Origin of the sequence: Serinicoccus hydrothermalis, assembly GCF_001685415.1 — a bacterium.
GTDB classification, from domain to species: domain Bacteria; phylum Actinomycetota; class Actinomycetes; order Actinomycetales; family Dermatophilaceae; genus Ornithinicoccus; species Ornithinicoccus hydrothermalis.
Window position 1 is genome coordinate 1,923,246 of record NZ_CP014989.1, and the last position, 57,671, is coordinate 1,980,916.

At 72.9% G+C, this 57,671-nt stretch carries 50 protein-coding genes (2 of these 50 cut by a window edge); 26 read left to right on the forward strand and 24 right to left on the reverse strand.

Annotation, left to right across the window (positions count from 1 at the left end; all coding sequences use genetic code 11):
* Positions 1–1,250, forward strand: partial view of a class I SAM-dependent methyltransferase gene (locus SGUI_RS08895; RefSeq protein WP_066638956.1) — the 3' portion only. The gene continues 22 nt to the left of window position 1, outside the view; the window shows 1,250 of its 1,272 coding nt (coding positions 23–1,272); its start codon lies off the left edge, out of view; its stop codon occupies positions 1,248–1,250.
* A gap of 35 nt (positions 1,251–1,285) precedes the next feature.
* Here SGUI_RS08895 and SGUI_RS08900 read toward each other — a convergent pair whose 3' ends face one another.
* Together SGUI_RS08900 and SGUI_RS08905 are read right to left on the reverse strand one after the other, a co-directional pair.
* Positions 1,286–2,017 (reverse strand): class F sortase, encoded by a 732-nt coding sequence (locus SGUI_RS08900; protein WP_066638957.1) that lies wholly within the window; start codon positions 2,015–2,017, stop codon positions 1,286–1,288.
* Between the two features lie 3 nt (positions 2,018–2,020).
* Positions 2,021–2,833: a DUF4397 domain-containing protein gene (locus SGUI_RS08905; RefSeq protein ID WP_066638960.1), complete on the reverse strand. Its 813-nt coding sequence runs from the start codon at positions 2,831–2,833 to the stop codon at positions 2,021–2,023.
* Positions 2,834–3,057: 224 nt separating this feature from the next.
* On the opposite strand from SGUI_RS08905, the gene SGUI_RS08910 reads away from it, so the two are divergent.
* Together SGUI_RS08910 and SGUI_RS08915 are read left to right on the forward strand one after the other, a co-directional pair.
* Positions 3,058–3,294 carry a hypothetical protein gene (locus tag SGUI_RS08910; RefSeq protein ID WP_066638963.1) on the forward strand — a complete coding sequence of 79 codons (237 nt, stop codon included), beginning with the start codon at positions 3,058–3,060 and terminating at the stop codon, positions 3,292–3,294.
* A 7-nt stretch (positions 3,295–3,301) separates the two neighbouring features.
* A complete protein-coding gene (locus tag SGUI_RS08915) occupies positions 3,302–4,183 on the forward strand; it encodes an FHA domain-containing protein (RefSeq protein ID WP_083190589.1) in 882 nt (293 codons plus the stop codon).
* A 100-nt stretch (positions 4,184–4,283) separates the two neighbouring features.
* Here SGUI_RS08915 and SGUI_RS08920 read toward each other — a convergent pair whose 3' ends face one another.
* Positions 4,284–4,985 (reverse strand): FadR/GntR family transcriptional regulator, encoded by a 702-nt coding sequence (locus SGUI_RS08920; protein ID WP_066638965.1) that lies wholly within the window; start codon positions 4,983–4,985, stop codon positions 4,284–4,286.
* Between the two features lie 110 nt (positions 4,986–5,095).
* Here SGUI_RS08920 and eat point away from each other — a divergent pair, with 110 nt between their 5' ends.
* From eat to SGUI_RS08945, 5 genes are read left to right on the forward strand one after another with little or no spacing between them, the layout of a single operon-like run.
* Positions 5,096–6,526, forward strand: a complete 1,431-nt coding sequence (gene eat / locus SGUI_RS08925) for an ethanolamine permease (RefSeq protein ID WP_066638968.1) — start codon at positions 5,096–5,098, stop codon at positions 6,524–6,526.
* Positions 6,523–7,887 (forward strand): glutamine synthetase family protein, encoded by a 1,365-nt coding sequence (locus tag SGUI_RS08930; RefSeq protein ID WP_066638971.1) that lies wholly within the window; start codon positions 6,523–6,525, stop codon positions 7,885–7,887. The genes eat and SGUI_RS08930 overlap by 4 nt, the downstream gene beginning before the upstream one ends.
* Positions 7,884–8,603 carry a gamma-glutamyl-gamma-aminobutyrate hydrolase family protein gene (locus SGUI_RS08935; protein ID WP_066638973.1) on the forward strand — a complete coding sequence of 240 codons (720 nt, stop codon included), beginning with the start codon at positions 7,884–7,886 and terminating at the stop codon, positions 8,601–8,603. The genes SGUI_RS08930 and SGUI_RS08935 overlap by 4 nt, the downstream gene beginning before the upstream one ends.
* A 4-nt stretch (positions 8,604–8,607) precedes the next feature.
* Positions 8,608–9,969 (forward strand): aldehyde dehydrogenase family protein, encoded by a 1,362-nt coding sequence (locus tag SGUI_RS08940; protein ID WP_066638975.1) that lies wholly within the window; start codon positions 8,608–8,610, stop codon positions 9,967–9,969.
* Between the two features lie 15 nt (positions 9,970–9,984).
* Positions 9,985–10,785, forward strand: a complete 801-nt coding sequence (locus SGUI_RS08945) for a 3-oxoacyl-ACP reductase (protein ID WP_066638978.1) — start codon at positions 9,985–9,987, stop codon at positions 10,783–10,785.
* Between the two features lie 192 nt (positions 10,786–10,977).
* Here the strand turns inward: SGUI_RS08945 and SGUI_RS17670 are convergent, their stop codons facing one another.
* Genes SGUI_RS17670 through SGUI_RS08965 form a run of 4 tightly spaced genes read right to left on the reverse strand, consistent with a single transcriptional unit; the run spans position 10,978 to position 14,046 of the window.
* Positions 10,978–11,727 (reverse strand): CopD family protein, encoded by a 750-nt coding sequence (locus SGUI_RS17670; RefSeq protein ID WP_066638981.1) that lies wholly within the window; start codon positions 11,725–11,727, stop codon positions 10,978–10,980.
* A gap of 32 nt (positions 11,728–11,759) precedes the next feature.
* On the reverse strand, positions 11,760–12,518 hold the full coding sequence (locus tag SGUI_RS17675; RefSeq protein WP_191090888.1) for a hypothetical protein: 759 nt from the start codon (positions 12,516–12,518) through the stop codon (positions 11,760–11,762).
* A gap of 3 nt (positions 12,519–12,521) precedes the next feature.
* A complete protein-coding gene (locus SGUI_RS08960) occupies positions 12,522–13,307 on the reverse strand; it encodes a class F sortase (RefSeq protein WP_066638985.1) in 786 nt (261 codons plus the stop codon).
* A 13-nt stretch (positions 13,308–13,320) separates the two neighbouring features.
* A complete protein-coding gene (locus SGUI_RS08965; protein WP_237141312.1) occupies positions 13,321–14,046 on the reverse strand; it encodes a CHRD domain-containing protein in 726 nt (241 codons plus the stop codon).
* Positions 14,047–14,390: 344 nt separating this feature from the next.
* Here SGUI_RS08965 and SGUI_RS08970 point away from each other — a divergent pair, with 344 nt between their 5' ends.
* From SGUI_RS08970 to SGUI_RS08980, 3 genes are all read left to right on the forward strand, one after another.
* Positions 14,391–15,242: an Fpg/Nei family DNA glycosylase gene (locus SGUI_RS08970; RefSeq protein ID WP_066639000.1), complete on the forward strand. Its 852-nt coding sequence runs from the start codon at positions 14,391–14,393 to the stop codon at positions 15,240–15,242.
* A gap of 108 nt (positions 15,243–15,350) precedes the next feature.
* Complete coding sequence (locus tag SGUI_RS08975) at positions 15,351–16,706, forward strand: amidase (protein WP_066639003.1); 1,356 nt, start codon at positions 15,351–15,353, stop codon at positions 16,704–16,706.
* Positions 16,707–16,769: 63 nt separating this feature from the next.
* Positions 16,770–18,014: an NAD(P)/FAD-dependent oxidoreductase gene (locus SGUI_RS08980; protein ID WP_066639005.1), complete on the forward strand. Its 1,245-nt coding sequence runs from the start codon at positions 16,770–16,772 to the stop codon at positions 18,012–18,014.
* A 33-nt stretch (positions 18,015–18,047) separates the two neighbouring features.
* Here SGUI_RS08980 and SGUI_RS08985 read toward each other — a convergent pair whose 3' ends face one another.
* From SGUI_RS08985 to SGUI_RS09020, 8 genes are all read right to left on the reverse strand, one after another.
* Positions 18,048–19,895, reverse strand: a complete 1,848-nt coding sequence (locus SGUI_RS08985) for a glycoside hydrolase family 3 protein (protein ID WP_066639007.1) — start codon at positions 19,893–19,895, stop codon at positions 18,048–18,050.
* Positions 19,892–21,442 carry a glucoamylase family protein gene (locus tag SGUI_RS08990; protein WP_066639009.1) on the reverse strand — a complete coding sequence of 517 codons (1,551 nt, stop codon included), beginning with the start codon at positions 21,440–21,442 and terminating at the stop codon, positions 19,892–19,894. Before SGUI_RS08990 ends, SGUI_RS08985 begins: the two co-directional genes overlap by 4 nt.
* A 53-nt stretch (positions 21,443–21,495) precedes the next feature.
* Complete coding sequence (locus tag SGUI_RS08995) at positions 21,496–22,323, reverse strand: carbohydrate ABC transporter permease (RefSeq protein ID WP_066639012.1); 828 nt, start codon at positions 22,321–22,323, stop codon at positions 21,496–21,498.
* A 3-nt stretch (positions 22,324–22,326) separates the two neighbouring features.
* Positions 22,327–23,280 (reverse strand): carbohydrate ABC transporter permease, encoded by a 954-nt coding sequence (locus SGUI_RS09000; protein ID WP_066639015.1) that lies wholly within the window; start codon positions 23,278–23,280, stop codon positions 22,327–22,329.
* A gap of 10 nt (positions 23,281–23,290) precedes the next feature.
* Positions 23,291–24,580, reverse strand: coding sequence for an extracellular solute-binding protein (locus SGUI_RS09005; protein ID WP_066639018.1), 1,290 nt, complete (start codon positions 24,578–24,580; stop codon positions 23,291–23,293).
* 156 nt (positions 24,581–24,736) lie between these two features.
* Complete coding sequence (locus tag SGUI_RS09010; protein ID WP_066639021.1) at positions 24,737–25,747, reverse strand: LacI family DNA-binding transcriptional regulator; 1,011 nt, start codon at positions 25,745–25,747, stop codon at positions 24,737–24,739.
* A 43-nt stretch (positions 25,748–25,790) separates the two neighbouring features.
* Positions 25,791–27,230 carry a sulfatase family protein gene (locus SGUI_RS09015; protein ID WP_066639024.1) on the reverse strand — a complete coding sequence of 480 codons (1,440 nt, stop codon included), beginning with the start codon at positions 27,228–27,230 and terminating at the stop codon, positions 25,791–25,793.
* 17 nt (positions 27,231–27,247) lie between these two features.
* Entirely contained in the window at positions 27,248–28,762 is a 1,515-nt protein-coding gene (locus SGUI_RS09020; RefSeq protein WP_066639027.1) for a long-chain-fatty-acid--CoA ligase, read from the reverse strand.
* An 88-nt stretch (positions 28,763–28,850) separates the two neighbouring features.
* Here SGUI_RS09020 and SGUI_RS09025 point away from each other — a divergent pair, with 88 nt between their 5' ends.
* The 4 genes from SGUI_RS09025 (at position 28,851) to SGUI_RS09040 (ending at position 32,489) form a co-directional block, all read left to right on the forward strand.
* A complete protein-coding gene (locus tag SGUI_RS09025) occupies positions 28,851–29,114 on the forward strand; it encodes a hypothetical protein (protein ID WP_066639037.1) in 264 nt (87 codons plus the stop codon).
* On the forward strand, positions 29,111–31,363 hold the full coding sequence (locus SGUI_RS09030) for an alpha/beta hydrolase (protein WP_066639039.1): 2,253 nt from the start codon (positions 29,111–29,113) through the stop codon (positions 31,361–31,363). The genes SGUI_RS09025 and SGUI_RS09030 overlap by 4 nt, the downstream gene beginning before the upstream one ends.
* A complete protein-coding gene (locus SGUI_RS09035) occupies positions 31,360–31,905 on the forward strand; it encodes a hypothetical protein (protein WP_066639041.1) in 546 nt (181 codons plus the stop codon). Before SGUI_RS09030 ends, SGUI_RS09035 begins: the two co-directional genes overlap by 4 nt.
* A 74-nt stretch (positions 31,906–31,979) precedes the next feature.
* Positions 31,980–32,489 (forward strand): hypothetical protein, encoded by a 510-nt coding sequence (locus SGUI_RS09040; RefSeq protein WP_066639043.1) that lies wholly within the window; start codon positions 31,980–31,982, stop codon positions 32,487–32,489.
* 47 nt (positions 32,490–32,536) lie between these two features.
* Here the strand turns inward: SGUI_RS09040 and SGUI_RS17430 are convergent, their stop codons facing one another.
* Together SGUI_RS17430 and SGUI_RS09050 are read right to left on the reverse strand one after the other, a co-directional pair.
* Entirely contained in the window at positions 32,537–32,986 is a 450-nt protein-coding gene (locus tag SGUI_RS17430) for a hypothetical protein (protein WP_157621791.1), read from the reverse strand.
* 106 nt (positions 32,987–33,092) lie between these two features.
* Positions 33,093–34,622, reverse strand: coding sequence for an ATP-dependent DNA ligase (locus SGUI_RS09050; protein WP_066639048.1), 1,530 nt, complete (start codon positions 34,620–34,622; stop codon positions 33,093–33,095).
* Between the two features lie 413 nt (positions 34,623–35,035).
* On the opposite strand from SGUI_RS09050, the gene SGUI_RS09055 reads away from it, so the two are divergent.
* The 6 genes from SGUI_RS09055 (at position 35,036) to SGUI_RS09080 (ending at position 41,176) form a co-directional block, all read left to right on the forward strand.
* Complete coding sequence (locus SGUI_RS09055) at positions 35,036–36,472, forward strand: sensor histidine kinase (protein ID WP_066639050.1); 1,437 nt, start codon at positions 35,036–35,038, stop codon at positions 36,470–36,472.
* The gene (locus SGUI_RS09060; RefSeq protein WP_066639052.1) at positions 36,469–37,164 is read left to right on the forward strand and encodes a response regulator; all 696 of its coding nucleotides are present in this window, start codon (positions 36,469–36,471) and stop codon (positions 37,162–37,164) included. The genes SGUI_RS09055 and SGUI_RS09060 overlap by 4 nt, the downstream gene beginning before the upstream one ends.
* Positions 37,161–37,955, forward strand: coding sequence for a DUF4097 family beta strand repeat-containing protein (locus SGUI_RS09065; protein WP_066639054.1), 795 nt, complete (start codon positions 37,161–37,163; stop codon positions 37,953–37,955). The genes SGUI_RS09060 and SGUI_RS09065 overlap by 4 nt, the downstream gene beginning before the upstream one ends.
* Before the next feature lie 136 nt (positions 37,956–38,091).
* On the forward strand, positions 38,092–39,837 hold the full coding sequence (locus SGUI_RS09070; protein WP_066639056.1) for a carbon starvation CstA family protein: 1,746 nt from the start codon (positions 38,092–38,094) through the stop codon (positions 39,835–39,837).
* Positions 39,838–39,879: 42 nt separating this feature from the next.
* The gene (locus tag SGUI_RS09075; RefSeq protein ID WP_066639058.1) at positions 39,880–40,155 is read left to right on the forward strand and encodes a cory-CC-star protein; all 276 of its coding nucleotides are present in this window, start codon (positions 39,880–39,882) and stop codon (positions 40,153–40,155) included.
* 13 nt (positions 40,156–40,168) lie between these two features.
* Positions 40,169–41,176 (forward strand): ArsA family ATPase, encoded by a 1,008-nt coding sequence (locus tag SGUI_RS09080; RefSeq protein ID WP_066639061.1) that lies wholly within the window; start codon positions 40,169–40,171, stop codon positions 41,174–41,176.
* Between the two features lie 176 nt (positions 41,177–41,352).
* Here the strand turns inward: SGUI_RS09080 and SGUI_RS18305 are convergent, their stop codons facing one another.
* The gene (locus SGUI_RS18305; protein ID WP_066639064.1) at positions 41,353–45,036 is read right to left on the reverse strand and encodes a cell wall-binding repeat-containing protein; all 3,684 of its coding nucleotides are present in this window, start codon (positions 45,034–45,036) and stop codon (positions 41,353–41,355) included.
* Between the two features lie 236 nt (positions 45,037–45,272).
* Between SGUI_RS18305 and SGUI_RS09090 the strand changes: the two genes are divergently transcribed.
* On the forward strand, positions 45,273–47,006 hold the full coding sequence (locus SGUI_RS09090) for an ABC transporter ATP-binding protein (RefSeq protein ID WP_066639066.1): 1,734 nt from the start codon (positions 45,273–45,275) through the stop codon (positions 47,004–47,006).
* Entirely contained in the window at positions 47,003–48,997 is a 1,995-nt protein-coding gene (locus SGUI_RS09095) for an ABC transporter ATP-binding protein (protein WP_066639073.1), read from the forward strand. The genes SGUI_RS09090 and SGUI_RS09095 overlap by 4 nt, the downstream gene beginning before the upstream one ends.
* 299 nt (positions 48,998–49,296) lie before the next feature.
* Here the strand turns inward: SGUI_RS09095 and SGUI_RS09100 are convergent, their stop codons facing one another.
* The 4 genes from SGUI_RS09100 to SGUI_RS09115 all read right to left on the reverse strand — a co-directional run bounded on the left by SGUI_RS09100 (position 49,297) and on the right by SGUI_RS09115 (position 53,544).
* Positions 49,297–50,136: a hypothetical protein gene (locus tag SGUI_RS09100; protein ID WP_066639074.1), complete on the reverse strand. Its 840-nt coding sequence runs from the start codon at positions 50,134–50,136 to the stop codon at positions 49,297–49,299.
* Between the two features lie 131 nt (positions 50,137–50,267).
* A complete protein-coding gene (locus tag SGUI_RS09105; protein WP_066639075.1) occupies positions 50,268–51,437 on the reverse strand; it encodes an ABC transporter permease in 1,170 nt (389 codons plus the stop codon).
* Positions 51,434–52,600 (reverse strand): ABC transporter permease, encoded by a 1,167-nt coding sequence (locus tag SGUI_RS09110; protein ID WP_083190591.1) that lies wholly within the window; start codon positions 52,598–52,600, stop codon positions 51,434–51,436. Before SGUI_RS09110 ends, SGUI_RS09105 begins: the two co-directional genes overlap by 4 nt.
* Positions 52,601–52,602: 2 nt before the next feature.
* Entirely contained in the window at positions 52,603–53,544 is a 942-nt protein-coding gene (locus tag SGUI_RS09115) for an ABC transporter ATP-binding protein (RefSeq protein WP_066643103.1), read from the reverse strand.
* An 86-nt stretch (positions 53,545–53,630) separates the two neighbouring features.
* Here SGUI_RS09115 and SGUI_RS09120 point away from each other — a divergent pair, with 86 nt between their 5' ends.
* The 3 genes from SGUI_RS09120 to SGUI_RS09130 are packed head-to-tail and all read left to right on the forward strand — an operon-like array spanning position 53,631 to position 57,279.
* Entirely contained in the window at positions 53,631–54,464 is an 834-nt protein-coding gene (locus tag SGUI_RS09120; protein ID WP_237141313.1) for a methyltransferase domain-containing protein, read from the forward strand.
* On the forward strand, positions 54,461–56,035 hold the full coding sequence (locus SGUI_RS09125; protein ID WP_066639078.1) for an FAD-dependent oxidoreductase: 1,575 nt from the start codon (positions 54,461–54,463) through the stop codon (positions 56,033–56,035). The genes SGUI_RS09120 and SGUI_RS09125 overlap by 4 nt, the downstream gene beginning before the upstream one ends.
* The gene (locus SGUI_RS09130; protein WP_083190593.1) at positions 56,032–57,279 is read left to right on the forward strand and encodes a cytochrome P450; all 1,248 of its coding nucleotides are present in this window, start codon (positions 56,032–56,034) and stop codon (positions 57,277–57,279) included. The genes SGUI_RS09125 and SGUI_RS09130 overlap by 4 nt, the downstream gene beginning before the upstream one ends.
* Here the strand turns inward: SGUI_RS09130 and SGUI_RS09135 are convergent.
* Together SGUI_RS09135 and SGUI_RS09140 are read right to left on the reverse strand one after the other, a co-directional pair.
* Entirely contained in the window at positions 57,216–57,647 is a 432-nt protein-coding gene (locus tag SGUI_RS09135) for a hypothetical protein (protein WP_157621792.1), read from the reverse strand. The two genes, SGUI_RS09130 and SGUI_RS09135, sit on opposite strands and share 64 nt — an antisense overlap.
* Positions 57,644–57,671: the end of a phytoene/squalene synthase family protein gene (locus SGUI_RS09140; RefSeq protein WP_066639087.1), read on the reverse strand. It continues 896 nt past the right edge of the window; 28 of the gene's 924 nt are visible here — the last part of the coding sequence; its start codon lies beyond the right edge, outside the window; the stop codon is at positions 57,644–57,646. Before SGUI_RS09140 ends, SGUI_RS09135 begins: the two co-directional genes overlap by 4 nt.

Genomic DNA, 57,671 nt, shown 5'->3' on the forward strand with positions numbered 1-57,671 from the left:
GCCTGCACGACCTGCTCCTGCCCCTCGCCGGAGGCCCGCTCCCGGTGCACCTCGTCGCCTGGGACGGCTCGTCCGCGGGCGCCGACCCCGCGACCGCCCCCACCGTGCGCCTCACCTCGCCGCAGGCGCTGCGCCGGCTGCTGTGGTCCCCGGGCGAGCTCGGGGCCGCGCAGGCCTTCGTCACCGGCGAGATCGAGGTCGAGGGTGATCTGGGCGACGCCCTCGGTCAGGTCCGGGACGAGCTGGTGCGACGCTCGCCGAGCCCCAGCGCGGCCGACCGGGCCAAGGCGGTGGCCGGGCTCGGCCTGCTCGCCAAGGACCTCGACCTGCTGGGGGCGCGGCCGGCCCCGCCGACGTCCCAGGCCGTGGTCAAGGGACGCCTGCACAGCCTGGGCCGCGACCGCGCCGCGATCAGCCACCACTACGACCTGTCCAACGCCTTCTACGAGCTCATCCTCGACGAGCAGATGGCCTACTCCTGCGCCTACGTGACCGAGCCGGGGGCGGACCTCACCACCGGTCGGGAGAGCGCGGCATACACGCTGGAGCAGGCGCAGTTCGACAAGCTCGAGCTGGTCTGCACCAAGCTGGGCCTGGACGCCCGGCCGGACCAGCGCTTCGTCGACGTCGGCTGCGGCTGGGGGTCGCTGACCCTGCACGCCGCCCGGGAGCACGGCGCCCGGGTCGTCGCCGTCACCATCAGCCAGGAGCAGCAGGCCTTCGTGCAGCAGCGCGCACAGGAGCAGGGCGTCGCGGACCGCGTCGACGTGCGCCTGCAGGACTACCGCGAGGTGCCCGAGACCGGCTTCGACGCGGTCGCCTCGATCGAGATGGGCGAGCACGTCGGCGACAAGAACTACCGCGCGTATGCCGCGACGCTGCACCGGCTGGCGGCCCCGGGCGCGCACGTGCTCGTCCAGCAGATGAGCCGGCCTGGGAAGAATCCGGGGGGCGGGCCCTTCATCGAGTCGTTCATCGCGCCCGACATGTCCATGCGGCCGGTCGGCGCCACCATCGCCCTGCTCGAGCGCGCCGGGCTGGAGCTGCGTGGCGTGCAGGCGCTGCGCGAGCACTACGCCTGGACGGTGCGGTCCTGGGAGGAGCGGCTGCGGCAGCGCCGCGCCGAGGTGGTGGACCTCGTGGGCGAGGAGGTCACCCGGGTCTGGGAGCTCTACCTCGCGGGCGGCGCCTGGACCTTCGCCGCCGGGCGCATGGGCGTCGACCAGCTGCTGCTGCGCCGCCCCGGGTGAGCGGAGCCGCGACGGCGAGGACCCGCTGGCCGACCTCACCCGACCGGGGAGGCGGTGACGACGAGGTTGTCGCGATAGCTCCCGGCCCGGTCCGACCAGGGGCCGGTGCAGGTGACGAGCCGCAGCAGGGGCGGGCCGTCGCGCTCGAAGAGGTCATCGACGGCCAGCTTCTTCTTCTCGGTCGTGCGTCGGCCGGTGACGGTGTAGGAGGTCCGTGAGCCGTCCTCGTGCTCGACGACGACGGGCATACCCTCTGCCACCTCGGTGAGCCGCAGGAAGGCACCCGGGCCGCCGAGGTCGTCGACGTGCCCGGCGACCACCGCCGAGCCCGCGTCGGCGCCGGGCCGAGGCCCGAAGCGGTACCACCCGGCCCGGTCGGCGTCCTCGGGGATCTCCATGAGGCCGCCCCCGTCCACGCCGACCGCGTCGAGCGGCACGTCGAGGTCGAGGTCGGGGACGAGCAACCGCACCGGGCGCGCGCCCTCGTCTTCCGTGACGCCGGGCACGGAGGCGTCCTGCGCCCGTGGCTGCTCGGCCACGGCGCGCGGGGACGCCGCGGTGGGGACAGGACCCACCGCGGCGCCGGCTGCCGGCGACGCACCCGAGGGTGAGCGGGCCGCAGGGCTGGACGACCCGAAGTCGGCGGCAGCGGGCAGCGGGTCGCGCTGCAGCCCCCAGAGGGCGAGCGCGACGACCGCGAGACTGCTGAGCAGGGCCGCCGCCGCGGCCGGCGAGAACCGGCCGCGGCGGGGCTGGGTCCGGGGCAAGGGTCAGGCAACCTCGCGACGGACCAGGCGGCTGCCGGCGAGCACCGCACCGGCAGCGCCGGCCATGAGCAGGACGGTGAGGACAGGCCCCGAGGTGGCCAGGCCGCCCTGGCCGGAGGGCACGCCGCCCGGGTCGCCGTGCAGGCCGTCGATCGTCTGCACCGCGAGGTCGAGGGTGTCGTCCTCGGCCGAGCCCCAGGCATACACGATGGTGTTGGTGCCCTCGGCGAGGTCGAGGTCGGCCGGGCCGATGACGACGTCCTCCGTGCCCGCGAGGACGACGTCGGCGGAGACCGTGGCGGCATCGAGGTCCAGCACCTGCTCGTCCGGGTTGGTCAGGCCCTCGACGACCGGGCTCCCGTCGGCGCGCACGTCGACGGAGGGGGCGGCCGCGGCGTGCCGCACCGTAAGCCGTGCCTGGCCGGCGTCGAGCATCGAGGTGTCGTTGGCGAAGGCGGACAGCATGGGGGTGCCGTCCTCGGCGAGGTGGGCCGCGAGCGTGACGTTCGCACCCCCGGGCACCTCGACGCCGTCTGCGGAGATCGCCGGCTCGGCGGACTCCGGGTCGTCGCCGTCGGCATACACCGCGATGTCGTAGCTGCCCTCCTCCAGCATCATCGGGTCGGTCAGCGTGCCCGGCTCGAAGTCGGGGATGAGCTCCTCGCCGTCGACGTAGACGTCCACGGTCAGGCCCGGGACGGCGTGCAGGACCGAGACGGTGGCCTCGTGCTCGTCGGCCGTCGCCGGGGCGGCGAGGGCGACGGTGCCGGCACCGGCCACGAGGGCGGCGGCGCTGGTCGCTGTGAACTTCCGCATGAGGGGTGCTCCTTCATCGCAGGTGGGGCGGACCGGTTCCGCCCTCACCACCAACTACGGCCCGGGAGCACCCTGCGGATTCAGTCTTTGTCACACCTCCCTGTGGGGTATGTCTCACGCGGCTTCCGGTTGTCCGCTGCGGTTTCGCGGGGGACACTGGGCATACCTGAGACAAGGATTGGACAAACTCGAGTCCGGTCCGGACGAGCACCAGGAGGGTGACGATGAGTGAGCACCAGGGACAGATGACCGGTACCGAGGGCCAGGAGGTGTCCTGGACCGACCTCGGCAAGGAGATGTGGAACTACCTCACCGGCCAGGGCGCGGCGATCAACTACACCTTCCAGGACATGGCGGTGGAGGTGCCGCGCGACACCGGCCCGGACGCCCCCCGCGCGACGTGGAAGCTGGACGGCACGCTGCGGATCACCACCGAGGACCGCGAGCACGGCGAGGGCTGAGCACCCCGTGACGCCGCAGCTGCACATCGACGCCGACCTGCGCCTGAGCATCGCCGTGCCGGCCACCTCCGACGCTGCGGCCGAGGAGGTGACGGCGACCGTCCGCGGGACGGGCACCGAGCTCGAGGTCCACCTCGACCAGCTCGCGGCCATGCCGATCGGCCTGGGTCGTCGTGCCCTGGCCGACCTCGCGTCCGACGTGGGCGCGGCGGCCGCGGACGCGGGGCTGACGATCGTGGTCACCGGACCGGACGGGCCGGTCGTGGCGCTGGGTCAGGTCCGGTCCCGGTTGCTGGACCGTGCCGTCACCGGCTCGCGTCACGTCGAGGTCCGGGACCGACGCGGTGCCCTGCGCATGCTGCGCCGGTCCCGCTCGTCGGGTCCCTCGCTCGCCGACCTGGCCCCGCCGAGCACCCCGTGGCCCGTCCTCCCCACGGTGGCGCGGCTTCGCCCGCGGCGGGTCACCACGACGCACGACCCGCTCGGCGGCGGCGAGCCACGGCTGGTCTACTACCCGGCCCCGGGTCCGGAGCAGGGTGCCCCGCGGCTCGTCGCACGGCTCCGGCGCGGCACCACCACCCTCGGCTCGGACGAGGGGTGCGACGTCGTCGTCGCCGGGCTGGACCCGCTGCACGCGGAGATCCGGCGCGACCCCGCCGACGACGAGTACCTCCTGCACGCCGCGGCGGGCTCCTCGGCCACCGTCGGCGGCGAGCCGGCGCACGACGGGATCGTGCTGCGCACCGGCGCGACCGTCACGTGCGGCGACCAGACCTTCGTCTACATGCGCGAGGAGTATGCCGACCACGGCCGCCCCTACGGCGGCCGGGAGGGCGGCGAGTTCAGCCGCCAGCGCCCGCAGCCCAACCCGCGCCGCTACGAGCGCTGAGCGGGCTGCTCCCTGCCGCCGGCACGGCGGCCCCCCAGCCCCAGCCCCACCGGGCGTCGCGGACCGTGAGCGCGGGGCTCGCGGTCCCGACGCCCGGTGGTCAGACCGAGAAGCCGCGCAGGAGTGCCGCGGTGCCCTCGAGGTGGTCCCGCATCGCCTCCCGTGCCGCCTCGGGGCGGCCGGCCAGCACGGCGGTGACGACGGCCTCGTGCTGCCGGGTGGAGTGCGCGAGGTTCGGCGGGAGGAGCGGGATGCGGTCCAGCAGCGCGTTCGTCCGGTCCCGCACGTCGGCGACGACCCCGGCGAGGCTGGGCGATCCGCTCAGTTCGGCGAGCGTCAGGTGCAGCCTCGCGTCGAACGGGCGGTACTGCTCCACCCCGGCCCGCGCGCAGTCCCGCGCCGCCGCCCGCAGCGCCTCCCGCTGCTCGTCGGTCAGCGTGCGGGAAGCGGCGAGCGCCGCGGCGGCCGGCTCCACGATGGCGCGCAGGGTCAGCAGGTCCTCCACCTCCGCCGCGTCGAGCCCGCGGCCGACCCCGGGGGTCGGCACCGACCCCGAGACGTAGGTCCCGCCGTAGCGGCCGCGGCGCACGCTGACGTAGCCCGCCGCCCGCAGCTCGCCGATGACCTCCCGCAGCGTGGTCCGCGAGACCTGCAGCGAGGCCGCGAGCTCGCGCTCGGCCGGCAGCTTGGACCCGGGAGGGAAGGTCCCGAGGCGCAGCAGCCGGAGCACCCGCTCCATCGTCTCCTCGAAGGCGTTGCCGCGGCGGACCGGCACCACCCGTGGATCGCGACCGTGCTGCATACCCGACACCGTAGGCCCTCCCCGGACCCTTGACGGGGCGCGGCAACCGCGCCAGACTCGGTCCGGATGCTCAATGGACTACTACTGATCCATTGACGAGGAAGGACGACATGGCGCGCAGGGTCGACTACCAGAACGTCGCGGACGACTACCACCAGCACCGGCAGCTCAAGAAGGGCGCGGCGGGCTGGGTGCTGCTCGCCGGGCTCGGCGTCAGCTACGTCATCTCCGGCGACTTCGCGGGCTGGAACTTCGGCCTTGACGAGGGCGGCTGGGGCGGCCTGCTCATCGCCACCGTGCTCATGGCCGTGATGTACACCTGCATGGTCCTCGGCCTGGCCGAGATGTCCTCGACCCTGCCGACCGCCGGCGCCGGCTACGGCTTCGCCCGGCGCGCGCTGGGTCCGCTCGGCGGCTACGCGACCGGCGTCGCGGTGCTCATCGAGTATGCCGTCGCCCCGGCCGCGATCGCGGTCTTCATCGGCGGCTACGTCGAGGCGCTCGGCCTGTTCGGTCTGACGAACTCCTGGCCGGTCTACCTCGTGGCCTACCTCATCTTCATCGGGCTGCACATCTGGGGCGTCGGCGAGGCCCTGAAGGTGATGTTCGCCATCACCGCGGTCGCCGTGGTCGCGCTCCTCGCCACCGTCGTGGGGCTGCTGCCGCACTTCCGGGTCGACAACCTCTTCGACATCGCCGCCACCGACGCCGCGGGCGCCAGCGGCTTCCTCCCCTTCGGCTTCGCCGGCGCGCTCGCCGCCCTCGTCTACGGCATCTGGTTCTTCCTCGCCGTCGAGGGCGTGCCCCTGGCCGCCGAGGAGACGGCCGATCCCAAGCGCGACATGCCCCGCGGGATCATCGTCGCGATGGGCGTGCTGCTCGTCTTCGCCGCCTTCATGCTGCTGCTCGTCCCCGGCTCGGCCGGGGCCGAGACGGTGCGGGTCTCGGACAACCCGCTCCCACTGGCGCTGCGGACGGCGCTGGGCGAGGCCTCCTGGATCGCGGGCTTCGTCAACTACGCGGGCCTGGCCGGGCTGGTCGCGAGCTTCTTCTCGATCATCTACGCCTACTCGCGCCAGCTCTTCGCCCTCTCCCGGGCGGGCTACCTGCCGCGGGTGCTCTCGCTCACCGGCAGCCGGAAGACGCCGTGGGTGGCGCTCGTCGTGCCGGGCACCATCGGCTTCCTGCTCGCGGCGCTCACGCAGAACGGCGCCCTGCTCATCAACATCGCCGTCTTCGGCGCGACCGTCTCCTACGTCCTGCTCAACCTGTCGCACATCGCGCTGCGGCGCCGCGAGCCCGACCTGGAGCGCGGCTACCGCACCCCCGGTGGCGTGGTGACGACCGGCATCGCCCTGACGCTGAGCGTGGTCGCCGTGATCGCCACCTTCTTCGTCGACCGCACGGCCGCGGGCATCACCGCCGCGGTCTTCGTGGCCTTCGTCGCCTACTTCTGGTTCTACAGCCGCCACCACCTCGTCTCCTCCGCCCCGGAGGAGGAGTTCGACCAGATCACCGAGGCCGAAGGGGGCCTGCGATGACCCACCCGCGCAGCGAGCGGATGCTCACCGTCGACCAGCTCCGGGCGGGGGTGGCCGACGAGAGCATCGAGACCGTCGTCGTCGCCTTCACCGACATGCAGGGCCGGCTCCAGGGCAAGTACCTCCACGCCGCCTACTTCGTCGAGCACGCGCTCGGGCACGGCGTCGAGGGGTGCAACTACCTGCTCGCCGTCGACACCGAGATGAACACCGTCGACGGCTACGCCATCTCCTCCTGGGAGGCCGGCTACGGCGACATGGAGTTCACCCTCGACCTCGACACCATCCGCTGGGTCCCGTGGCTCGAGCGCACGGTGATGATCCAGTGCGACCTCGCCCTCACCGACGGCTCGCCGGTGCCCATGTCGCCGCGCTCGATGCTCGCCGCGCAGGTCGAGCGGGCCGCCGGCCACGGGTGGTCGGCGGTCGCCGGGACCGAGCTGGAGTTCGTCGTCTACCGCGACTCCTTCGAGGAGGCCTGGACCAAGGGGTATACCGGTCTCACCCCCGCGAACCAGTACAACGTCGACTACTCGATCGTCGGCTCCGGCCGGGTCGAGCCGCTGCTGCGCCGGATCCGCGCGGACATGTGGCGGGCCGGCATGACGGTCGAGTCGGCCAAGGGCGAGTGCAACTTCGGCCAGCACGAGATCGGCTTCCTCTTCGACGACGTCGTCACCACCTGCGACAACCACAGCGTCTACAAGACCGGCGCCAAGATGATCGCCGCGGACCTGGGCCAGTCGCTGACCTTCATGGCCAAGCCCAACGAGCGGGAGGGCAACTCCTGCCACATCCACCTCTCGCTGCGCGGCCTGGACGGGTCGACGGTCTTCTGGGCGGACGGCGAGCGCACGCCCCTCTACGACCACTTCATCGCCGGGGTGCTCGCGACGATGCGCGAGTTCACCCTCTTCTACGCGCCCAACATCAACTCCTACAAGCGCTTCGCGCAGGGCTCCTTCGCCCCGACCGCGGTCGCCTGGGGCCAGGACAACCGGACCTGCTCGGTGCGCACCGTCGGCGAGGGCTCGTCGGCGCGGATGGAGAACCGGGTGCCCGGCGGCGACTGCAACCCCTACCTCGCGGTGGCCGCGATGATGGCCGGCGGCCTGCACGGGATCGAGAACGAGCTCGAGCTGGAGCCGATGATGACCGGCAACGCCTACGAGTCCGACGCCCCGCTCGTGCCGCACACGCTGCGGGAGGCGCGCGACCTCTTCGCCGCCTCCGAGGTGGCGCGGGAGGCCTTCGGGCAGGACGTCGTCGACCACTACGTCAACATGGCCGACGTCGAGATCACCGCCTTCGACGCGGCGGTGACCGACTGGGAGCTGCGGCGGGGGTTCGAGCGTCTGTGAGCCGACCACGGATCGGGCTGACCACCTACTACAAGGAGGCCGCCTGGGGTGTCTGGCGACGCCCGGCGGCGATCGTCCCCGCCGCCTACGTCGAGGGGGTCGCCTCGGCCGGGGGCACGCCCGTGCTGCTTCCGCCGGTCGGGTCCGACCCCTCGGTGCTGGACGTCCTCGACGCGCTGGTGCTCGTCGGCGGGGCGGACGTCGACGCGGCGCAGTATGCCGCCGCCCCCCACCCGAGCACCGCGCCCGAGCCGGTGCGCGACGCCCCCGAGCTGGCGCTGGCGCGGGCCGCGCTGGAGCGGGGCCTGCCGCTGCTCGCGATCTGCCGCGGGGTGCAGGTGCTCAACGTCGCGCTCGGGGGGACGCTCGAGCAGCACCTGCCCGAGCGGCTGGGGCACACGGCATACCAGCCGAGCCCGGGGGTCTTCGGCGAGGTGACCTTCCGCACCGAGCCGGGCTCGCGGATCGCCGCGGTGCTCGGCGAGGAGGCGGTCTCGCCGTGCTACCACCACCAGGGCGTCGGTGGGGTCGCCGACGGGCTCGTCGTCACCGCCCGCTCCGCCGACGGGGTGATCCAGGCGCTGGAGCCCGCCGACGGCCCCGGCTGGGCGATCGGCGTGCAGTTCCACCCCGAGGAGAACCCTGCCGACCGCCGGCTCTTCCACGCCCTCGTGGCCCAGGCCACCGATCCCGCACGCGACCCGAGGAGATCCTGAGCAGATGAGCACGACCGACGTCATCGACCCGGCGACCGAGGAGGTCATCACCTCCCTCGAGCTCGCCGACGTGGACGAGACCGACCGGGCGGTCGAGACCGCCCACCGCGCGTTCGCGACCTGGCGCACGGTCTCCCCCGCCGACCGGGCCCGGCTGCTGCGCCGCTTCGCCGCCGTGGTCGACGAGCACGTCGAGGAGCTGGCGCGGCTGGAGGTGCGCAACGCCGGGCATACCCTCGGCAACGCACGGTGGGAGGCCGGCAACGTCCGGGACGTGCTCAACTACTACTCCGGCGCGCCCGAGCGCCCGGCCGGCGACACCATCCCCGTGGACGGCGGCGTCGCCATGACGTATGCCGAGCCGCTGGGCGTCGTCGCGGTGATCGTGCCGTGGAACTTCCCCATGCCCATCGCCGGCTGGGCGATCGGCCCGGCGCTGGCCGCCGGCAACACCGTGGTCCTCAAGCCCGCCGAGCTCACCCCGCTCACCGCGCTGCGGCTGGCCGAGCTGGCCCTGGAGGCGGGCCTACCGGAGGGCGTCCTGCAGGTGCTGCCGGGGCGGGGGTCGGTCGTCGGCGCGCGCTTCGTCACGCACCCGCTCGTCCGCAAGGTCGTCTTCACCGGGTCCACGGCCGTCGGCAAGCAGGTCATGGCCGGCTGCGCCGAGCAGGTGAAGCGGGTGACGCTGGAGCTGGGCGGCAAGAACGCCAGCATCGTCTTCGCCGACGCCGACCTGGACGTCGCGGCCGCGGCGGCACCCGGCGGCGCCTTCGACAACGCGGGGCAGGACTGCTGCGCCCGCTCCCGGCTGCTCGTCCAGGAGGACGTGCTCGACGACTTCCTCGGGCGGCTGGAGCCGGCGGTGCGCGGCTTCGTCTGCGGGGACCCCGGCGACGAGGGCAGCGGGATGGGCCCGCTCATCTCCGCCGGTCAGCGCGAGGTCGTGGCCGGCTACGTCGGCGACGCGGAGGTGCTCATCCAGGGCGAGGCGCCGCAGGGGCCGGGCTTCTGGCACCCCCCGACCGTGCTCCGCACCCGGTCCGAGAGCGACCCGGCCTTCACCGAGGAGATCTTCGGGCCGGTGATCTCGGTGCTGCCCTTCCGGGACGAGGCGGACGCGCTGCGCATCGCCAACGACACGGCATACGGGCTGTCCGGCTCGATCTGGACCCGCGACGTGGGGCGGGCGCTGCGCGTGGCGCGCGGGCTGGAGGCCGGCAACCTCGCCGTCAACAGCCACAGCTCGGTGCGCTACAACACCCCGTTCGGCGGCGTCAAGGCCTCCGGGCTCGGGCGTGAGCTGGGCCCGCACGCGCTGGACGCCTTCACCGACACCAAGACCATCTTCATCGCCACCACCGACTGAGACGAGAGGACCGCCATGAGCCACCCCGGAAAGATCGACCTGACCCAGCGGCTCGCCGGCCGCGTCGCCGTGGTGACCGGCGGCGCCAGCGGCATCGGCCTGGCCAGCGCCCGCCGCCTCGCCGCCGAGGGCGCCACCGTGGTGCTCGCCGACATCTGCGAGCAGAGCGCGGGCGAGGCCTTGGCGCAGGAGCTCGGCGGCCTCTTCGTCCGCACCGATGTCACCGACCCCGACGAGGTCGAGCGCCTCTTCGCCACGGCCAAGCAGGCCTACGGCAGCGTGGACGTCGCCTTCAACAACGCCGGGATCTCCCCGCCGGAGGACGACTCCATCCTCGAGACCGGGCTGGAGGCCTGGCGCCGGGTGCAGGAGGTCAACCTCACCAGCGTCTACCTGTGCTGCAAGGCGGCGCTGCCCTACATGCTCGAGCAGCGGCGTGGGTCGATCATCAACACCGCCTCCTTCGTGGCGGTGATGGGCGCGGCGACCTCGCAGATCAGCTACTCGGCCTCCAAGGGCGGCGTGCTGTCCATGACGCGGGAGCTGGGGGTCCAGTTCGCCCGGTCGGGCGTGCGGGTCAACGCGCTTTGCCCCGGCCCGGTCAACACCCCGCTGCTGCAGGAGCTCTTCGCCTCCGACCCGGAGCGGGCCCAGCGCCGGCTGGTCCACGTGCCGATGGGCCGCTTCGGCGAGCCCGCGGAGATGGCCGCCGCGGTGGCCTTCCTGGCCAGCGACGACAGCTCGTTCATGACCGCGGCGGAGTTCCTCGTCGACGGTGGCATCAGCTCGGCCTACGTGACCCCCCTGGACGCCTGACCCCGGCCTACGTGACCCCTGGACGTCTGAGCCCACTCTCCCCCGAATTCGACCTCTGGAAACGTCGCCATGGCGAACATTTCAGAGGTCGAATTCGGACAGAAACTGGCGGAGAGCTGGCCCGTTCCGGCAGAAACTGGCGGAGGAGCTGGCCCGCTGGGCTCAGGAGCCGGGCCGTGCCCCGAGCTGGGCTCAGGGGTCGGCGCGCACCCGGAGGGTGTCGGCGAAGCCGTCGACGGCCTGTCCCTCGGCCTGGCTGACGAAGCCGTAGTCGCCTTCCGCCGAGGGCGCCGGGAAGGTGATGAAGGTCCGCGGTGGGACGTCGACGTCGAAGTCGGGCGAGGTGATGGTCGCGGCGGTGTCGCTGCTGTTGTAGACCGTCACCGCCTGCCCCGGACGCACCGTGCCGGGCACGTGGAAGCGCTCGTCGTCGATGAGGATGCTGACCGAGAGCTCGCCGTGGTCGTGCCCGATCATCTCGGCGGCCGAGGAGTCGGCTGTGGGCGGCTCCGCTGCCGGGCGGTCCTCCGTCCGCGGTATGTCGTCGGTCTGGGCGGTCGAGGATCCCTGCTCGGTGGGCCCCTCCACCTCTGCGGGCGGGACGGCACTCACCGGTGCGCCGGTGGCCGGTGCGGGTGCCGGCGAGGCGGCCAGCGCCACGGACACCGTGAGGGTCAGGGCCATCAGCGCGACCTCGACGACCCCCAGGCGGACGAAGGTCCACGGACGACCGGCCTCGAGCGCCGGGATGGTAGCCCGCCGGTGCTGCCACCCGATGAGGCCGAGGACCACCACCAGCGCGACCTTCACGGCCAGCAGATGGACCCAGCCCTCGCCCAGCCACGACCACGACAGGGCACCGGCCACGACGAGGGCCGCGACCACCCCCGACAGCAGGAGCAGGGCGAGGCAGGCCAGGGCCAGACCGCTGAACCGGCGCACGGCGTGGGCGCTCTCGCCCCCCCCCCCGGCCCTTACAGCAGCAGCGCCGCCAGGCCCCCCACCCAGAGGGTCGCCGAGACGACGTGCGCCGAGAGCGTGATCACGGCGGCGACATGGCTGCCGGCTGCCGCGGAGTGGCCGGCCAGGACGCCCGGGACGACCACGGCGCACAGCGCCAGCACCAGCAGAAGGGAGGACGCGGTCCGGAGCCCCGCGACCGGTCGTCGGGCCAGCACGCTGCTGCCGGCGGCCACGACGACCAGCGGGACAGCGACCCAGAGGGTGGCCCTGCCCACCGGCAGCTCGAGGGCCAGCCCGACCACCCCCGCCACCGACAGCTGCGACACCGGGACGCCCAGGATGGTGCTCGCGGTCAGCACCAGGCCGGCCAGCTCGGCGACCAGCCACACCGCAGCGGTCCAGGCGGTGCCGCGCAGGGCCCGGACCGTCCCTGCGGAGGAGGGCGGCGCGAGCAGCGCCGCGAAGACCAGCTGGCCCACCGTCAGGACGGCCAGCAGGCGCGCGGCCAGACTCGCCGGCAGGCCCCAGCCGGTGACGGGCCCCGCGTCGGGCAGACCCCCCGGCGACGGGACGGGGGCGCCGCCACCCACGAGCAACGCCGCGACCAGCACGGCGGTCAGCACGCCGCAGGCGGCGACGACGGTGACGGGAAGGCGCGCGGAGGAGGGCCGACCTAGCGCGGCCGAGGAGAATGCTGCCTCCTCGGTGCCCTCAGAAATGCCCCCGTCCCTCTCGGAGGTGTCTTTCTGCTCCGGGGGCGAGATGCCCACCGGTCAGGCCTCACGGGCGAAGACGATGACGTTGTCGTTGTAGTGGCCGGTGCTCTCCGAGATCGTGCCGGCGCAGGTGATGACCCGCAGCTCAGGTCCGGGGGTGTTCCCGTAGACCTGCGCGGTGGGAAAGGCGTTCTTGGGGAACTGCTGCAGGTCGTAGACCTCGAAGGTGGCCTCGCTGCCGTCGGCCCGGGTGACCTCGACGGTGTCGCCGACGCTGAGCGCGGCGAGGTCGAAGAAGACGGAGGGCCCACGCCCGATGCTGCTGACGTGGCCGAGGATGACGGCCGGGCCGTCCTCGCCGGGTCGGGGAGAACCGTCGTACCACGCGGCGGTGTCGAAGTCGTCGCCCTCCGGGACGGCCAGGGCCCCCTCGTCGTCCAGGCCGAGGTGCAGCAGGTCGGAGGTCACGCCGATCGCGGGGATGTTCACCGAGACCGGCTCCTCCACCGGTGCGGGCTCCTCGACCGGGATCGCCTCGTCGTCGGCGGTCTCCTCCGTGGAAGATCCCGCCGAGTCCTCGCTGTCGCCGTCCTCGGGAGCCTGCGTCTCCGCAGCTGCGGACGGGACCGGTGCCGGCAGGGCCGTGCTCTCCCCGACGTCGCGGCTCGCCGTCGCGCTGTCGGCCAGGGTGGGCGGGGTGGGGGTGGCCTCCGGTCCGGACAGGCCCACTGCCATGGCGGTGCCGCCACCCAGGACCAGCGCCAGCCCGAGGGCCGTGCGCAGGACGGGACCGCGACGTCGGGCAGCACGAGGCGTGCTCGGCTGCCCGACGTCCTCGGTCATCGAGAGAGCTCGATCAGCTCTGCTCGGCGCTGCGGCGACGCATGAGGATCAGCGCGCCACCCACCAGGACGACACCGCCGGTCGCGGCGAGCGCCAGGTTCTGACCGCCGAGGCTCGCCTCACCGGTGCCGACACCGCCTCCGGGGGTCTCGCCCATCTGGGAGACCTGGGCCACGCCGCACAGGGCCGGGTCGGTCGCCTCACCGGGCAGCGACGGGTCCAGGTCGGACGCGCCACGGTCACCCTCGTCGTAGGCACCGCTGCCGTCGTAGTCGACACCGTGCACGACCACCACGGCCTCGCCGTCCGCGAGCGCGTCGGCCGTCTCCTGGTCGACCTCCACGTCGGCGCGGGAGTAGCTGACGTCGTCACCCACACCGAAGCGGTCGACGGCCAGGCCGGAGTCCGGGCTGGTGTCACCCTCGGTGGTCAGCGACACCTTGATGCCACCGTAGGCGGGGACACCCTCGGTGGTGGTGAGGAAGCCGCTGCCGTCGGCGTCGTCCTCCGCGGTCGGGCACATGTTGCGGGCGTCCTCGGCGTCGTGGATGTGCGCGGCGTGCGGCGCATCCGCCAGCAGGCCCTGGTAGGCCAGCGTGAAGTGCAGGGTGGTGCCGTCCATCTCGATCATGGCCGAGCCGGAGCCGGGGGCACCGTTCAGCGGGACCGGCTGGAGGTCGGCCATCGACTCACCGGTGGCCGCCAGCGCGGGGGCGCCGGCCAGCATCAGCGCTGCCACGCCAGCGGCGGGGCAGCGAGGTACTTGCGAGAAATTCTCATGGAGAAAGCCCTTCTGATCGGACCTGCAGCACGCAATCCCAATACGCCTCGACAGGCAGGTATCCCAGGGACCTGGGACGACGAGCAAGTTAACCGCTCGCGAGCAGGAATGCACACCGAAACGCCCCCGAAACACGGGAGGACCGGAATTCTCCGCGCCAACACTCAGGATTCAGCACAGAATTTCACCTCCCGCGACGTTACACAACTCGCGAGTAACAGGAAATCTCGGGACGACTTTCCCTTCACGTCAGGGGCGGCCACGGAATGCTGCACCAGCGGGGTCCTCCGTAGGATCACCCCATGGCCGAGGGGCACGCCGTCCACGGGATGGCCGGGCGCGTGCGCCGGCTCGTGGGGCAACCCGGCCGGTCCAGCGGGCCGGTCAGCGACGTCTTCGACCCCGGCCTGCTCGACGGCCTCGCGGTCGCGGACGCGGAGGCGCACGGCAAGCACCTCCTCGTCCACCTCGACGGCACCTCGCGCTCGGGCCACTTCCATCTCGGTATGCACGGCCGCGTCTCGGTACGACACCACCGCCGGGCGCTGGGGGCCGACGGGCTGCCCCGCTCGCACCCGCCGGTGCCCGACGGGCTGGCATGGCGCCTGCTCACCGGGTCCTTCCTGCTCGAGGTCACCCGCCCGACCATCTGCGAGCTGCTGGACCCGGAGGGCGTGGCGAGGCTGCACGCACGGCTCGGTCCGGACCCGCTCCGCGAGGACGCCGACCCCGAGACCGCCGTAGCGCGACTGCACCGCTCGCGCCGCCCGATCGGGCTGCTGCTGCTCGACCAGTCCGTCGTGTCGGGCATCGGCAACGTCTACCGTGCCGAGCTGCTCTGGCGGGCGCGGATCGACCCGCACTCGCCAGGGAACGCTGTGCCCGTCGAGGCGCTGCGGGCGCTGTGGCAGGACGCCATCGACCTCATGGGCATCGGCCTGGGTGCCGGGTGGATCGTCACCCACCCCGACCAGTTCCGCTCCGCCCGGGACCTGCTGGTGCGGGGCGAGGTGGTCCCCCGCTGGCCCAAGAGGTATGCCGTCTACCTCCGCCGCGGCCGCCCGTGCCCACGGTGCGGGCTGACCGTGGTCGTCGAGCGGATGGGGCTGCAGACCGCCTACTGGTGCCCCGGGTGCCAGGTGCTCCACGCCTGAGACCGCCGGACGCGACCCGGATGGCCGGTCCCGCGGCGGCAGGTGTACGAATGCAGGGACGGTGCTCCGCGCCGCCGCGCGATCGACGATCGACCTCTGGAGGCACCTGTGCACCGTGACGCCGTCTCGACCGCGGAAGGCTACGCCGACGGCACCCTCACCCCGCCCGAGGTCGTCGCCGAGATCCAGGCGGTCATCGACGAGCGCGAGCCCGAGCTCAACGCGCTGTGGGTCCGTGACGACGTCGGCGGGACCCTGGAGCAGGCCCGGGCCTCCGCGCGACGGTGGGAGGAGAGGCGCCCGCTCAGCCCGCTCGACGGCGTGACGGTGACCCTCAAGGAGAACGTCGCCCGCGCCGGTGTCCCCATGTCGATGGGATGCGCCGGGGTCGAGCCGGTCGTGCCGCAGACCGACTCGCCGGTCGCCCGCCGCTGCCGCGAGGCCGGCCTCGTCGTGCTCGGCTCCACCGTCATGCCGGACTGGGGCATGCTCTCCTCCGGCGTCTCCAGCCGCCACGGCATCACCCGTTCGCCGTTGAACCCGGCCTGGACGACCGGGGGCTCGAGCTCCGGCGCGGGGGCCGCGGCGGCCGGCGGCTACGGGCCGCTGCACGTCGGCACCGACATCGGCGGGTCGATCCGGCTGCCGGGCACCTGGCTGGGGCTGGCGACGCTCAAGCCGAGCGCGGGCCGCATACCCCTGCATGCGCCGTATCTCGGTCGGGCCGCGGGACCGATGGCGCGCACCGCACGCGACTGCGCGCTCCTTATGGGCGTCCTCGCCGGGCCGGACCCGGTGGACTGGACCTCGCTGCCGGCGCAGGAGGTCGCCTGGGACGACCTCGACCTCGAGGTCGAGGGGCTGCGGGTCGCCCTGTGGACCGAGGCGGGATACGGCGTGGAGCCCGAGCCCGAGATCGTCGCGACGGTCGAGGACGCGGCGCTGCGGCTGGAGCGCGCGGGTGCGCGGGTCGAGCGGATCGGCCCATGGCTCACCCAGGACCAGCTCGACGGCGTCGACCGCTTCTGGCAGGCCCGCTCCTGGGCCGACTACGCCCGGCTCGCTCCGGAGCAGCAGGCGCGGGTGCTGCCCTACATCGTGGAGTGGGTGTCGCGGGCCAGGGACCTGTCGGGCACCGAGGTCATGGACGCCTACCACGCCTTCGCGCAGGTCCAGTCGCGGACGACGGCGTCCTGGGCCGCCGCCGGCGACCCCGACGTGCTCCTGTCCCCCGTGGCGCCCGGCGTGGCCTTCCCGGCCGAGCAGCCGATGCCCTACCCGGAGGACGGCAGGGGTCTGTGGCACATCAACTTCGCCATGCCGTGGAACATGACCGGCCAGCCCGCCGGGACCGCCGACGCGGGTCGCACCGCCGACGGCCGGCCGATCGGGGTCCAGGTCGTCGGCCGCCCGTTCGACGACCTCGGGACGCTGCGGGTGATGCATGCGCTCGCGGCGTCCTGACGCGACGTCACCGGCCTCCCCCACAACAGGACGGGACGTGCTGCTGGTCCTAGGGTGAGGAGCATGTCCACGTCTCCCGATGTCGTCGTCGTCGGGGCCGGGCTGGCCGGCCTCACGTGTGCCCGCACGCTGCAGGAGGCCGGGGTCGAGGTGCGGGTGCTCGAGGCCGCCGACGCCGTGGGTGGCCGGGTGCGCACCGACGAGGTCGACGGCTTCCTGCTCGACCGCGGCTTCCAGCTGCTCAACCCGGCCTACCCGATGCTCCAGGCGCACGTCGACCTCGCGTCACTGCGGCTGCAGCCGTTCCGGGCGGGCCTGGCCGCCAAGTCCGACCGCTCCGACACCCTCCTCGTCATGGCCGACCCCCGGCGCGAGCCGCAGCTCATCGGCCAGACCATGCGCTCGGGCAAGCTGCACCCCTCGAGCCTGGCCCTGCTGGCCCGGTGGGCCGCCCCCGCCCTCCGCGCCGACTGGGCCATGCCGAGCGGGCGCCGGGACGTCTCGCGCCGGCAGTCGATGGACGCCGCCGGCCTGCACGGCCCCTTGCGCCGGGTGGTCGACACCTTCCTCAGCGGCGTGCTCCTCGAGGACGACGGCAGCACCTCGACCGCCTTCACCCTCATGCTCACCCGCATGTTCGCGCTGGGCCGGCCGGCGCTGCCCGAGAAGGGCATGCAGGCGCTCCCGGAGCAGCTCGCGGCGGGCCTGCACACCCCCGTCGAGCTCGGCACCGAGGTCACCTCGGTCGGGCCGGGCAGCGTCCGCACCGCCGGGGGCGAGGAGATCATCCCGGAGCTGGTCGTGGTCGCCACCGGCGCCGAGGCCGCCGCGGGGCTCACCGGCCACGAGGCACCGGCCGGCAAGGGCGTGACCACCCACTGGTTCGCGGTGCCCGAGGCGCCCATGGACCAGGCCCTGCTCGTCATCGACCAGCGCGAGACCCGCGGGCCGGTGGTCAACACCGCCGTCATGAGCAACGCCGCACCCTCCTACGCCCCGCCCGGCCGGCACCTGGTGCAGGCCAGCAGCCTGCTCCGGGCAGGCCGGGAGCCGGTCGAGGACCGCACGGTGCTGAGCCAGCTCAGCGGGATCTACGGCGTGCCGACCCGCGACTGGGAGCTGCTGCGCCGCGACGACATCCCGTATGCCCTGCCCGCCCAGCCGGCGCCGTTCCAGGAGCGCACCGCGCTCGAGGTCGAGCCCGGTCTCATCCTCGCCGGCGACCACCTGGACACCGGCTCCATCCAGGGGGCGATGGTCAGCGGGCAGCGGGCCGCCGAGGGCTACCTGCGGCGCCGCTCCGTCTGACCCAGGGCCTGGAGGGACGGCCGGGGCGTCCGGTCAGGACCTGCCGGCCCCCACCCCAAGCGGTATGCCGTGGCCGCGCGGCAGCAGCGGGTCGTCGAACCCCGGCTGGTCCGGGTGGTGGGCGCGCACGTCGGCCATGGAGCGCGGCAGGTCGAAGGGCAGCCGGCCCCGCGCCTCGCCCTGCAGCGCCCGGGCCAGCGCGGGGCCGCCGGAGCCGAAGCTCGCGACGACCACGTCGGCCGCGTCGAGGACCGGCCCGAGCACCGCGGGGCGGTCGAGGGTGACGTCCACGACGAGGGGGCAGTGCTCCCGCAGGCGGGCCAGCCGCACCGGGAGGCCCGGCGGGAAGTCCAGCGAGCCCTGGTGGAACCACGCCTCGAGGAAGAGGTCCGAGCGGGGTTCGTGCGGCGCCGCGAGCCGGACCACGGCCAGGTCCGCGTCCTCGGGCCGGTCCACGACGGTGCCGAGGGCCTCAGCGGCCTCGCGCGACATGCCCTCGACGTAGACCCGGCGGTCGGCGCCGGAGAGCGGGAGCAGCCCGCCCTCGTCGGCGAGCACGGTCACCGAGGCCGCCTGCGCGTCCAGCCCGGCCGCGACGACCTCCGCCCGGCCCACGGTCCGCTCGGCGGCGTCCTCGTCGACGAAGGGGTCGTCGAAGAGCCCGAGCCGCATCTTCACGAGCAGCAGCCGCCGGGCCGAGGCGTCGATCCGCTCCTCGCTCACCCGTCCCGACCGGACCAGCCCGGCCAGGACCTCGACGCACTCCTCGCCGCCGAACTGGTCGCACCCGGCCGCCAGCAGCAGCTCCATCCGACCGGCGGGGTCGAGGTGCTCCACGCCCCACGCCCGCGCCGGGAGCACCTGGTCGCCCACGTGGTTGTCGTTGACCAGCTCCCAGTCGGTGAGCACGACCCCGTCGTAGCCCAGCTCCTCGCGCAGCAGCCCGGTGACGATGCGCTCGTTGAAGCCGAAGCCCACCTCCGGCACCGTCTCGCCGTCGAGGTCGAGCCCGACGGGCATGCCGTAGTAGGGCATGATCGCCGCCGTGCCCGCCGCGACCGCCGCCCGAAAGGGCGCGAGGTGCTCGGCGAACCGCCCGCCGGGGTAGACCTGCTCCCGGCCGTAGGGGAAGTGGGCGTCCTCGCCGTCGGCCTGCGGCCCGCCGCCGGGGAAGTGCTTGGCCGTCCCGGCCACGCTCGCCGGCCCGAGCCGCTCCCCCTGCAGCCCGCGCAGGAACTCCACGCCGAACTCGGTGACCAGCTGCGGGTCCGCCCCGAAGGTATGCATCTGGCGGGCCCACCGCGGCTCGCTCGCGAGGTCCAGGGTCGGGTGCAGCGCCGCGCGGATGCCGACCGCGACGTACTCCGAGCGGACCGCCTCGGCATACCCCCGCAGCACCTCGAGGTCACCGAGCGCCGCGATGCCGAGCGGCTCGGGCCACTGGGAGAAGTAGCCGGCGGCGAAGCTCGCGCCGGCGTTCTCGCTGAAGCCGTGCCGGGGGTCGGTCGAGATCGTCACCGGTATGCCGTGCGGCGTCGTCTCCGCGAGCTCCTGGACGGCGTTCTGCCACCGGGCCGCCTCCCGGGCGCTGCCGAGGGCGTGCACGTTGAAGTGGTTGACCCGGCTGCCCACGACGACGTGGGGGGTGCCGGACTTGCTGATCGCCCCGGGACCCTCGAGCACGGTCCCGCCGGGGCCGGACTCGATGACGGTGTGGAAGAGCAGGCCGATCTTCTCGTCCAGGCCGAGGCGGCCGAGCAGGTCCTCGGTCCGTTCCTCCGGCCCCAGCCGGGTGTCCTCGTAGGGATCGAGCACGCCGTTGCCGTTGAGGTCGCGGTAGCCGAACCCGTCGGGGGTCGTGCTGGTCGGGATCCGGCTCATGCGGAGGCCCCGAACTGCTCGGGCGCGATGACCGGCCGCAGCCGCTCCTCGACCTCGCCCCGGACGAAGTAGCGCTGCAGCATCCCGTGGCCGAGCACGTCGCCCAGGGCGCCCATGATCATCGCCTGGTCCAGGGACAGGTAGCGCTGCGCCACCTGCCCGGACTGCGTGGCGACGGCGTCGTAGAACCCGCCGGGCCCGTAGCTGTCGAAGTCGTCCTCGATGCGGGCCAGGTTGTCGTAGGCCTCGCGCGGCTCGTGCATCATCGCGAGGAAGGCGGCGTGCGGGGTGACGACCCCGTCGCCGTAGTCGGGCTCGGGCTCGCCGTGCACCCGGTCGGTGCGCTCGACGTCGGAGAAGTAGCCCTCGGGGTTGAGACCGAGCGCGTCCACGCCCCACTCGGAGTAACCGCCCGCCGGGTGGCTGGCCGGCGAGAAGCCCCAGTAGCCGTACTCCTCCATGCCGTGCAGACGCTGCACGGCGACGTGGTTGGGGTGGTTGCGGCCCCAGGACCGCGGCGCCCACCGCTCCTCGGGCACGAAGACGTCGGGCATGAGCTCCTCGAACATCGAGCCGCCCCAGCCCGGCACGGTGGCGCGGCCGAGGTAGTCGTGGGCGCCCTCGAAGACGTCGACGCCCAGGTAGGTCCGCCACTGCCCCACCGGCGGCATCTCCGGCCAGGTCCAGTCCGGGGGGAAGGTCCGCCAGGCCTGGTAGTAGGCCTGCGGCGGCACCTGGTCCTTGGCGATCGCGAGGTAGGTGGTGATCCGCGTCTCCGAGACGATGGTGTCGTAGTGGTGGTCGGCGGTGTACCAGACCGGCTCACCGGCGTCGATGAGGTCGCGCGGCTCGGTCGGCGGGGGGTCGAGCAGCCGGGTCGGCTCCTCGAGGTAGAAGCCGCCGTAGTTGAGGTAGGGCTTGTCGAAGGTCGGGTCGGCGAAGACGTCGAAGCGCATCCGGCCGAACATGCGCGCGGCCTGACGTCGGTTGGCCCGGTCGGCGTTGCGCACCACGAGCAGCGCGCACCCGAGCCAGGCGGCGTCGACGCTGGAGACGAAGGGCACGACCGGGTCGCCGCTCTCGGGCCACTCGGTGATGACCGAGGCGTCGCGGGGGTCGTACCAGTTGAAGTACATCCCGCTGGCGTCGTGGTGCTCCATCTCCTCCAGCGTGCAGAGGGTCTGCCGGATCCGCCGGGACGCCTCGCGGTGGCTGATGAGGTGCAGGTCGCGCGCCACGACCGTGGACCAGAGGTAGCCGCCGATGTTGGTGGGCGAGGTGTAGAGCCCGGGCGTGCCCAGGTCGCCGCTGATGTTGTCCGCCACCAGCCCGGTGCGCCGGTCGGTCATCGCGACCATCGAGGCCCAGGTGTCCTGGGTCCACCGCCGCAGCCGGCGGCCGTGGTGCCGCGGCGGCCGCGGCCGGCGACGCTCGCCGGCGAGCGCGGGTGCCGTCGGCGCGAGGGCGGCGGTGGTGCCGACGGTGAGGCCGCCGGCCAGCACGGCGCGGCGCGACAACGGGGTATGGCGCGGGTCGGGGTGAGGCATGGAGCTGCTCCTTCGGGGTGGGTCGGCGTGGGTCGGCGTGGGTCGGCCCTGGGTCACTTGATCCCGGTGGTGGCGATCCCCTGGATGAACCGCCGCTGGAAGATGAGGAAGACGACGAGGACGGGCAGCACGACGATCGTGGCGCCCGCCATGAGCAGGCCGTACTGCTGCTCGTTCTGCCCGGTGGAGTAGAGCGCGAGCGCCACCGGGAGGGTGTAGGTGTCGTTGGTCTGCGCGACGACCAGCGGCCAGAGGAAGTTGTTCCAGCTGCCGAGGAAGGTGAGGATGCCGAGCGTCGCGAGCGCGGGGGTCAGCAGCGGCAGGATGACCTGGAAGAAGATCCGGAACTCGCCGGCCCCGTCGATGCGGGCCGCCTCGACGAGGTCCTTGGGCAGCCCGAGGACGAACTGCCGCATGAGGAAGACGCCGAACGGTCCGACGAGGAAGGGCAGGAACAGCCCGGGCAGGGTGTCGACCAGGCCGAGGTTGGCGACGAGCACGAAGAGCGGCACGAAGGTGACCACGCCGGGGATCATCAGGGTCCCGAGGATGAGCGCGAAGATGAGCCTCTTGCCGCGGAAGCGCAGCATGGCGAGGGCATACCCGACCATCGAGCAGAAGAGCAGGTTGCCCACCGTGACGACGACTGCCACGACCGTGGAGTTGCGGAAGTAGGTGCCGAAGGAGAGCCGGCTGAAGAGCTGGCCGAAGTTCTCCAGCGTCGGGTTCTCCGGCCACCAGGTCGGCGGCACCTGGCGCAGCTCGGCGTTGGACTTGAACGAGCCGAGCACCATCCAGATGAACGGCGTGACGACCACGAGCAGGGCCACGGTCAGCAGCAGGTAGAGCCACCACCGGGAGCGGTTGCCGGCACCGGTCATGGCTCAGTCCTCCTTCTCGGACAGGAAGCGGAACTGCAGCGCGGTGACGATCGCGATGACGACGAAGATGAGGTAGCTCAGCGCAGCGGCATACCCGTAGTTGCCGAAGCTGAACTGCTGGTAGGTGTACATCGAGGCGGAGATCGTGCTGTTGAGCGGCCCGCCCTGGGTCATGACGAAGGGCTCCTCGAAGAACTGCAGGTAGCCGATCGCGGTGGTGACCGAGACGAAGAGGATGGTCGGGCGCAGGATCGGCACGGTGACGTTGCGGAAGCGCTGCCAGGCGTTGGCGCCGTCGATGGCGGCCGCCTCGTGCAGCTGCTGCGGGACGGACTGCAGGCCGGCGAGGAAGATGATCATCGCGGTGCCGAAGTTGCGCCAGACCGCCATCGCGATGAGCGAGGGCATCGCCCAGGTCGTCGACCCGAGCCAGTTCGGGCCGTCGATCCCGACCCAGCCGAGGACGGTGTTGACCAGGCCGCTGTCCGGGTGCAGCAGGAAGCGCCACACGACGGCCACCGCGACGATCGAGGTGATGACCGGGGTGTAGAACCCCAGCCGGTAGACCGACCGGAAGCGGGTGATCCCGGTGTTGAGGGCGACCGCCGCCGCGAGCGCCACGGTCATCGTCAGCGGGACGCCGACGAGCACGAAGTAGGCGGTGTTGAGCGCGGCCTGCCGGAAGACCGGGTCGCCGAAGGCCTTGGCGTACTGCTCGAAGGCGACGAAGTTGACCTGGAACGGCGTCCGCAGGTCGCGGTTGGTGATGTCGGTGACCGAGAAGAAGACGGACTGGATCACCGGCCAGGCGGTGAAGATGCCGAAGAGCAGGAGGAAGGGCAGCGTGAGCAGCCATCCGGCCCGCTCCTCGCGCGCCGCACCGGGCGGGCGCGAGGAACGGGACCGGCGGGCGTCACGGGAGCCGGTGCCCTGCCGGGGAGAGGTGGCGGTGGTCATCGCCGGCGGCTCACTGCCCGGTGCCGATCGAGTCGGCCTGGGACTGCGCCGCCTGCAGCGCCTCCTCGCCGGACAGGCCCTGCTTGGCGACCTTCTCCATCTCCGCGTCGAAGGCCGCGGCGACCTGCTCCCACGTCGGGAAGGAGGGCGGGGCCTGGGCCGTGGTCAGCGCGTCGCCGAACTTGGCGAGCTTCTCGTCCTGGGTGAGCGCCTCGTCGTCCCACGCGGACTGGACCGAGGGCAGCGCGCTGGTCATGTCGTACCACTCGACCTGCGTCTCGGGCTGGGTCAGCCAGTCCACGAGGGCCCAGGCGGCGTCGCGGTTCTCGGTGTCCGCGAAGACGCCCAGGTTGGAGCCGCCGATGAACGAGCTGGACTCCGCGCCGTCGGCGGCGGGGACCGGGGCGACGTCGTACATCTCGCCGAAGGCGTCCTCGCCGCCCTCGGCGGCGAAGTCCTCGACGAGGCTCATCATCCACGGCCCGGAGATGAACATCGGGACGCTGCCGTCGGTGAAGGTCGCCTCGGTCTGCCCCTCGGGCGGGTTGGCGTCGGCGATCTCGTCGGTGAAGAAGCTGCCGAAGTAGTCCACGGCGGAGACCATCTGGGGGGTGTCGAGGGTGTAGGCGTCCTGCGTCGCCAGCTCGGCGCCGCCGGACCAGCCGAAGGGCACCACGGTCTGCCAGGAGCCGGTCTGGCCCGGCTGCAGGCTGATGCCCCAGTCCACGCCCTCCTGCTCCTGCATCGCGGCGGCCATCTCGTGGAAGCCCGCCTGGTCGGTCGGCACCTCGTCGTAGCCGGCGGCCTCGGCGATGTCGGTGCGGTAGTAGACCATGCGGGTCTCGACGTACCAGGGGACGCCGTAGGAGGTGCCGTCCACCTCGGTGGTCCCCTGCGCGCCCTCGAAGAAGGCCGAGGAGTCGATCGAGCCGGGGGTCGGGTCCAGGGCGTCCATGCCCGCGAACTCGCCCATCCAGGTGGTGCCGATCATCGCGACGTCCGGGGTGGTGCCGGCGGTGATGGAGTTGACGAACTTCTCGTGGGCGGAGTCCCACGGCACCGGGGTGACGTTGACGCTCACCTCGGGGTATGCCTCTTCGAAGCCCGCGACGAGGTCCGGCAGGGCCTCGCCCTCGGCCCCCATCGCCCAGACCTCGAGCTCGCCGGAGAGGTCCTCGGTCGAGACCGCCTCCCCGGTCTCCGGCGCGGCGTCGGCGCCGGACCCGCCCTCGTCGCGCCCGCAGGCGGACAGGGCCAGGGCGGTGGTCGTCAGGGCGATCAGCAGGGTGGGACGTCGCACGGAGGTCTCCTCATCTCTCGTGGTCGAGGCGATGAGGTGGCGGGCCGAGGTCGGCCACCGAAGATCACTCACCGCGTCGTAAGCGCTTACATCTCTCCAGTGAAGATACACGGGTCCCCACCGGGGCACAAGGGGTCGACGAGATCTCGTCCCGGTTCAGGGGCAGCCGCAGGACTGCCGGATCACCGGGCTGGTGGGCAGCACGTGCTGCTCCGGCGCCGACGACCGGTCCTCGAGCAGCGCCCGCATGCGCACCGCCACCTGGCGGCCGAGCTCGCGGACCGGCTGGCTCACGGTCGTGAGCCCGGGGGTGACGTAGCGCGCGGCCATGACGTCGTCCCAGCCGGTGATGCTGACCTCCCCGGGCACGTCCACGCCGGCCGCGAGCAGGTGCCGCATCACCGCGAGCGCCAGCTCGTCGTTGGCGCAGACCAGCCCGTCGGCCTCCAGCCCGCCCTCCAGCAGCAGGGAGGCGACCCGCGGGCCCTCCTCCTCCCGGAAGATGGCCGCGACCGGCGGGGCGGCCTCGAGACCGGCGGCCTCGTGCGCGGCGACGAAACCGGCATACCGGTCCTCGACGTCGTCGGCGGTGTCCGGCGAGCCGACGAAGCGGAGCCGGCGTCGCCCGTGCACGTCCAGCAGGTGCGTCGTCAGCTCCTGGGCGCTGCGCACGTTCTCGGTCGCGAAGCTCTCGACCGACTCCTCGTGGCTGTTGGCCAGGGCCAGGACCGGCAGCTTGCCCCTGACCGAGGAGACGGTCGCGGAGGAGACCTGCACCGCCCCCATGAGCACGATCCCGTCGACCCGCCCGGCGAGGCGCCGCACGAGCAGGTCCACGTCCTCCTTGCCGTCGGTGAGCAGGACCACCACGCTCGCCCCGCCCTCGGCGGCGCCCTGCTCGTAGCCGGTGAGGAGGTCGGCGTAGTAGGGCCCGCCCAGCTCGGGCAGCACGAGACCGTGCGCCTCGTGCGACTTCACGGCCAGCGAGCGGGCCGCGCCGTCCGGGACGTAGCCGAGCTCCTCGACGACCTGGAGGACCTTGTCGCGCGTCGCCGGCCGCACCTCGCCGGGGCGGCGGAGCACCCGGGAGACGGTGGCGATCGACACCTGTGCCCGGTCGGCGACCGAGTAGATGGTCGGGCGTCGCGTCCTGCCGTCCGAGCTCATGACGGCCCTCCCCCTTCGTCGGTGATCACGGGAGAGGGGCACACTACCGCGCCCCGTCAGGCTGCCGGACCAGCCGCGGCACGGGCTGGCTCGGGTGCGGCTCGTCCCCCAGCTCGGCCTGGGCACGCCACATCCTGGCCTCGAGGTCCTCGCGCACCGAGGCGTAGGACGGGTCGTCCGCGACGTTGCGCAGCTCCGCCGGGTCGGCGCGCAGGTCGTAGAGCTCCCACTCCGGGGGCCAGGGCTCCCCCGTGGTCCCGGGCAGGCCCAGCGGGTCGTTGTAGTAGTAGACGATCTTGTGCGTGGTGGTCCGGTAGCCGTAGTGCGCCGGGGCGTGGTGGCTGCCGTCCGCGTGCTCCCAGTAGCGGTAGTAGAGCCCCGGCGCCGGTGGCGGAGCCTCGCCGCCGGTGAGGTCGCGCCAGAAGCTGCGCCCCTGCATCCTCGGGTGCGCGGGCACCCCGCACGCCTCGAGCAGCGTCGGGGCCAGGTCGACGTTGGACACCAGGCCGTCGTGCACCGCGCCGGCCGGCACCGCGCGCGGGTAGGCGAGCAGCAGCGGCATACGGATCGACTCCTCGAACATGAGGCGCTTGTCGAACCACCCGTGGTCGCCGAGGAAGAAGCCCTGGTCCGAGCTGTAGACGACCACCGTGTCGTCCAGCTCGCCCCGGGCGGTGAGCGCCTCGGTCACGGTGCCGACGCTCTCGTCGACCGCCTGCACGCAGCGCAGGTAGTCCTCCATCCACCGCTGGTACCTCCACCGGGTGAGCTCCGCCCCGGTGAGACCCGCCGGCGGCTCCTCCTTGAGGTCCTCGGCGGTCAGGTGCTCGGCGACGCTCATCCACACCCGCTGCACCGCCTCGGAGCGGCCGACGTGCTCGTCCTCGAAGGTGTCCGGGAGCGGGACGGGGTCGGTGAAGAGGTCGGTATGCCTCGGCGCCGGGATCCACGGGCGGTGCGGCGCCTTGTGCCACAGCAGCAGGCACCAGGGGTCCTCGCCCTCGAGCGAGTCCAGCCAGCGCAGCGCCAGGTCGGTGAGGACGTCCGTGGCGTAGCCCGGCTCGGTCCGCGTGCCGTCCGCGCTGACGATCGTCGGGTCGACGTACTCCCCCTGGTCCACGAGGATCTCCCAGTGGTCGAAGCCGCGGGGCTGGTGCTCCGGCCCCTCGCCCAGGTGCCACTTCCCGACGATGCCGGTGCGGTAGCCCGCCTCCTGGAGCATCGAGACGAAGGTGGGCTGCCGGGGGTCGATGGGAGTCGAGAGCGTCCGCACTTCGTTGACGTGGCTGTGGGTGCCGGTGAGGATGCTCGCCCGGCTCGGGGTGCACAGCGAGTTGGTGACGAAGCAGCGGTCGAGGCGCGCCCCCCGCCCGGCGATCGCGTCGAGGTGCGGGGTGGTGTTGATGCGTGAGCCGTAGGCGCCGACCGCGTGCGCCGCGTGGTCGTCGCTGAGGACGAGCAGGATGTTGGGTCGCCGGGTCATCGGGCTCCCTGCGCGGGTCAGCCCTCGCGCAGCTCCCGCTTGAGGATCTTGCCGGTGGCCCCCTTGGGCAGCTCCTCGATCATCGTCACGGTGCGGGGGTACTTGTAGGGCGCCACCTGGCTCTTGACGTGCTCGACCAGCTCGGCCTCGGTGGCCTCCGCGTCCGGCGCGAGCACGACGTAGGCCGCGACCTCCTCGCCGAGCTCGTCGTGCGGGACGCCGATGACGGCGGCCTCGGCGACGGCCGGGTGCTCGTAGAGCAGCTCCTCGATCTCGCGCGGGTAGATGTTGAGCCCGCCGCGGATGATCATGTCCTTCTTGCGGTCGACGATGAAGTAGTAGCCGTCCTCGTCGACCCGCGCCAGGTCGCCGGAGTGGAACCAGCCGTCGTCGTCGATCGCCTCGGAGGTCGCGTCCGGGCGGTTCCAGTAGCCCTTCATGATGTTCTCGCCGCGGATGCAGATCTCCCCCACCGCGTCGGGGTCGCTCGCGTCGACGTCCGTTCCGTCTGGTCCGGCGAGCTTCATCTCCACCCCCCGGATCGGTATGCCGATGGAGCCGGCCTTGCGCTCGGCGTCCGGGTGGTTGAAGGAGGCGACCGGCGAGGTCTCGGAGAGGCCGTAGCCCTCCAGGATGGTCGCCCCGAAGGTGTCCTCGAACTTCTTCATCACCTCCAGCGGCAGGCTCGCGCCGCCGGAGACCGCGGTGCGCAGCGTCGAGAGGTCCGGCGGGGTGTCGGCCAACGCGGCGGCGGCGAGCATGGCGCCGTACATCGTCGGGACGCCCTCGAAGACGGTGACGGCGTCGCGCTCGATGACCTGCAGCGCCTTGGCCGGGTCGAAGCGCGGGATCATCGTCAGGGCGGCGCCGGTCGCGAAGGCGGTGTTCATGCCGCAGGTCATGCCGAAGACGTGGAAGAGCGGCAGGCAGCCCATGACCACGTCCTCCTCGTCCAGGTGGAGCAGGGTCTCGGTCGTCGCGAGCTGGTTGGTCTGCAGGTTGTCGCAGGTCAGCTCGGCCTCCTTGGGGCGGCCGGTCGTCCCGGAGGTGTAGAGGATGACCGCGGTGTCACCGCCGTCGCGGGCGACGATCTCCTCGACCGGGTCGACCGCCTCCTCGCCGTGGACGTAGGAGCTCAGCCCCTCGGGGCCGACGGTGAGCAGCTGCGTCCCCGTCGCCTCGGCGGCCGCCTGCGCGTCGTCCCCGGGCATCGCGACGAGCAGCTTGGCTCCCGAGTCCTCGAGGTAGAACTGGATCTCCCGCTTCTTGAAGAGCGGGTTCATCGGCACCACGACCGCCCCCAGCCGCAGCGTCGCGTAGTAGAGGACGGGGAAGGCCGGGACGTTGGGGAGCATCAGCGCGACCCGGTCACCCTCGTCGATCCCCTGGGCGCGCAACCAGCCGGCCAGGCGCGCGACCGACTCCTCGACGTCGGCATACGTGAGGACCATGTCGTCGAGAATCACCGCCCGCGCGTCGGGGTGGGCCTGCGCCGTGGCGGCGAGGTTGTGGGCGAGGTTGGCGCTGGTCATCGGTGACCTCCCTGCGAGCGGATGGGTGCCCCGATCCTGCCAAAGCTCGGGACGCCTCGCTACGCTGGCCGTCGCGGGTGGGAGGACCGTGCCCCAGATCGACATCGAGGCGACCCGCGCCGCGGCGCGCGCTCTGCGCGACGGCGGCGCGGCGCTGGAGGGTGCCACCGACGACGTCGCGGTCGCCGGGCTCGCGGGGGCGCTGCGCGGGTCGGCCACCGAGAGCGCGTTGGCGGACCTGCAGAGCACGGGCCGGCTGCGCCTGTCGGACGCCGGGCGGGAGCTCTCGACCCTGGCGGAGGGCATGGTGACCCTGGCCGACCACACCGCCGAGGCGACGGGCGAGCGATGAGCCTGGACATCCCCGGCTGGATGACCGGTGACGCCGGCCCGGTGCGGACCGCCGCCCGGGGCCTGCGCTCCGCAGCAGGCGTCGTCGACGACGAGCGGGCGGGCCTGCGTCGCACGCTCGGGCAGGCGGCGACCGCCCTGGGATGGGAGGGCCAGATCACCGACCGGGCCGACGAGGCCGCGAACCCGGCGCAGGACGGCCTGCGGATCATGCAGGAGGACCTGCACGCCGCCGGCGGGGCCCTGGACGACCTGGCGGGCGCGCTGGAGGACCACGGTCCGACGCTGCGCGAGATCCAGAGCGACTGGGACGCCCTGCACGCCGACAAGCCGCGCACCGAGGTGACGTACTACACCGGCGAGGAGATCGGTACGGTCGACTGGGCGGAGGTGCGACGCCGGGAGGACGCGCTGCGCGACCGCGCCGAGCACCCGAAGGAGATGCTGCGGACGGCCGACCGCGGTTGTCGCGACACCCTCGCCCAGGTCCGCTCCTCCCTGGCCGCCCTGGAGCCCGGCTCCTCCACCGCGAGCTTCACCCGTTCCCAGGCGCCCCAGGGGACCTGGCAGGTCTTCCGGGACCAGGGTCTGGTCAACACCGCCGCCGACGAGGCCCTGCTCGTCCGCATCGCCCGGGCGCAGGACCCGAACGCCGTGCGCGCCCTGCTCGACGAGCTCGACCAGCAACGGCTGGCCGGCTTCCTGCAGCGCAACCCGTACGTCATGGCGGCTCTGGCGACGGACGACGAGCCGCGCAACGCCGACGACCCGGTGCTGTCGGGCCTGTGGGAGGCGATCGGCGAGCTCGAGGACGGCCAGATCACCGATCCCCGGTCGATCGAGGGCATCCGCGACTACTGGGCCGGGCTGAGCCCGCAGGAGCAGCAGCGGCTGCGGCTGCTCTACCCGACCCTGGTCGGGACCCTGGACGGCATACCGGTGGAGCACCGTGCCGCCGCCAACCGGCTGCTCGTGGAGAGCGCGATCGACGTCGAGCAGCAGCGGCTGGCGGTCCTGCAGTCGATGCCGGACAACGCGGCGACCCGCGAGCAGGCTCTCGACGACCTGCCCGGGTGGTACCCCGACTGGCTGGGCGAGAAGATCCTCGAGGGTCTCATGCACGACGAGGCGCAGACACTGCTCCACGACTTCCGGCTGCGGGACCAGGAGGTGGAGCGCTCGCTGGCCAGGCTGGAGTTCTACGAGGGGCTGATGGAGCCTTTGGAGCGGCCCCGCTTCGCCGACGTGGAGGACGCCACTGGCACGGTGCTGCCCGCCGATGCGCGGGCGGTCCTGCTCTTCGACCCTCGTGGGGACGGCCGGTATGCCGAGTGGCACGGCGAGTTCGACAGTGACAACGTCGGCATCTTCGTGCCGGGCACGACGACCGACATGTCGAACATCGGGGGCTATGCGCAGCGGGTCGAACGTTGGGCGCGCGAGCCGAACACCAGTGGCGTGACCTGGATGGGGGTCGACCTGCCGAACTCCGTCGCCTCCGACGCCACCCAGACGCGGTACTCCGAGGACGGCGGTCAGGCGCTGCTGCGCTTCGTCGAGGGGCTGGGCATGTCGGAGCGGACCGTGACGGCGGTCGGCCACTCCGCCGGTGGCGGCATCGTCGGCTTCGCCGACGTCTACGGCCTCGATGTCGACCGGACGATGCTCGTCGCCCCGTCGGGCTCTGGCCTGGGTCTGCACCGGCCGCTTCCCTGGCCGCTGGCTCCCTGGGGCGCGCAACCCTCCACCCCCAACGAGTACCCGCCCCAGACGTGGGACGGCCACGACCGACAGGTCCAGCGCTTCACCCAGACCGCACCGGGCGACAGCATCGGGGTCGCCCAGGCCTCGGAGGACGTGCGGTGGTGGGTGGGCCTGCCCGAGGACTGGGGGCACGGCGACAACCCGAACACCTCGGACCAGTTCGTCCGGTTGGAGACCGGCCGCTGGACCGAGGGCGAGCACGCGGGGCAGCGGCTGGAGGGCTTCGACTCGCACGGCCAGGTGGTGACCCCCGGCACAGACGCGTGGGCGAACATCGTCGGCGTCATCACCGGCGGCGACGTCATCCCGTACCGCGAGGACGGCGACTGGATCGGACCGGACAACGTCTACGACGACCCGGACTACCCTGGCACCGACCCCGTGCCCATCGATGATCTGGAGTCTCCGTGGCAGCAGTCCCAGCCCGAGATCATGGCACCCGGACCGCTGGACGGCAGTTTCGAGGACCGCGGGGAGCCGGCGTGAAGCCACTGCTCCCCGTGCTCGTGATCCTCACGGTGACTTTGCTCGGCTGTCAGGACGCCGAGCACGGGACCACCACGCCGAGCAGTGGACCCACGACGGAGGGAACCAACGTGACCGGACGCGCCGACGAAGCAGCAGCACGCGAGCAGCAGCCCCGCGTGCGGGAGATCCTGCAGGACCTGTGGGACCAGTTCGACCTCGAGGACAAGCCACCGTTGGAGGACAAGCCCGGGGAGGGAGACCTCGTGGCCTGTTCCCTCGACACGACGGCTCAGATCACCTCATGGGCCGAGGGCGCACAGCTGCGGGTCTCGGAGGAGGAGAATCCCGAGCTGGAGGCCGAGCAGGCGGAGCTCGTGCGCGCCTGGCTGGACGACAACGGCTGGGAGCGCATCGACAACCCCGCCCCCGAGACGAGCCCGGTGACCTATCACCGGAACGACGACGGGTTCAAGGTCACCGTCGCACCCCAGCTCGACGCCCGCGTCGACCTCGACGTCGAGTCGCCGTGCTTCGACGACCAGGGGCGCCAGGTGGGATGAGGCCGCCCGGAAGGTCGCGCCATGGGAGGAGGCACGTACATCGGTCCCGCCGTGGTGCCGCGCTGGTCGGTGCTGTGGCGCTCACCGCGCTCGGTGGCTGCTCCCTGCTCGGCGAGGATGACACCCGCGTCACCACCTCCGGTGGCTCCGTCGTCACGGCCCGCGCCGACCAGGCCGCGGCGCGCGAGCAGCAGCCCCGCGTGCGGGAGATCCTGCAGGACCTGTGGGACCAGTTCGACCTCGAGGACAAGCCACCGTTGGAGGACAAGCCGGGCGAGGGCGACCTTCGATCTTGCACGCTGGGCGGCACGGACCGAATCACCGCTTGGGCCGAGGGAACGCAACTCCGCGTTTCACAGGAGCCGAACCCAGAGCTGGAGGCCGAGCAGGCGGAGCTCGTACGTGCCTGGCTGGACGACAACGGCTGGGAGCGCATCGACAACCCCGCCCCTGAGGGCGATCCGGTGACCTATCACCGCAACGACGGGGGGTTCACGGTCACCGTGGCACCCCAGCTCGATGCCCGGGTGAACCTCGACGAGGAGTCGCCGTGCTTCGACGACCAGGGTCGTCAGGTGGGATGAGCCTGCCCCAAAAGTCACACTCCGCGTGGCGACCCTCCACGCATCGGTCACGCCCGGCTGCCGCCGCGCTCGGTGCGCGGGCGATCAGCCGGCCACCGGTCCGGCGTCGACCCGGATACCCTGCACGAGCTCTTGGAACTCGGACGACACGATGCTGACCTGCTCCGCGAGGCTGGTGCAGCTGACGATAAGGACAGCACGACCTGACTGCACGCCGGGTTCTGCTCGCCGCCGGACGACCGACGGTCGAGCAGCTGCGCCTCGCCGGTCTGGTCTCGCAGGGCGGCCACGGCCTCGTCGGCGATCTCCTCCAACGTCGCGTCATCTGTTCGCCACCCGCCGCTGAAGACGATGGTCGGCTCGTAGCCCTCACCCGGGGTGCCTCTGCGCACCGCCAGGAACAGCGCGTTGTCGACCCCGAGGGACGCCGGTGGCACCGGCTGCCAGGAGTCACCGGGCAGTTCGAAGCGGATCGGGACGGGGAAGGGGGTCGTCACCGGCAGTCACCTCCTGTTCGATCTCCTCGACGCCCGCGTCGACCTCGACGTGGAGCACCGTGCTTCGACGACCAAGGGAGCCAGGTGAGCTGACCGCCCGCACTGCTCAGCGCAACGACTCGACCGTGTCGATCTCCTCGACGCCCTTGTCGTCGCGGTAGCGCAGCACCCGGGCGAAACGCAGGGCAACGCCGCCGGCATACCGCCGGGAGGTCTGCACCGCGTCGTAGGCGACCTCCACGACCTGCTCGGGACGTACCTGCACGACGTGCCCCTCGCGCGAGGTCTCCAGGCCCAGGAACCGCTCGGTCTGCCAGGTCAGCAGCTCGTCGGTCATGCCCTTGAAGGTCTTGCCGACCATGACCAGCTCGCCGTCCGCGCCGCGCGCCGCGAGATGGATGTTGGACAGCCAGCCCTGGCGACGGCCGCTGCCCCACTCCACGCCGGTGACGACCAGATCGGCCGTGCGCCGTGGCTTCACCTTGACCCAGCCCGCGCCGCGACGCCCCGCGGCGTAGGGAGCCTGCGGGTCCTTGACGACCACGCCTTCGTGCCCCTGCCCGACCACCCGGTCGAAGAAGGCCTGCGCGGCACCCGGGTCGTCGGTCGTCAGCCGCTCGACGACGAGCTCCGGCGCGAGCTCGCCCAGCACGCGCCATCGCTCGTGCGCGGGCTCGTCGACGAGGTCGCGACCGTCGAGGTGCAGCACGTCGAAGAGGTATGTCGTCACCGGGGTCGTGCGCGCGAGCTCGACCGGGTCGGTGCGCGAGGCGGTGCGGGCGCCGGTGACCTGGAACGGCTCCGGGCGGCCCTCGGCGTCGAGCGCGATGACCTCGCCGTCGAGCACCGCCGTCCGGGCGGGCAGCGCCGCGACGGCGGCGACGACCTCGGGCAGCCGGTCGGTGATCTCCTCCAGGCTGCGGGTGAAGAGCCGGACGGGATCGGCGGGGTCGGCGTCACGGTCCAGGTGCGCCTGCAGTCGGATGCCGTCGAGCTTGAGGTCGAGGGCCACCTCGCGGGTGCCGTCCACCGCCGAGGCGACGTCGGGCTCGGAGCCGGCGAGCATCGGCCGCAGCGGTCGCCCGACCTCCAGCCGCACCTGCTCCAGCGCCGGCGCGCCATCGCCGAGCGCGGCCCGGGCCACCGGACCCGGGAAGCCGGCGAGCATGACGGCCCGACGGACCAGCGCCTCCGGCACCTGCGCGGCCTGCGCGACCGCGGGCAGCAGCACCCCGTCGCCGGCGCCCTGCCGCAGCTCCCCGGTGAGCAGCCCCACCAACCAGTCCTGCTCCTGGGCGGTGGCCCGACCGAGCAGGTCGGACAGGGCCCGCGCCCGCGCGGCGGTCGACCCGGCACCCGAGAGCGCCTTGAGCTCGGACAGGGCGGCGTCCACCTCGAGCACGGACAGCGTGGCCTCGCCCGCCGGCCCGGGACGCTCGCGCAGGCTGCGCCAGCCGACCCCGACCGTGCGCTGCGGCAGCGTCCCGGCGAGGTAGTCGGCCACGACCTCGACCTCGCGGTCGTCGCCACCACGGGCGGCCAGCTCCAGCGCCTCGGCGAGCAGCCCGGTCTTCGCCGTCCGGGAGCGGGTGCCCGCCACCGCCGCGGACGTCTCGGTGACCTGGGCCAGCTGCATACCGGCAGTGTGGCGCACCCCGGTGACAGACGTCCGGTCGAGCGTCCTCGCCCCCGGACCAAACTTGACCAACTTCTTACCGTCGGCATACCCACCCTTTGCCGACCCGCGTCTAGCGTGGGACACGTCGATCGAGGCGGGGCCGTTGCTCACCCTTCGAGCCTGTCGCGGTCGGCCGGACACGTCCACGGCGATGTGGGCCGGATGCGGGCTTCACCCCCTGCGCGTCCGCCCCGTCCCGATTCGCCGGGGGTGGGAGAGGTGTCCGTCGAGGAGGGCGCGTCGGCTGTCACGGGACCGACGCGCCCTCCCTCACGTCCGGCCCCGGTCGGGACCACGCGGGGGCTAACCCCCCGGTCGCTCGGGGGAGCACACCCTGCACCGCGGGTCGCGGGCTGACTACGTTGGGTCGTATGAGCGGAGAGACGGCGCGCGCCGACGGCCCCCGCGACCTCGAGCCGGTCGCCATGGCCCGACTGGTGCGCGACCCCACCGGGCCGGTCGGTCCCCCCGTCGAGGACCCGCTCCCGCAGACCTCGCCGCCGGCCTCGGTGCCCGTCCGGCTCCAGGACGGGCTCCTCGGCTGGCTCGCGGACGCCTGGTGGACCGTCTGCTACGTCGTCACCGGTCTCTTCACCGCCGTCGTCGCCCTCACCCTCGCCGGCGTCGCCGTCGGCGGGGTGACCGCGCTGCTCGGGCTGGGGGCAGGGGTGCTCATCCTCGTCCCGGCCATCTGGGGCTCGTTCCTGCTGTCCCGGGTCGAGCGGCACCGCATCGCCGCCTTCCTCGGTGTCGACATCGGCGAGCGCCCGCCCTCGACCGCCCCCACCTGGCGACGCGTGCTGGGCCTGGACGAGGTCCGGCTCAGGGCGCTGGGGTGGGCCGGGCTCCACGGCCTGTGGGGGCTGATCTCCGGCGCGCTCGGCCTCGCGCTGCTCGTCAACGGGGTGCTGCTCGCGACCTCGCCCCTGTGGGCGTGGGTCGGGGACGGCGTCTCGGTCCTGGGCCTGTTCCGCGTCGGCTCGACGCTGGGGATGACGGTGGCCTGGCTCATCGGGGTCGCGGTGGTCCTCGGTATGCCGTGGATCGCGCGCGGCCTCGCCAGCGTCGACGTCGTCCTGGCCCGGTGGCTCATCGGCGAGGACGCGCAGGCGCAGCTGCGCCGGATGAGTGAGCGGGTCGACACCCTGACGACCACCCGCGAGGACACCCTGGACTCCGTGGAGGCCGAGCGTCGACGGATCGAGCGGGACCTGCACGACGGACCCCAGCAGCGGCTGGTCTCGATCGCCATGAGCCTGGGCCTGGCCCGGGACGCGCTCGACCGGGATCCCGACGACCCCGAGGCCGCCCGCCGGGTGCGCCAGCTGCTCGACGAGGCGCACTCCTCGAGCAAGGAGGCGATCACCGAGATGCGCCAGGTCGCGCGCGGCATCGTGCCCCCGATCCTCACCGACCGCGGTCTCGACGCCGCCGTGTCCGCGCTCGCGGCCCGGAGCCCGGTGCCGGTCACGGTGACCGACCGGCTGCCCCCGGGCCGGCTGGACCCGACGATCGAGGCGATCGCCTACTTCTCGGTCTCCGAGGCGCTGACCAACATCGCCAAGCACGCCCGGGCCGGCCGCGCGGGCGTCGAGCTCGGCACGGCCCGTGGCCTGACCGGTGACCTGCTCGCGGTCACGGTCACCGACGACGGGCAGGGCGGTGCGGTCATCGGTGGTGGCAGCGGGCTCACCGGCCTGCGGCAGAGGGTCGGCGCGGTCGACGGCCAGCTGCACGTCCACTCACCCGTGGGCTCGGGCACCACGGTCGCGATCACCCTGCCCCTGCGCGAGAGGACCACCCGATGAGCGTGCATACGGGACGTGCCCCCGAGACCCCCCTGCGGGTCATCCTCGCCGAGGACTCGGTGCTGCTCCGGGACGGCATCGTCCGGCTCCTGGCCGCCACCGGCTTCGAGGTCGTCGACGCCTGCCCTGATGCCCAGACCTTCCTCGCCTCGGTGCGGGAGCACCGGCCCGACCTCGTCGTCGTCGACGTCCGTATGCCCCCCACCTTCACCGCCGAGGGCCTCATGGCCGCGCTGGAGGTGCGCTCCGAGCTGCCCGACGTGGCCGTGGTGGTGCTGAGCCAGTACGTCGAGGAGCGCTACGCCACCGAGCTGCTCGCCGGACGGCCGCGCGGCGTCGGCTACCTGCTCAAGGACCGCGTCGCCGACACGAGCGACTTCGTCGCGGCCCTGCATACCGTGGCCGCGGGCGGGACCGCCCTGGACCCCGAGGTCGTCTCCCAGCTCATGTCCCGCGCCCGCAACATCGACCCGCTGGAGCGCCTCACCGCGCGCGAGCGCGACGTCATGCGCCTCATGGCGCAGGGGCGCACCAACAGCGCGATCAGCCGCGAGCTGTTCATCGGCGAGGGCGCGGTGGAGAAGAACGTCTCCTCGATCTTCAGCAAGCTCGACCTGCCGCCCACGGACGACGACCACCGGCGCGTCCTCGCCGTCCTGCAGTGGCTCGAGCACGGGCAGGGCGCGGGATGACCGGGACTACCACCAGGTCGCTGCCACCGGTCCGCGAGCAGGCCCGGGCGGTCCGGCGCCGTCACGGCGGCTACGCCGGGCTGCGCGTCGCGGGCGGCGTCGTCACCGCGGTGCTCGTCGCGGGCGCGGCGGTCGGCTCGGTCCCCGGGATGCTCCGGCAGTCCGCCACGCAGCTGCTGGACCTGCCCGACGACCTCGACCGGGTGGTCGTGCAGGCGCCGATCGGCGACGTCGAGGTGCGCGAGCTGCGCGCCGGCGAGCGGGCGCAGGTCGAGGCACAGGTGTCCTGGGCGCTGGACCAGCCCGAGCTGGAGCTGCTCGACGGACCGGACGACGGCTCGGTGCTCGTCCAGGCACCCTGCGGCGACAACCTCGGCCAGTGCTCGGCGGACTTCTCGCTGGCCGTGCCGCCCGGGACCGACGTCGAGGTGGCCGGCGGCTTCGGCGACGTCGACGTCAGCACGACCGGCGCCGTCGAGGCGAGCGCCACGGGTGGAGACCTCACCATCGGCGGCAGCCCCGAGCGGGTCGAGCTGGACTCCACGATGGGGGACGTCACCGTCGAGAGCCGGGGCGAGACCCCGCCCGAGCTGGTGCGGGTGGACAGCACGATGGGAGACGTCAGGGTCGTCCTGCCCCGGGGCTTCTCCTACGCCGTCACCACGGACGCCGACCTCGGCGACGCGGAGGTCACCGTCGACCGGGTCGCCGACTCCCCCTACGTCGTGGACGTCGGGACCACGATGGGCGACGTCGCGGTGACCTCCGCGGCACCCTCCGGCGATGGCTGACGCCCGCTCCGACGCGTGGCGCGCGCTGCGGGCATACCCCGGATGTGACGCCTGAGCCTGGTGTGACTTTGCGCAAAGGGTTACGCTGGGGCAGCCGCACCCTGCCGTCCAGGGCTCATCGTCAACGGAGACTGCCATGAACTCGCTCGTGCTCGCCCTCATCGGGGTCGTGATGATCCTCGCGGGCTACGCCCTCTACTCCCGCTTCCTCGCGACGAAGATCTACGCGCTGGACGACTCGCGGCCCACCCCCGCGCACCAGCTCGAGGACGGCGTCGACTACGTCCCGACCAACAAGTACGTCCTCTGGGGGCACCACTTCACCTCGGTGGCGGGAGCCGCCCCGATCGTCGGTCCGGCCATCGCCGTCATCTGGGGCTGGCTGCCGGCCTTCCTCTGGGTGACCATCGGCACCGTCTTCTTCGCCGGCATGCACGACCTGGGGTCGCTGTGGGCCTCGGTGCGCAACAAGGGCCAGTCCATGGGGGCGCTGTCCGGCCGCTACATCGGCGGCCGCGGCCGCAACCTCTTCCTCGTCGTCATCTTCCTGCTCCTGCTCATGGTCAACGCCGCCTTCGCGGTCGTCATCGCCGGGCTGCTCGTCTCGACCCCGACCGCGGTCATCCCGACCTGGGGCGCGCTGCTCGTCGCGCTGGGCGTCGGTCAGGCGATCTACCGGCTGCGCTGGAGCCTGCCCCTCGTGTCGGTCGTCGGCGTCGTGGCGCTCTACGCGCTCATCTGGGTCGGCGACCAGGTGCCGCTCGCGCTCCCGGAGACCGTCGCGGGGATCCCGGACGACGGCGTCTGGATCGTCCTGCTCTTCGTGTATGCCGGTATCGCCTCGATGCTGCCGGTCTGGGTGCTGCTGCAGCCGCGCGACTACATCAACGGGCTGCAGCTGTTCATCGCGCTCGGCATCCTCTACGGCTCGGTCCTGCTGGCCCGTCCCGAGATCGTCGCCCCCGCGGTCAACGGCAACGTCCCCGAGGGCACGCCCTCGATCGTCCCGCTGCTCTTCGTCACCATCGCCTGCGGCGCGATCTCGGGCTTCCACGGGATGGTGAGCTCGGGCACCAGCTCCAAGCAGCTGGACAAGGAGAGCGACGCCCGGTTCGTGGGCTACTTCGGCGCGGTCGGCGAGGGCCTGCTCGCCCTCGGCGCGATCATCGCCGCGACGGCCGGCTTCCAGACGCTCGCGGCCTGGGAGGAGGTCTACGCGGCCTTCGGTGACGGCAGCGTCGGGGCCTTCGTCGCCGGCGGCGGCGCCATCGTCGAGAGCGGGCTGGGCCTGCCGCAGTCGCTGTCCGCCACCATCCTGGCCACCACCGCGATCCTCTTCGCCGCCACCACGATGGACACCGGCGTCCGGCTGCAGCGCTTCGTCGTCCAGGAGATCGGCGAGATCGGCGGCGTCCGGCTCGGCAAGGGCGTGGCCACGGTCATCGCCGTCGGGGTGGCCCTCGCGCTGACCTTCGGGTCCGGCGCCGACGGCTCGGGCGGACTGCTCATCTGGCCGCTCTTCGGCACCACCAACCAGCTGCTGGCGGCGCTCACGCTGTCGATCATCGCGATCATGCTGCTGCGTCGCGGGCGCACCGCCCTCCCGGCGCTCATCCCGCTCGTCTTCGTCGGCGTGATGACGCTCTACGCGCTCTTCATCCAGCTCGGCACCTTCTGGGACACGCGGAACTGGCTGCTGCTCGTGCTCGACCTCGTCATCCTCGTCGCCGCCCTGTGGGTCTTCGTCGAGGCGATCGGCGCGATGCGCAAGGCGAAGGACTACCAGGGCGACGACGACGCGGAGCTCGCGGAGATGTCCGCCGCCGAGGTCGCCGGGAAGCCCTCCGGTGGCGAGCGCGGGTCGGCCTCGAGCGAGGACTGAGGAAGGGGCATGCCGTGGTGCGCCACGGCATACCCTGGAGCCATGACGGACACCTCGCCAGCGCGTCGGCGGCTGCGCTCCGCCGCCGGCGTGGTGCGCGACGTCCTCGCGGGCCCGTACGCCCGCACCTTCGCCCGGGCGCGCCGGGACGAGGACGACCTCTTCATGGTCATCGTCATGGCCGAGGCACTCGGGGTGCCCAACCCGGCGAGCTACTACACGGTCGAGCTGCTGCCCGTGGTCTACGACCAGGTGCACGACTGGCACCGGCGCATGGGGCTGGACCGCAGCCCGCTCGAGCACGTCTCGTGCTGCTGATGCCGGGCCCGGGGTGCTGAGCGGGCTCGCCGCCGGCCGTGAGGTGCTCTTCGTCGGCGGCAAGGGCGGGGTCGGCAAGACCGCGGTCGCCTCCGCGCTCGGGCTGTCCCTGGCGCGGGCCGGGCGGCGCGTGCTCCTCGTCTCGACCGACCCCGCGCACAACCTCGGCCACCTGTGGGACCAGCGGGTGGGCGACGAGATCACCGAGCTCGCGCCCCTGCTGCGCGGCCTCGAGATCGACCCGGCGCGGACCACCGCGCAGCACCTGGCCGCCGTGCGCTCGACCATGGAGCGGCTCATGCCAGATCACCTCCAGGGCGGGGTCCGCCGTCACCTGGAGCTGGCCCGCGACGCGCCGGGGACGCACGAGGCCGCGGTGCTCGAGCGCATCGCGGAGGTGGTCGAGCAGCGGCACCCGGACGAGCTGGTCGTCTTCGACACGGCGCCGTCGGGGCATACCGCGCGGCTGGTGGCGCTGCCCGAGCTCATGCAGGCCTGGACGGGCGGGCTGATGCGCCGGCAGGAGCGCTCGGCCCGATTCGGGGCGGCGCTGCGGGGACTGCAGGGGCAGGGTCGCAGGGACGCTGACGCGGGTGACCGGGCGGCCGCGGACATCGTCGGCAGCTCGCGGCCGGTCGACCAGCGCGGGCGGCGCGACGCCGAGATCCGGCAGATCCTGGACCGCCGACAGGCCCGCTTCACCGGGCTCCGCTCGCTGCTGCAGGACGACGCGCGCAGCTCCTTCGTCATCGTGCTCGCCGCCGAGCGGCTGCCGGTGCTGGAGTCGGTCGAGCTGCACGAGCAGCTCACCCGGGCGGGGATGGGCGTCGGCGCGCTGGTGGTCAACAAGCGCTCCCCGGCGGACGCCGGCGAGCTGCTGGCCGACCGGCGCGCCGTCGAGCAGCGCTACGTCGCCCAGCTCGGCGCCGCCCTGCCCGACCTGCCGCTGCACGAGGTCCCGCTGCTGCCGGGCGACCTCGTCGGCGAGGACGCCCTCCTCCGCCTCGCCTCGTTCCTCTGACCCGAATTCGACCTCTGCTTTGTTCGCCATGGCGAGGTTTCCAGAGGTCGAAATCCGGCGGGGAGGTCGACATCCGGCGGGGAGGTCGACATCCGGCGGGTATGACGAGGCCCCCGGGGCGCGCTGCCTGGCGCGTCCCGGGGGCCTGTCGGTGTCACTCCGTCAGGTCGGTGACCTCACGGGTAGACGACGGCCTCCAGGGTCTCCTGGACCTCGAGGCTCACCGCGCCGTAGCCGCCGACGATGTGCACGAGCTGGGCGCGCATCTGCGTCATGGCCTCGACCGTGTCGGCGGGCAGCATCTCCGGCTTGGTGAGCAGGACCGCCATGTTGTTCATCGCCGCCACCGGGGCCGCCGCGAGGGCGTCCGGGAACTCCGTACCGGTCGCCAGGAAGGCGCCCGGTCCCGGGGTCGGGAAGAACTCGCCGGCGACCGCGGCCGCCGTGCCGTAGCGGTTGGTGCCGCCGAGGCGGACGACCTCACCGGCGCTGGCACCGGCGGCGCCCGCGACGTCGTCGGAGACCGCCGCGTCGCCACCGATGACGTAGACCGTCTCCGGCGAGAGGCGGGCCAGCTCCTCGGAGGTGGCACCCGGCAGCAGGTCGGGCCGCGTGAGCAGGACCGAGGCGTCCTCCATGCCGGCCGCCGCGGCCGCCGCGAGGGCGTCCGGGTAGTCCCTGCCGCTGGCGAGGAAGACGACGTCGGCGTTCTCCGCGTGCGACTGGCTGACCTGGACCGCGGTCTCGTACCGGTTCGACCCGGCGAGCCGCTCCGTCTCGGCATACTCGCCCAGCGCGGTCACGACGTCGTCGTCGACCGCACCGTCGCCACCGAGGACGACGATGCTGTCCGGGCCGAGCTGCTGCAGCGCCATACGGGTCGCGTCCGGCAGCGCGTCCGGCTGGGTGAGCAGGACCGGAGCCTCCACCGAGCCCGCCAGCGCACCGCCGGCGAGCGCGTCGGGGAAGGCCTGACCGCTGGCGACGTAGACCGTCTCGGCACCCTGCGGGAAGGCCTCGACGGCCAGCTCGGACGCGGTGGAGTACCGGTCCTGACCCAGGGTGCGCTCGACGCTCGCGCGGTCCTCGTTGCCGTAGTCGGACCCCTCGAAGGCGATCCCGAAGACCGGGCTGTCCCAGGTCTCGGTCTGCGCCTCGCGGTCGTCGTTCCACGCCTTCGCCTTGGTGACGGTCAGCTCGAGGATGTAGTCGCCGTCCGGCACCCGCACCTTCGCGCCGTTCTCGTCCAGCATCATGCCGTCCCAGGGGTAGGCGCTGAAGCCGTTGCGGGTGGCCGAGCGGGCGAGGTAGTCGAGCTCGGCGACGGTGCCCACGGACTCACCCTTGCTGCCGTCGTCCGCGGCCGCGAAGACCTCCCACTCCATCCGACGGGCCTGGTGCTCGAAGTGGACGAGGACCTGCGGGGCGTCGTCCTGCTCCATCGAGTAGACGTAGCCCTCGTCGACGTAGGAGTAGGTGCCGCCCTCCTCCACGCACTCGTAGCCGAGGAACAGGCCGCACTCGGCGACGACGCCCATGGCGGGCATCTCCTGGGTGACGTTGCCGTCCGCGTCGATCTGGTCGGCCAGCACCTCGGTCTCCTGCAGGTCGGCCGCCTGGCCGCCGTAGGCCACCGTGTAGGTGTCGGCCTCCTCGCCCTCACCGCTGGTGAAGGTGACGTAGCCGCCGAAGATCGGGCCCATCTCGCCCTCGACCGCCGGCGAGGTGATGGTCATGGGGACCTCCACGCTGCCGCCCGCGGGCACGGTGACGCTGGACGCGACCTCGACCTCGGCCGGCGCCAGGTAGTAGCCGAACACATTCGCCGTGCCGGACGTGGCCACGGCCGGGATGTGCTCGACGGCGTAGACCTGCTCGGTGTCGCTGGTGTTGGTCACTGTCACCGACTGGGTGCTGCTCTCACCGGAGAGCTGCTGGCCGAGCTGCACCAGACCGGGTTCGATCGTGGTCTGCGCCAGGATCGAGTCGTCGATCTGGATCATGCCCGTGCCCTGTCGGTGCACGATCTCCAGGCCGACGTCCGGCGCGCCGTTGAAGGGCAGCTGGATCGAGCTGTTCTGCAGCCTGAGCTTGGCCTCCTCGACGCCCAGGTCGGGGTCCGCCTCGAGCATGAGGGCGGCGGCGCCCGCGACGTGCGGGGCGGCCATCGACGTGCCCGAGAGCGTGGCGTAGGGCTGGGTCTCCAGCGGGTAGGTGGAGTAGATCAGACCACCCGGCGCTGTCAGGTCCGGCTTGAAGGTCGTGTCGGCCATCGTGCCGATGGAGCTGAACGAGCTGATGAGCCCACCGTTGGGGTTGGGGACCGAAGCCTCCTCGCCGGTCCAGGTCACCGTGTGGCCGTCGGTCGCCAGCGCGTCCGCCGCCAGCCGCTCACCGTCGGCCTGACCGACCATGACGACGGGGACCTCGATGGGCGGGTCCCCTGCCACGCTGGGGTTGATGGTGCCCGCGACGTTGTTGTAGAGCATGACACCGGCCGCTCCGGCGGCCTGGCCGTTACGGGCCTTCTCGTAGAAGCTGCAGGTGCCGCGCTGGATCAACACCCAGTTGCCCTCGATGACGGCCTGCTCCTCCGCGGTGAAGGGGTCGGCGCCGCAGGCCTGCGCCTCGGTGGTCCCGGGCTCGTGGACGGCCACCAGGGTGTCCTCGCCGGAGGTCGGCGGCACGGGGGCCGGGGATCCGACGGAGAAGGGGACGTCGTTGCCCTCCTCGTCGACGAAGACAATGGCGTCGTAGAACGTGTTGTCGACCGAGCCGACACCGATGGTGTCCTCGCCGACGCCGGGGGCGCCGACGGAGTGCAGGCCGTTGGCACCGGAGTTGCCGATCGAGGCGACGACGATGACGCCCTCGCGGGCGAGCGCGTCGGTGGCCTGCGCGGTCGGGTACTCCTTCCACGCCGAGAAGGCCGAGCCGATGGAGAGGTTCACCACGTCCATGTCGTCGGCCAGGGTCTGCTCCATGGCGTGGAGCATGATGTCGCTGTCGGTCGACCCCTCGCAGCCGAAGACGCGGTATGCGCCCAGCGTCACGCCGGGCGCCACGCCCGTCACCTCGCCGCTGGCGCCGGTGATGCCGGCGACGTGCGTGCCGTGGCCCTGGCAGTCGTCCGGGTCCTCGTCGGGGAACGGCTTGGGCTGGTATGCCTCGCCCGCCGACGGGTCCGCGTTGTAGTCGTCACCGACGAAGTCGTAGCCGAAGGCCACCCGCTCCGTCGGGAAGGTCGTGCTGTCCGGGCTGCCGTTGCCCCCGAAGTCGGGGTGGTCGTAGTCGATACCGGTGTCGATGATGCCGACCTTGACGCCGGTGCCGTCGTAGCCGAGCTCGCTCTGGACGATGTCGGCCCCGGTCATGCTGATGGCGGTGAACAGCTCCGGGTCGACCTGGGTGCCCTCCGGCTCCTCCGGCGCGTCCACGACGCCGACGGGGAAGATGGCCTCGACCGCGTCCGAGGAGGCCAGCTGGGGCAGCGAGTCCTCCTCGGCGCTCACGGACAGGCCGTTCCACAGGCTGCCGAACTCCGAGCGCACCTCCAGCTCGACCCCGGCGTCGGCGACGTCGGCGAGGAAGCGGTCACGCTGGGACTCGATGGAGTCCATCGACCCGCCCAGGACCGTGCTCGGGCCGGCGAGCTGGACGAAGTAGGCACCGGGGACGACCTGCGTCCCGGAGCCCTGGACGGTCTGGATCTTGCTCTCCGGAGCCGGTGAACCCGGCGCGACGAGGGCGTCGTCGTCCGCGGCCGCCGACAGCGGTGCCAGCACGGCACCGGTCAGCGACAGGACGGCGATCGCGGAGAGGGTGCGGCGGGGACGTCCCCCGGGCCATGCACTGCTCACGAATGATCTCCTTCGATGGTGGCGGCCGCACAGGGGTGTCGTGGACCACTCTCGACCCTAGGCTCGATGGCGCCGTCTGCACCCGGGATCGCGTCACGATCGGGTCACGATCAGGTCACGGCGTAGGGTTACCTGCCCTCGCGTCAACCGCCTCTGAACTGCAGCGATGCTCCTTACCATTCCTGAGACGTCCGCGATCTGGAGCCTCTCCCTGCGTGAGGGTGCACAATCAAGAGGTGCTCGTCCGACTCCTGCGGCGCCAGCTGCGTCCCTACCTGCCCCTGGTCGTCGCGGTCATGCTCCTCCAGCTCCTCGCGACGGCCGCCAGCCTCTACCTGCCGGCCCTCAACGCGGACATCATCGACCAGGGGATCGTGCAGACCGACCTGCCCTACATCTGGCGGGTCGGGGCGATCATGCTCGGCGTCAGCGCGGTGCAGGCGCTCGCGCAGATCGGGGCGACCTGGGCCGCCGCGCGCACCGCGATGGGCGTCGGGCGGGACACCCGGGCCGGGCTCTTCGAGCACGTCCTGAGCTTCTCCTCGCGCGAGCTCGGCGAGTTCGGCGCCCCGTCCCTCATCACGCGCAGCACCAACGACGTGCAGCAGGTCCAGCAGGTGACGTTCATGTCCCTGGTCATGCTCGTCGCGGCACCGATCACCGCCGTCGGTGGTGTCGTCATGGCCGTCCGGCAGGACGTCGGCCTCTCCCCGCTCATCGCCGTCGCGGTCACGGTCCTGCTCCTCGGGATGGGCCTCATCATCCGTCGCATGGTGCCGCTCTTCCGCGCCAACCAGCGCCAGCTCGACGCGGTCAACCGGGTCATGCGCGAGCAGATCACCGGCATACGCGTCATCCGCGCCTTCACCCGCGAGCCGCAGGAGCGCGACCGTTTCGCCGCCACCAACACCGAGCTGACCGGCATCGGGCTGCGCCTGGGCGACCTCATGGCGCTGATGTTCCCCTTCGTCATGCTGTTGATGAACCTGTCCACCGTCGGCGTCATCTGGTTCGGCGCCCACCGCGTCGACACCGGCGACATGGAGGTCGGGGCGCTCACCGCATACATCAGCTATCTCATCCAGATCCTCATGTCGATCATGATGGCGACGATGGTGGCGACGATGATCCCGCGCGCCACCGTCTCGGCCGAGCGCATCGAGGCGGTGCTCGGGACCGGCACGACGCTCGTCACCCCGGACGAGCCCCGCTCACCCTCCGGCCGGGCGCCCGGCGAGGTCACGATGCGGGACGTCAGGTATGCCTACCCCGGCGCCGACGCGCCCGTCCTGTGCGACATCGACCTCGTGGCCCGGCCCGGCACCACCACCGCGATCGTCGGTGCCACCGGCTCGGGCAAGACCACCCTGCTGCGCCTCGTGCCGCGACTCGCGGACGTCACGGGCGGGGCCGTCCTGCTCGACGGCGTCGACGTGCGCGACCTCGCGCCGGAGGAGCTGTGGTCGATGGTCGGCCTCGTCCCGCAGCGGCCCTACCTCTTCTCCGGCACGGTCGCCAGCAACCTGCGCTTCGGGCGCCCCGACGCCACCGACGACGAGCTGTGGGAGGCCCTGCGGGTGGCGCAGGCCGACGACTTCGTGGGCGCGACCGAGCTGGGGCTCGAGCACCCCATCGCGCAGGGGGGCGGCAACGTCTCCGGGGGGCAGCGGCAGCGGCTGTGCATCGCCCGGGCGCTCGTGGCCCGGCCCCGGGTCTACCTCTTCGACGACTCCTTCTCGGCCCTCGACGTCGCCACCGACGCCCGGCTGCGGCGCGCCCTGCGCCCGCACATCCGCGACGCGACGGTCATCGTCGTGGCGCAGCGGGTCTCCACAATCGTCGACGCCGACCAGATCGTCGTGCTCGACCAGGGTCGGATCGTGGGCGTGGGCAGGCATACCGAGCTCCTCGAGGACTGCTCGACGTATGCCGAGATCGCCCGCTCGCAGGAGCAGGGGGCGGCGGTATGAGCGAGCGCCAGGACGAACGTCCGTCGAGCTCGACGCCCCGGCGCGGACCGGCGGGAGGGCACGGCGCCGCGGTGCCCGTGGAGCGGGCCAGCAACTTCGGGGCCTCGGCGCGGCGACTGGTGGGCCGGCTCGCGCCCTACCGACTGCTCATCGGGCTGGCGGTCCTGCTCACCCTGGTCGCCGTGATCCTCAGCGTCCTCGGACCGCGTGTGCTCGGCCGGGCGACCGACTACGTCTTCGCCGGCTTCCTCGGGTCACGCCTCCCCGAAGGCGCCGACGTGGACCAGATCGTCTCCGGCCTACGGGCGCAGGGGCAGGACACGCAGGCCGACCTCATCGAGGGCACCCCCTTCCTCGTGCCGGGGCAGGGGATCGACTTCGGCGCGGTCGGCCGCACGATCGCGGTCGTCATCGTGCTCTACGTCGCCTCGGGCGTCCTCATGTGGGTCTCCACCCGGCTCGTCAACCGGATCTCCATGCGCACCGTCCGGGACCTGCGCGCCGACGCCGAGGACCAGCTGCACGAGCTGCCGCTGGCCTACTTCGACGCCCAGCCGCGCGGCGAGATCCTCTCCCGGGTGACCAACGACCTCGACAACCTGCAGCAGACGCTGCAGCAGACCTTCGGCCAGCTGCTCAACGCCCTGGTGACCGTGGTGGCGATCCTCGCGATGATGCTGTGGATCTCGCCGATGCTGACCCTCATCGCGGTGCTCACGGTCCCGCTCTCCATCGTCGTCACGATCCTCATCGCCCGGCGCAGCCAGCGGCTCTTCAAGGCCCAGTGGGCGCATACCGGGACGCTCAACGGGCAGATCGAGGAGGCCTACACCGGGCACGAGCTGGTGACCGTCTTCGGACGCCGCGAGCAGGTCACCGAGCGCATGCGGGAGATCAACGACCAGCTCTACGACGTCACCTGGCGGGCGCAGTTCATGAGCGGCGTGATCATGCCGGCGATGTTCCTCATCGGCAACCTCGGGTATGTCCTCGTCGCCGTCGTCGGTGCGCTGCGGGTCACGTCGGGCACCCTCTCGCTCGGCAGCGTGCAGGCCTTCATCCAGTACTCCCGCCAGTTCACCCAGCCGGTGACCCAGGTGGCCTCCATGGCCAACCTGCTCCAGTCCGGCGTCGCCTCGGCCGAGCGCACCTTCGAGCTGCTGGACGCCGACCGGCAGGTGCCCGACCCGGAGGAGTCCGGCTCCCCGGCGCGCGACCACGGGGGCCGGATCGCCTTCGAGGACGTGAGCTTCTCCTACGGCAGCGAGCCGCTCATCGAGGACCTGTCGCTCGTCGCCGAGCCGGGCCAGACGGTGGCCATCGTCGGACCCACCGGCGCCGGCAAGACCACGCTGGTCAACCTCATCCTGCGGTTCTACGAGCTGGACTCCGGCCGGATCACGCTCGACGGGCAGGACATCACGACGATGACCCGGGCCGACCTGCGCTCGCGGGTCGGGATGGTGCTGCAGGACACCTGGCTCTTCGAGGGCACCATCCGGGACAACATCGCCTACGGACGACCCGGCGCCACCGAGGAGGAGGTCCGCTCCGCCGCCGAGGCCGCCTTCGTGGACCGCTTCGTGCAGCACCTGCCCGAGGGCTACGACACCGTGCTCAACGACGACGCCGCGGCCGTCTCCGTCGGGGAGAAGCAGCTGCTCACCATCGCCCGCGCCGTCATCTCCCAGCCCTCGCTGCTCATCCTCGACGAGGCGACCAGCTCGGTCGACACCCGCACCGAGCTGCTCATCCAGGAGGCGATGGCCCGGCTGCGTGAGCACCGCACCAGCTTCGTCATCGCGCACCGGCTCTCCACGATCCGGGACGCCGACCTCATCCTCGTCATGGAGGCGGGCCGGATCGTCGAGCAGGGCACCCACGAGGAGCTGCTCGACGCGGGCGGACCGTATGCCCGTCTGCACGCCGCGCAGTTCAGCGGGGCCGCGGTCTCGGGCGAGGACCTGGACCTCAGCCCGGCGAACCCCTGACCTCCGCGGCCGGCCCGGCATACCCCTTGGCCGGCCCGGCATACCCCCGGAATTCGACTGTTGGTTTGTTCGCCATGGCAGGCAAACGAGAGGTCGAATTCCTGCCGTCCCGCGCTCTGCCCGAATTCGACTACTGCTTTGCGCGCCATGGCGAACAAAGGAGAGGTCGAATTCCGGGCAAGGGGCGAGAGGTGAGCAGGCAGGAAGGTATGCCGTGGCCCGGGCCGGGAGGTATGTCGGGGGCCCGGACGTTTGCCCTGCGAGACCCTGACGTCAGGGCCGGGAGTGACCCGTGGGCCTCAGCCCTCGGAGCCGCCCATGACCTCCTCGATCGGCACGGCGTCCTCGGGGGCCTCGACCTGCGGGGCGTCGTTCCAGTCGGTGATGTTCATCTCGAGGTCGTCGTCCTCGCCGGACTCACCCGGGATGAGGACGCGGAGCAGGTTGTCCTCGCCGTCGGCGGAGACCCAGACCTCGGCGTTCTCGTCCTCGATGACGTAGTGGTAGGCCTCGGTGCCGTCGACGTCGCCCATCTCGGCGGTCGAGGTCTGCATGTCCGAGGCGTCGGTGGGAACCTCGGCGAAGAACTCCTCCCACAGGCTGGACAGCGAGAAGGTCTCGCCGATGCCCATCTCCGGCGGCACCTCGATGTACTGCCCGGCGAGGGTGCCCGCCTGGGCCTCGCCGCCCGCCATCGTCCAGAAGGCCTCGTCGCCGTTGAGGTAGTAGGTCTCGTCGACCGCGATGATCGAGACGGTGCCGTCGTCGATCGTGGCGTCCACCTGGAAGTTGGAGTCGTCGAGCTGGCCGGTGAGGGTGGCGTCGATCGTCATCTCGCCGTCGGAGCCGACGATGGTCGCGGTCATCGACTCGGCGTTGCTGGCGTTGTCGATGACGGTGGGCCACAGCTCCTCGAAGGCCGGCACGCCCGAGGCGTCCCCGGAGTCCTCGGAGGTCTCCTCCTCGGTCATCTCCTCCGTGGTCTCCTCCGGGGCAGAGGTATCTTCGGCCGAGGTCTCCTCCGGGGCGCTCTCGGTCTCCGTCGCCGCGGGCTCGTCCTCGCCGCCGCAGGCGGCAAGACCGCCCAGCAGCAGGCCCGAGAGCGCGATCGTGGTGATGTGGCGGTGCCTGGTGGACATGGTGGTCCCTCTCGTCGATGATCAGCGCCTTTGCCCCACACGGCCGCTGCCCGGCGGACGGACCCCTCACGATCGTCCGTGGCGCAGGCTCACCCTACAGTGCGGCACCCGCACCGCGCAGCGGTATGCGCTCACATGGCCCGGGCGAGGCTGCGCCGCAGGAGCAGCCCGGCCACGCCGAGCATGGCGATCGCCATCGCGAGCAGCACCCCGAGCTCGGGGAGCACGTCGAGCACCCCTGCCCCGCGCCGCTGGATGTCGGCGAGCGCGTCGTAGGCCCAGGCGTGCGGCGTGAGGTGGGCGACGGCGCGCAGGCGGTCCGGGTAGAGCTCCAGGGGCACCATGCACCCCCCGATGGCGCCGATGACCAGGCCGGCCCCGACCGACAGACCGCTCGCCGCCCCCTCGGCGTCGACGAGCACGCCGATGATGATCGCCGCTCCCGCCGCGACCACGGCGAAGACCAGCAGGACGAGCAGCGTCGACCACAGGTTCCCCCAGTCGACCCCGAAGAGCAGCGAGCTGGCCACGATGATGTAGCCACCCTGCGCCAGAGCGATCGCCACCCGTCCGGCGGCCAGGCCGGTGACCACCTCGAGCCGGGTGACGGGGGCGCTCAGCGTCCGGCGGATGACACCGTCGCGGCGGGCCTTGATGAGGGTGGCCGAGGCGCTGAGCGAGCTGAGGAAGACGAAGAGCAGCAGCTGGGCGGTCGCGCCGGTCCCGAAGCGCCCGGCGCCCGCGAAGGCCTGCGCCACCGGGTCGTCCGGCTCCTGCACCAGCAGCCGTGGACCGGGCAGGTCACGGGTCGCGGCCTGCAGGGCGTCCTGCGCCTCCGCGCGGTCCGCGAACCGGGAGACGAGCGCGACCTGCGCTGCCTCGACGGCCACGGTCTCCGCCTGCGCCCGCACCACCTCGGCGACGGCCGGGCTGCTCGAGGAGGTTCCCTGGACGATCTCCAGCCCGAGCGGGTCGCCGGCGTCGTAGGCGCTCGCCGCGGCGGCGGGGACGAGCACGCCGACCTCGACGTCACCGGCCGCCACCTGCGTGCGCACCTCGTCCGCGTCGTCGAGCAGCGTCACCTCCAGGTCGGCGTCCTGCCAGCCGTCGACGAGCGCGGTCCGCAGCGGGCTCTCGTCGGCGTGCACCGCGACCGCGCCGCTGCGGCTCTCGCCGCCGCCGAACTGCCACCCGATGACGGCCACCATGGCCAGCGGGAAGATGAAGACGAAGAAGAGGTTGGAGCGGTCGGCGAAGAAGCGGCGCAGCTCCACCGCGGGGATCGTGAGCACCCGGGTCATACCAGCTCCCTCCGACCGGGCAGGAAGCGTGCGAGCAGGAGCATGACCAGGGTGAAGGCCAGCAGCGTGAGCAGGGTCGGGCCGAGTGCGGCCACCCCGCCGCCACCCGCGGTGATGCCGAGGCCGCGCCCCAGCGCCGCGACCGGGTTGAGCTGGAGCACCTGCCCCAGGGTGCCGGTGGAGGGCACCCGGAAGAAGGCCCCGCCGCTCATCCCGAGGGTGATCGCGACGATCGTCTGCGCGATGCCGGCCTGCTCCGCGGTGCGGGCCAGCCCGACGATGACGAAGCTGATCGAGGTGGCCGCGGCGACCACGGCGAGGACGAGCACCGCCACGGGGCCGGGGCGGCCGAGGTCGACGTCGTCGAGCAGCACGGAGCCAGCGGTCAGCAGGGCCAGCGTGGCCACCACGCCGAGGACCCAGCTCGACACCCCCTTCGACAGGGGCACCCACCAGGCGGGGATCGGCGTCGACAGCACGCGCGCGAGGGTGCCCCACTCCCGTTCCACGACGATCCCGAGCACCCCGAACCCCACGGTGAAGAGGAGGAAGAAGCCGGCCTGCCCGGCGACGATCGACCCGCCCGGGCTGAGCTGCTCGTCCGCCGTGCGGCCGGGGGTCCAGGCCACCGCGGGGCCGCTCGTCTCCTGCAGCTCCTGCTGCAGCTGCTGCGGGTCACCACCCAGGGCGTCCACCGCCCGCGCCGACCGCGTGCTGGCGGTCAGCTGGTCCAGCACCCCGCCGACGACGCTGGTGACGACGTCGGCCTCCAGCCCCGAGCCGGAGGGGCGGTGCACCACGACCTCGGGCCGTCGCCCCTCCTGGAGGTCCTGCGCGAAACCGTCCGGCAGCACCACGGCCGCGCCGACCTCGCCGTCCGCCACCAGCCGGGGCGCCGCCGCAGGGTCCACGTCCCGCACGGTCACGTCGAGCTGGGCGGGGTCGATCTCCGCGAGGGTGGACGGCACGACCGCCGCGAGGTCGTCCCCGTCCGGGGCGCTCACGGCGACCGTGATCGGCTCCAGCTCCTCGGCCAGCGGGGTGAAGATGAGGGAGAAGACCCACATGAGGGCCAGCGGGACCGCGAGGCCGAAGATGAAGAAGGACTTGTCGAGGACCTGCTGGCGCAGGTCCCCCGCGACCATGACGAGGAGCCGGCCCATCGTCAGTCCCTCAGGGCCTTGCCGGTGAGGTGCAGGAAGACCGACTCGAGGTCGGGCCGGGTGATCTCGATGTCGGACAGCACCATGCCCGCCTCGGCGCTCGCCGCGACGATCTCGCTGATGGCGCCCGGCTCGCGACGGACCACGAGCCGCAGCGCCGTCGGGCTCTCGTGCACCTGCTCGACGACGGGCAGCGCCCCCAGGGCACGGGCCGCGGCCGCGAGCTCGCCGCCGCCCGTCAGGGCGACGGTGTCGCTCCCCCCGACGAGGTCGACCAGCTGCTCCCGCGTGCCCTCGGCCCGGACCGCCCCGTCGTCGACGATCGCGATCCGGTCGCAGAGGCGCTCGGCCTCCTCCATGTAGTGCGTGGTGTAGAGCACGGCCATCCCCTCCGTCGACAGCTGCTCCACCGAGGTGAGGATCGCGTGCCGCGACTGCGGGTCAACCCCGACGGTCGGCTCGTCCAGCACGAGCAGCGCCGGCTCGTGCAGCAGCCCGATCGCGATGTTGAGCCGTCTCTTCATGCCGCCGGAGAAGGTCTTGCTCGCGCCCTTGGTCCGGTCGGTCAGACCGACGACCTCGAGCACCGTGGCCACCCGCTCCTTGAGGTGCGCCCCGGACAGCCCCTGCAGGCGCCCGAAGTACAGGAGGTTGTCGCGGGCGGACAGCTCGGGGTAGATGGCCAGGTCCTGGGGCACCAGCCCGATGCTCCGCTTCGCCCGGATCGGGTGCTCGGCCATGCTCACGCCCGCGACGTGGACCGAGCCGGCGTCGGGGGCGAGCAGCCCGACGATCATCGAGATGGTCGTCGTCTTGCCCGCGCCGTTCGGCCCGAGGAGCCCCAGCGTCTCGCCGGGGGCGATCTGCAGGCTGACGTCGTCGACCGCGACGTGCGTGCCGAAGCAGCGTCGCAGTCCCTCCACACGGAGCACGGGATCGGTCATGCCGGTCACGCTAGGGCGCGCCGGCTCCGGCGCCCCATGACATCTGTCCCGTCCTGGCCGGGATGGTCCTCACCTACGCTGGTGCCGTGCACCGACGCGACGAGCTCTCCCCGCCGACCGGCCCCGACACCACCTCCCCCTCCGCCCGGACCACCGAGGCCGAGCAGCTCGACGAGGCCTTCGACAAGGCGGCCCCCCGCTACGACCTGCTGACCCGGCTCAACCCCGGCTACCACCGCGCCCTGCGGCGGGCCGCCTCCCAGCTGGTCTCCCGCCTCGAGGTCCCGGCGCACACGCCCACGGACGGGGCCGGGTCACCCCTCACGCTCTGGGACCTGGGCTGCGGCTCCGGGCTCTCGACCCGCGCGCTGCTCCGGGCCACCGGCCCGCAGGTCCGTCTCGTCGGCCTCGACGCCTCGGCCGGGATGCTCGACCAGGCCCGGGCCAAGGACTGGCCCGGCGGGGTCGACTTCGTGCACGCGACCGCGCAGGACCTGCCCGAGGTCGCCGCGACGCAGCTCGGGCGCCCCGCGGACGGGGCCTTCGCGGCATACCTGCTGCGCAACGTGCCGCAGGAGCAGCGGGACGGCGTCCTGCGCGCGATCCACGACCAGGTGCGCCCCGGCGGCTGGATCACGCTGCAGGACTACCACGTGGCGGGTGACGCCCGCGCGGAGCGGACCTGGACCGCGGTATGCCGCGGCGTCGTCACCCCGCTGGCCACGGTCACCCGCGGTCACCCGGCCATCTACCGCTACCTGTGGCGCAGCGTCCTCGACAACGACAGCACGGACGTCCTGGAGGACCGGGTCCGGCGGGCCGGCTTCGTCGACGTCTCCTGGAGCAGCGCCGGCGGCTGGCAGCGCGGGATCCTGCACACCCTGCTGGCCCGGCGCCCGTCGCGGGAGGTCACGGCGTGAGCAGGGCGCGCCGCACCCTCGTGCCGGGGCGGGACCGCCGCGCCGTGCTGCACCCCGCCGCACCGGGGGCCGCGCGGCTGGACGGGGAGCGACACGTGGTCGTCGTGGGAGGCGGGATCGCCGGGATCGCCGCCGCGGTCGTCCTCGCCGAACGCGGCACCCGGGTCACGCTGGTCGAGGCGCAGGACAGCCTCGGCGGCCGGGTCCGGTCCTGGCCGCTCGGCGACGGCAGGACCATGTCCCGCGGCTTCCACGCCTTCTTCCGGCAGTACTACACGCTGCGCGCGCTGCTGCGCCGGGTGGACCCTCGGGGCGAGCGGCTGGTGCCGGTCCCCGACTACCCGCTGCGCCGCGGGGACGGGCTCACCGACAGCTTCGCGGCGTTGCCGACCTCGCCGCCGGCCAACCTGGCGGCCTTCGTGCTGCGCAGCCCGACCTTCCCGGTGACCGGGCTGGCCTCGGTGCACCTGCCGAGCGCCCTGGAGCTCATCAGCACCTCCTACCCCGAGAGCCACGAGCGCTACGACGGTGAGTCCGCGGCCGACTTCCTGGACCGGCTGCGCTTCCCCGAGGGCGCCCGACACCTCGCGCTGGAGGTCTTCGCGCGGTCCTTCTTCGCGCACCCCTCGGACTTCGGCGCCGGCGAGCTCGTCGGGATGTTCCACACCTACTTCACCGGCTCCTCCGAGGGCCTGCTCTTCGACGTCCCCGACGACGACTACGACACCGCGCTCTGGGCCCCCCTGGGCCGCTACCTCGAGCAGCACGGCGCGCAGGTGCGGACCGGGACCCGGGTCGACGCGCTGGAACCGCGACCGGAGGGCGGCTGGAGCATCGAGGTGGCGGGCGAGCGGCATACCGCCGACGCCGTCGTGCTCGCGACCGACCCGCGCGCGACCCGTGCCCTGGTGGAGTCGTGGGCGGCGGACGCGACGGACGGAGCGACCCGGTCCTGGCACGAGCGGGTCGCCGCCGGCCGCAACGCGCCGCCCTTCGCGGTGCTGCGGCTGTGGTTGGACCGCCGGGTCGAGGACGCCCGCGAGGCCTTCCTCGGGACGAGCGGCTACGACCTGCTCGACAACATCACGGTGCTGGAGCGCTTCGAGCGGGGCGCGGCGACCTGGGCGCGCGAGCACGCGGGCTCGGTCGTCGAGCTGCACGGGTATGCCGTCGACCCGGCCCGCGACGACACCCTCGCCGGTGCGGGTCGCGGCGGGCTGGACGAGCAGCTCGTCCGGGACCGCCTGGTCGCCTCCCTGCACGAGGTCTACCCCGAGACCGCGGACGCGGCGGTGCTGCACGAGGAGCTGCTCGTCGAGGACGACTGCGGGCTGGTCGGCACCGGCCCCTGGCGGGACCGCCTCACCGTCGACACCCCCTACCCCGGGCTGGTCCTGGCCGGCGACGGGCTGCGCACCGAGTGGCCCATCGCGCTCATGGAGCGTGCGGCGGTGACCGGGGTGCTGGCCGCGGGCGAGCTGCTCTCCGGGTGGGGTGTCCGGGGCGAGGACGTCTGGACCGTGCCGCTGCAGGGGGTGCTGCGGCGCCGACCGGGGCGGACGGTGGCGTGAGCGAGGGCCCCGGCGACCGGCGCGCGCACCGCCCCGACGAGGCGACCTGCCCGCGGGTCGAGCGGGTCGACTCCGGCGGCCGGACCGGGGTGAGCACCCTGTGGCGGCTGCGCGCCCTCGAGCCGGCCCGCGAGCTGCTGCGCGCCCGGCACCGCACGACCCAGGCCGGGTTCACCGCCGAGGCGATCCCGCAGGGCCGGCTCGAGCACCACCCGATCCTCGTCTCCGACGGCCCCCGGCACGACGACCAGCGCCGCAAGGTCGCGCGCTTCCTGGCGCCCGCGGTGGTCGCCGACCGCTACGGCGCGACGATGGAGGACTGCGCCGACCGGCTGGTCGAGGACTTCCTGGACCGCGGCGAGGTCCGGCTGGACGACGCCGCGCTGCACTACACCGTGGAGGTGACGGCCCAGCTCGTCGGGCTGACCGAGTCGCCCGTCCCGGCGATGGCGCGGCGCCTGGTGAGCTTCTTCGACCAACCGCCCTTCGACATCACCCGGACCGACCTGGGGCGCTCGCGCCGCGACTGGGCCCGGGCCGCCCGCAACGGGCTGTGGCCGGTGCTGCGCTTCTGGTGGTCCGACGTGCGCCCCGCGATCCGGGCACGGCGACGTGCGCCGCGCACGGACATCGTCAGCCACCTGCTGGCCGAGGGCTACAGCCGGACGAGCATCCTCGTCGAGTGCGTCACCTACGGGACCGCCGGGATGGTGACCACCCGCGAGTTCATCGTCATGGCCGCGTGGCACCTGCTGGGGGATCCGGACCTGCTGGAGACCTACCTCGCCGCCGAGCAGCCCGAGCGGCTCGCGCTGCTCGAGGAGGTCATCCGGCTCGAGCCGGTGGTGGGCCACCTCTACCGGCGGGTGCAGGAGCCGGTCGAGATCCACGACGGCCAGGAGTCCTGGACGATCCCGGCGGGGGACCTCGTCGACGTCTGCGTCCGGGCCACCAACACCGACCCCGACGCCGTCGGCCCCGACCCCCTCGACCTGTGCCCCGGGCGGGAGATGCCCCGCGGCACGGGCGGCGCGGGGCTGGCCTTCGGCGACGGCGAGCACAAGTGCCCCGGCCAACCGCTCGCGCTGCTGGAGACGGACGCGCTGCTCGTGCGCCTGCTCGCGCACCGGCCGCGGGTCGTCCGGGAGCCCGAGCTGGGCTGGGACCACCTCATCGAGGGCTACTGGCTGCGCGGGCTCGTGCTGTCCGCCCCGCCCTCGGACGACGGCAGGACGTGCCGGTAGGTCCACGACGTCAGCGCGGTCGCCACCATGGCGATGAGCACCCCGAGGAAGACGTGCGCCGAGACCGCTCCCCCGCGCCCCAGGGTGACCTGCACGACCACGGCGACCGCCAGCACGAGGGCCAGCGCCACGTTGACCGGGCCGGCGGACCGGCGCAGCACGAGGTAGCCGACCGCCGTCCCGACCACGACGGCCGTGGTCACCCACGCTCCGACCCGGTGGTAGCCGAGGTACTGCCCCTGGCCGCCCAGGAAGGCCGCCGCCCACCCGGCCTGGGCGACGACGGCGCTCAGCGCCAGCGTCGCGAGCGAGCGCAGCACGACGAGGTGCGGGTGCGGCATACCGGAGGGAAGACGCATCGCGCTCACGCCCACACCGGGCCGGGGAGCCGC

Coding starts and splice junctions, on each gene's coding strand:
- SGUI_RS08930 (WP_066638971.1), top strand. CDS start 6,523: ATGACCCACCCGCGCAGCGAGCGGATGCTCACCGTCGACCAGCTCCGG.
- SGUI_RS08990 (WP_066639009.1), bottom strand. CDS start 21,442: ATGCCTCACCCCGACCCGCGCCATACCCCGTTGTCGCGCCGCGCCGTG.
- SGUI_RS09095 (WP_066639073.1), top strand. CDS start 47,003: ATGAGCGAGCGCCAGGACGAACGTCCGTCGAGCTCGACGCCCCGGCGC.
- SGUI_RS08905 (WP_066638960.1), bottom strand. CDS start 2,833: ATGCGGAAGTTCACAGCGACCAGCGCCGCCGCCCTCGTGGCCGGTGCC.
- SGUI_RS09100 (WP_066639074.1), bottom strand. CDS start 50,136: ATGTCCACCAGGCACCGCCACATCACCACGATCGCGCTCTCGGGCCTG.
- SGUI_RS08995 (WP_066639012.1), bottom strand. CDS start 22,323: ATGACCGGTGCCGGCAACCGCTCCCGGTGGTGGCTCTACCTGCTGCTG.
- SGUI_RS09060 (WP_066639052.1), top strand. CDS start 36,469: ATGAGCGTGCATACGGGACGTGCCCCCGAGACCCCCCTGCGGGTCATC.
- SGUI_RS09110 (WP_083190591.1), bottom strand. CDS start 52,600: ATGGGCCGGCTCCTCGTCATGGTCGCGGGGGACCTGCGCCAGCAGGTC.
- SGUI_RS08960 (WP_066638985.1), bottom strand. CDS start 13,307: ATGACCGAGGACGTCGGGCAGCCGAGCACGCCTCGTGCTGCCCGACGT.
- SGUI_RS09015 (WP_066639024.1), bottom strand. CDS start 27,230: ATGACCCGGCGACCCAACATCCTGCTCGTCCTCAGCGACGACCACGCG.
- SGUI_RS08940 (WP_066638975.1), top strand. CDS start 8,608: ATGAGCACGACCGACGTCATCGACCCGGCGACCGAGGAGGTCATCACC.
- SGUI_RS09055 (WP_066639050.1), top strand. CDS start 35,036: ATGAGCGGAGAGACGGCGCGCGCCGACGGCCCCCGCGACCTCGAGCCG.
- SGUI_RS09010 (WP_066639021.1), bottom strand. CDS start 25,747: ATGAGCTCGGACGGCAGGACGCGACGCCCGACCATCTACTCGGTCGCC.
- SGUI_RS09115 (WP_066643103.1), bottom strand. CDS start 53,544: ATGACCGATCCCGTGCTCCGTGTGGAGGGACTGCGACGCTGCTTCGGC.
- SGUI_RS09000 (WP_066639015.1), bottom strand. CDS start 23,280: ATGACCACCGCCACCTCTCCCCGGCAGGGCACCGGCTCCCGTGACGCC.
- SGUI_RS09075 (WP_066639058.1), top strand. CDS start 39,880: ATGACGGACACCTCGCCAGCGCGTCGGCGGCTGCGCTCCGCCGCCGGC.
- SGUI_RS08980 (WP_066639005.1), top strand. CDS start 16,770: ATGTCCACGTCTCCCGATGTCGTCGTCGTCGGGGCCGGGCTGGCCGGC.
- SGUI_RS08945 (WP_066638978.1), top strand. CDS start 9,985: ATGAGCCACCCCGGAAAGATCGACCTGACCCAGCGGCTCGCCGGCCGC.
- SGUI_RS08920 (WP_066638965.1), bottom strand. CDS start 4,985: ATGCAGCACGGTCGCGATCCACGGGTGGTGCCGGTCCGCCGCGGCAAC.
- SGUI_RS08970 (WP_066639000.1), top strand. CDS start 14,391: ATGGCCGAGGGGCACGCCGTCCACGGGATGGCCGGGCGCGTGCGCCGG.
- SGUI_RS09050 (WP_066639048.1), bottom strand. CDS start 34,622: ATGCAGCTGGCCCAGGTCACCGAGACGTCCGCGGCGGTGGCGGGCACC.
- SGUI_RS09105 (WP_066639075.1), bottom strand. CDS start 51,437: ATGACCCGGGTGCTCACGATCCCCGCGGTGGAGCTGCGCCGCTTCTTC.
- SGUI_RS08985 (WP_066639007.1), bottom strand. CDS start 19,895: ATGAGCCGGATCCCGACCAGCACGACCCCCGACGGGTTCGGCTACCGC.
- SGUI_RS08910 (WP_066638963.1), top strand. CDS start 3,058: ATGAGTGAGCACCAGGGACAGATGACCGGTACCGAGGGCCAGGAGGTG.
- SGUI_RS09020 (WP_066639027.1), bottom strand. CDS start 28,762: ATGACCAGCGCCAACCTCGCCCACAACCTCGCCGCCACGGCGCAGGCC.
- SGUI_RS09030 (WP_066639039.1), top strand. CDS start 29,111: ATGAGCCTGGACATCCCCGGCTGGATGACCGGTGACGCCGGCCCGGTG.
- SGUI_RS09070 (WP_066639056.1), top strand. CDS start 38,092: ATGAACTCGCTCGTGCTCGCCCTCATCGGGGTCGTGATGATCCTCGCG.
- SGUI_RS09065 (WP_066639054.1), top strand. CDS start 37,161: ATGACCGGGACTACCACCAGGTCGCTGCCACCGGTCCGCGAGCAGGCC.
- eat (WP_066638968.1), top strand. CDS start 5,096: ATGGCGCGCAGGGTCGACTACCAGAACGTCGCGGACGACTACCACCAG.